Annotated in this window: 57 protein-coding genes and 1 pseudogene (2 of these 58 cut by a window edge); 29 read left to right on the top strand and 29 right to left on the bottom strand. The window is 50.5% G+C overall.

All coding sequences use genetic code 11. From position 1 onward, the window contains the following. Together rstB and OGV71_RS18105 are read right to left on the bottom strand one after the other, a co-directional pair. Window positions 1-827 carry the 5' portion of a two-component system sensor histidine kinase RstB gene (gene rstB, locus OGV71_RS18110; RefSeq protein ID WP_003028962.1) on the bottom strand. 475 nt of this gene lie to the left of the window's left edge, so 827 of the gene's 1,302 nt are visible here — the first part of the coding sequence; it begins with the start codon at window positions 825-827; the stop codon falls past the left edge of the window. 228 nt (window positions 828-1,055) lie between these two features. Continuing rightward, window positions 1,056-1,574, bottom strand: a complete 519-nt coding sequence (locus OGV71_RS18105; protein ID WP_003028960.1) for a membrane protein — start codon at window positions 1,572-1,574, stop codon at window positions 1,056-1,058. 234 nt (window positions 1,575-1,808) lie between these two features. On the opposite strand from OGV71_RS18105, the gene OGV71_RS18100 reads away from it, so the two are divergent. Beyond that, complete coding sequence (locus tag OGV71_RS18100) at window positions 1,809-2,153, top strand: DUF1294 domain-containing protein (RefSeq protein WP_003028959.1); 345 nt, start codon at window positions 1,809-1,811, stop codon at window positions 2,151-2,153. Window positions 2,154-2,179: 26 nt separating this feature from the next. Here the strand turns inward: OGV71_RS18100 and OGV71_RS18095 are convergent, their stop codons facing one another. Then, window positions 2,180-2,971 carry an MBL fold metallo-hydrolase gene (locus OGV71_RS18095; protein ID WP_003028958.1) on the bottom strand — a complete coding sequence of 264 codons (792 nt, stop codon included), beginning with the start codon at window positions 2,969-2,971 and terminating at the stop codon, window positions 2,180-2,182. 190 nt (window positions 2,972-3,161) lie between these two features. On the opposite strand from OGV71_RS18095, the gene OGV71_RS18090 reads away from it, so the two are divergent. Further along, on the top strand, window positions 3,162-4,004 hold the full coding sequence (locus OGV71_RS18090) for an aminoglycoside phosphotransferase family protein (protein ID WP_204583573.1): 843 nt from the start codon (window positions 3,162-3,164) through the stop codon (window positions 4,002-4,004). Window positions 4,005-4,119: 115 nt separating this feature from the next. Further along, on the top strand, window positions 4,120-5,148 hold the full coding sequence (locus OGV71_RS18085; protein WP_003843565.1) for a HoxN/HupN/NixA family nickel/cobalt transporter: 1,029 nt from the start codon (window positions 4,120-4,122) through the stop codon (window positions 5,146-5,148). Between the two features lie 52 nt (window positions 5,149-5,200). On the opposite strand, the gene OGV71_RS18080 is transcribed toward OGV71_RS18085, so the two are convergent. Further along, on the bottom strand, window positions 5,201-6,541 hold the full coding sequence (locus tag OGV71_RS18080) for an L-cystine transporter (protein ID WP_071667562.1): 1,341 nt from the start codon (window positions 6,539-6,541) through the stop codon (window positions 5,201-5,203). Window positions 6,542-6,787: 246 nt separating this feature from the next. Next, window positions 6,788-7,522: a two-component system response regulator RstA gene (gene rstA, locus OGV71_RS18075; protein WP_003028952.1), complete on the bottom strand. Its 735-nt coding sequence runs from the start codon at window positions 7,520-7,522 to the stop codon at window positions 6,788-6,790. 127 nt (window positions 7,523-7,649) lie between these two features. On the opposite strand from rstA, the gene OGV71_RS18070 reads away from it, so the two are divergent. Continuing rightward, window positions 7,650-7,985, top strand: coding sequence for a GlpM family protein (locus OGV71_RS18070; RefSeq protein ID WP_003028950.1), 336 nt, complete (start codon window positions 7,650-7,652; stop codon window positions 7,983-7,985). On the opposite strand, the gene folM is transcribed toward OGV71_RS18070, so the two are convergent. From folM to ydgH, 3 genes are all read right to left on the bottom strand, one after another. Continuing rightward, the gene (gene folM / locus OGV71_RS18065; protein ID WP_086551183.1) at window positions 7,982-8,704 is read right to left on the bottom strand and encodes a dihydromonapterin reductase; all 723 of its coding nucleotides are present in this window, start codon (window positions 8,702-8,704) and stop codon (window positions 7,982-7,984) included. The genes OGV71_RS18070 and folM overlap by 4 nt on opposite strands. Before the next feature lie 36 nt (window positions 8,705-8,740). Next, window positions 8,741-10,123, bottom strand: a complete 1,383-nt coding sequence (locus OGV71_RS18060) for an amino acid permease (protein ID WP_003843569.1) — start codon at window positions 10,121-10,123, stop codon at window positions 8,741-8,743. Between the two features lie 245 nt (window positions 10,124-10,368). Continuing rightward, window positions 10,369-11,313, bottom strand: a complete 945-nt coding sequence (ydgH, locus tag OGV71_RS18055) for a DUF1471 family protein YdgH (RefSeq protein ID WP_003028946.1) — start codon at window positions 11,311-11,313, stop codon at window positions 10,369-10,371. A gap of 525 nt (window positions 11,314-11,838) precedes the next feature. Between ydgH and pntA the strand changes: the two genes are divergently transcribed. Beyond that, window positions 11,839-13,368 carry a Re/Si-specific NAD(P)(+) transhydrogenase subunit alpha gene (gene pntA, locus OGV71_RS18050; RefSeq protein ID WP_003028945.1) on the top strand — a complete coding sequence of 510 codons (1,530 nt, stop codon included), beginning with the start codon at window positions 11,839-11,841 and terminating at the stop codon, window positions 13,366-13,368. A 10-nt stretch (window positions 13,369-13,378) separates the two neighbouring features. Beyond that, window positions 13,379-14,767 (top strand): Re/Si-specific NAD(P)(+) transhydrogenase subunit beta, encoded by a 1,389-nt coding sequence (gene pntB / locus OGV71_RS18045; RefSeq protein ID WP_032935797.1) that lies wholly within the window; start codon window positions 13,379-13,381, stop codon window positions 14,765-14,767. Between the two features lie 46 nt (window positions 14,768-14,813). Here the strand turns inward: pntB and OGV71_RS18040 are convergent, their stop codons facing one another. Continuing rightward, complete coding sequence (locus OGV71_RS18040) at window positions 14,814-15,848, bottom strand: AI-2E family transporter (RefSeq protein ID WP_046670647.1); 1,035 nt, start codon at window positions 15,846-15,848, stop codon at window positions 14,814-14,816. 138 nt (window positions 15,849-15,986) lie between these two features. On the opposite strand from OGV71_RS18040, the gene OGV71_RS25625 reads away from it, so the two are divergent. The 3 genes from OGV71_RS25625 to mdtI all read left to right on the top strand — a co-directional run bounded on the left by OGV71_RS25625 (window position 15,987) and on the right by mdtI (window position 16,946). Beyond that, window positions 15,987-16,157: a protein YdgV gene (locus OGV71_RS25625; RefSeq protein ID WP_085951052.1), complete on the top strand. Its 171-nt coding sequence runs from the start codon at window positions 15,987-15,989 to the stop codon at window positions 16,155-16,157. Window positions 16,158-16,264: 107 nt separating this feature from the next. Next, window positions 16,265-16,630 carry a multidrug/spermidine efflux SMR transporter subunit MdtJ gene (gene mdtJ / locus OGV71_RS18035; RefSeq protein WP_161799268.1) on the top strand — a complete coding sequence of 122 codons (366 nt, stop codon included), beginning with the start codon at window positions 16,265-16,267 and terminating at the stop codon, window positions 16,628-16,630. Continuing rightward, window positions 16,617-16,946: a multidrug/spermidine efflux SMR transporter subunit MdtI gene (gene mdtI, locus OGV71_RS18030; protein WP_003028939.1), complete on the top strand. Its 330-nt coding sequence runs from the start codon at window positions 16,617-16,619 to the stop codon at window positions 16,944-16,946. The genes mdtJ and mdtI overlap by 14 nt, the downstream gene beginning before the upstream one ends. A 34-nt stretch (window positions 16,947-16,980) precedes the next feature. On the opposite strand, the gene OGV71_RS18025 is transcribed toward mdtI, so the two are convergent. The 6 genes from OGV71_RS18025 to msrP all read right to left on the bottom strand — a co-directional run bounded on the left by OGV71_RS18025 (window position 16,981) and on the right by msrP (window position 21,771). After that, the gene (locus tag OGV71_RS18025) at window positions 16,981-17,802 is read right to left on the bottom strand and encodes a trypsin-like serine peptidase (RefSeq protein WP_003028938.1); all 822 of its coding nucleotides are present in this window, start codon (window positions 17,800-17,802) and stop codon (window positions 16,981-16,983) included. A 100-nt stretch (window positions 17,803-17,902) separates the two neighbouring features. Continuing rightward, window positions 17,903-17,986 carry a small membrane protein YdgU gene (gene ydgU, locus OGV71_RS25620; RefSeq protein ID WP_085954017.1) on the bottom strand — a complete coding sequence of 28 codons (84 nt, stop codon included), beginning with the start codon at window positions 17,984-17,986 and terminating at the stop codon, window positions 17,903-17,905. A gap of 86 nt (window positions 17,987-18,072) precedes the next feature. Then, window positions 18,073-18,468, bottom strand: coding sequence for an acid resistance repetitive basic protein Asr (gene asr / locus OGV71_RS18020; RefSeq protein WP_003028934.1), 396 nt, complete (start codon window positions 18,466-18,468; stop codon window positions 18,073-18,075). A 137-nt stretch (window positions 18,469-18,605) separates the two neighbouring features. Beyond that, window positions 18,606-20,093 (bottom strand): carboxypeptidase M32, encoded by a 1,488-nt coding sequence (locus tag OGV71_RS18015; RefSeq protein WP_286533788.1) that lies wholly within the window; start codon window positions 20,091-20,093, stop codon window positions 18,606-18,608. Between the two features lie 47 nt (window positions 20,094-20,140). Further along, a complete protein-coding gene (gene msrQ, locus OGV71_RS18010) occupies window positions 20,141-20,767 on the bottom strand; it encodes a protein-methionine-sulfoxide reductase heme-binding subunit MsrQ (protein WP_204583567.1) in 627 nt (208 codons plus the stop codon). Next, complete coding sequence (gene msrP / locus OGV71_RS18005; protein ID WP_204583565.1) at window positions 20,767-21,771, bottom strand: protein-methionine-sulfoxide reductase catalytic subunit MsrP; 1,005 nt, start codon at window positions 21,769-21,771, stop codon at window positions 20,767-20,769. The genes msrQ and msrP overlap by 1 nt, the downstream gene beginning before the upstream one ends. Window positions 21,772-21,960: 189 nt before the next feature. Here msrP and OGV71_RS18000 point away from each other — a divergent pair, with 189 nt between their 5' ends. The 3 genes from OGV71_RS18000 to OGV71_RS17990 all read left to right on the top strand — a co-directional run bounded on the left by OGV71_RS18000 (window position 21,961) and on the right by OGV71_RS17990 (window position 25,003). Beyond that, window positions 21,961-22,683, top strand: coding sequence for a winged helix-turn-helix domain-containing protein (locus tag OGV71_RS18000; RefSeq protein ID WP_003028928.1), 723 nt, complete (start codon window positions 21,961-21,963; stop codon window positions 22,681-22,683). After that, window positions 22,680-24,170: a sensor histidine kinase gene (locus tag OGV71_RS17995; protein WP_204583563.1), complete on the top strand. Its 1,491-nt coding sequence runs from the start codon at window positions 22,680-22,682 to the stop codon at window positions 24,168-24,170. Before OGV71_RS18000 ends, OGV71_RS17995 begins: the two co-directional genes overlap by 4 nt. Window positions 24,171-24,313: 143 nt before the next feature. Then, entirely contained in the window at window positions 24,314-25,003 is a 690-nt protein-coding gene (locus OGV71_RS17990) for a CPBP family intramembrane glutamic endopeptidase (protein WP_204583561.1), read from the top strand. 30 nt (window positions 25,004-25,033) lie between these two features. Here OGV71_RS17990 and ynfM read toward each other — a convergent pair whose 3' ends face one another. After that, a complete protein-coding gene (gene ynfM, locus OGV71_RS17985) occupies window positions 25,034-26,287 on the bottom strand; it encodes a multidrug efflux MFS transporter YnfM/SxtP(Kp) (RefSeq protein ID WP_003028925.1) in 1,254 nt (417 codons plus the stop codon). A 107-nt stretch (window positions 26,288-26,394) separates the two neighbouring features. Between ynfM and ynfL the strand changes: the two genes are divergently transcribed. The 3 genes from ynfL to bioD all read left to right on the top strand — a co-directional run bounded on the left by ynfL (window position 26,395) and on the right by bioD (window position 29,463). Continuing rightward, complete coding sequence (ynfL, locus tag OGV71_RS17980; RefSeq protein ID WP_003836337.1) at window positions 26,395-27,303, top strand: multidrug efflux transcriptional activator YnfL/SxtR(Kp); 909 nt, start codon at window positions 26,395-26,397, stop codon at window positions 27,301-27,303. A gap of 118 nt (window positions 27,304-27,421) precedes the next feature. Next, a complete protein-coding gene (gene mlc, locus OGV71_RS17975; protein WP_003028923.1) occupies window positions 27,422-28,642 on the top strand; it encodes a sugar metabolism global transcriptional regulator Mlc in 1,221 nt (406 codons plus the stop codon). A gap of 125 nt (window positions 28,643-28,767) precedes the next feature. Next, complete coding sequence (gene bioD / locus OGV71_RS17970; protein ID WP_003028922.1) at window positions 28,768-29,463, top strand: dethiobiotin synthase; 696 nt, start codon at window positions 28,768-28,770, stop codon at window positions 29,461-29,463. Here the strand turns inward: bioD and clcB are convergent. The 6 genes and pseudogenes from clcB to OGV71_RS17940 all read right to left on the bottom strand — a co-directional run bounded on the left by clcB (window position 29,419) and on the right by OGV71_RS17940 (window position 35,864). Beyond that, on the bottom strand, window positions 29,419-30,708 hold the full coding sequence (gene clcB, locus OGV71_RS17965; RefSeq protein ID WP_204583559.1) for a voltage-gated ClC-type chloride channel ClcB: 1,290 nt from the start codon (window positions 30,706-30,708) through the stop codon (window positions 29,419-29,421). The genes bioD and clcB overlap by 45 nt on opposite strands. 119 nt (window positions 30,709-30,827) lie before the next feature. Then, window positions 30,828-31,442 carry a Tat proofreading chaperone DmsD gene (gene dmsD / locus OGV71_RS17960; protein WP_204583557.1) on the bottom strand — a complete coding sequence of 205 codons (615 nt, stop codon included), beginning with the start codon at window positions 31,440-31,442 and terminating at the stop codon, window positions 30,828-30,830. A 42-nt stretch (window positions 31,443-31,484) separates the two neighbouring features. Continuing rightward, window positions 31,485-32,339, bottom strand: coding sequence for a dimethyl sulfoxide reductase anchor subunit family protein (locus OGV71_RS17955; protein ID WP_071697141.1), 855 nt, complete (start codon window positions 32,337-32,339; stop codon window positions 31,485-31,487). Between the two features lies 1 nt (window position 32,340). Next, window positions 32,341-32,958 (bottom strand): DMSO/selenate family reductase complex B subunit, encoded by a 618-nt coding sequence (locus OGV71_RS17950; RefSeq protein WP_071697140.1) that lies wholly within the window; start codon window positions 32,956-32,958, stop codon window positions 32,341-32,343. A 10-nt stretch (window positions 32,959-32,968) separates the two neighbouring features. Next, window positions 32,969-35,407 (bottom strand): annotated as a pseudogene (gene ynfE, locus OGV71_RS17945) (selenate/tellurate reductase subunit YnfE). A gap of 148 nt (window positions 35,408-35,555) precedes the next feature. Beyond that, window positions 35,556-35,864, bottom strand: coding sequence for a DUF1161 domain-containing protein (locus OGV71_RS17940; RefSeq protein WP_085951541.1), 309 nt, complete (start codon window positions 35,862-35,864; stop codon window positions 35,556-35,558). A gap of 102 nt (window positions 35,865-35,966) precedes the next feature. On the opposite strand from OGV71_RS17940, the gene OGV71_RS17935 reads away from it, so the two are divergent. Continuing rightward, a complete protein-coding gene (locus OGV71_RS17935; RefSeq protein ID WP_003032377.1) occupies window positions 35,967-36,677 on the top strand; it encodes a YnfC family lipoprotein in 711 nt (236 codons plus the stop codon). Between the two features lie 7 nt (window positions 36,678-36,684). Here the strand turns inward: OGV71_RS17935 and speG are convergent, their stop codons facing one another. Beyond that, window positions 36,685-37,245, bottom strand: coding sequence for a spermidine N1-acetyltransferase (gene speG / locus OGV71_RS17930; protein WP_003032379.1), 561 nt, complete (start codon window positions 37,243-37,245; stop codon window positions 36,685-36,687). A 35-nt stretch (window positions 37,246-37,280) separates the two neighbouring features. Next, a complete protein-coding gene (locus OGV71_RS17925; RefSeq protein ID WP_003032382.1) occupies window positions 37,281-37,622 on the bottom strand; it encodes a DUF1283 family protein in 342 nt (113 codons plus the stop codon). A gap of 153 nt (window positions 37,623-37,775) precedes the next feature. Here OGV71_RS17925 and OGV71_RS17920 point away from each other — a divergent pair, with 153 nt between their 5' ends. The 5 genes from OGV71_RS17920 (at window position 37,776) to OGV71_RS17900 (ending at window position 43,520) form a co-directional block, all read left to right on the top strand. After that, on the top strand, window positions 37,776-38,102 hold the full coding sequence (locus tag OGV71_RS17920) for a YnfA family protein (RefSeq protein ID WP_003032384.1): 327 nt from the start codon (window positions 37,776-37,778) through the stop codon (window positions 38,100-38,102). 107 nt (window positions 38,103-38,209) lie between these two features. Beyond that, window positions 38,210-39,424 (top strand): D-mannonate dehydratase ManD, encoded by a 1,215-nt coding sequence (gene rspA, locus OGV71_RS17915; RefSeq protein WP_204583553.1) that lies wholly within the window; start codon window positions 38,210-38,212, stop codon window positions 39,422-39,424. A 13-nt stretch (window positions 39,425-39,437) separates the two neighbouring features. Continuing rightward, a complete protein-coding gene (locus OGV71_RS17910) occupies window positions 39,438-40,457 on the top strand; it encodes a Zn-dependent oxidoreductase (protein WP_257651474.1) in 1,020 nt (339 codons plus the stop codon). 52 nt (window positions 40,458-40,509) lie between these two features. After that, window positions 40,510-41,889 carry an MFS transporter gene (locus OGV71_RS17905; RefSeq protein ID WP_257651475.1) on the top strand — a complete coding sequence of 460 codons (1,380 nt, stop codon included), beginning with the start codon at window positions 40,510-40,512 and terminating at the stop codon, window positions 41,887-41,889. Window positions 41,890-42,053: 164 nt separating this feature from the next. Next, entirely contained in the window at window positions 42,054-43,520 is a 1,467-nt protein-coding gene (locus OGV71_RS17900; protein WP_204583551.1) for a mannitol dehydrogenase family protein, read from the top strand. Between the two features lie 75 nt (window positions 43,521-43,595). Here OGV71_RS17900 and ydfZ read toward each other — a convergent pair whose 3' ends face one another. The 3 genes from ydfZ to ydfG form a co-directional block, all read right to left on the bottom strand. Beyond that, a complete protein-coding gene (gene ydfZ / locus OGV71_RS17895; RefSeq protein WP_003032393.1) occupies window positions 43,596-43,799 on the bottom strand; it encodes a putative selenium delivery protein YdfZ in 204 nt (67 codons plus the stop codon). Window positions 43,800-43,989: 190 nt separating this feature from the next. After that, entirely contained in the window at window positions 43,990-44,676 is a 687-nt protein-coding gene (locus OGV71_RS17890; protein ID WP_204583549.1) for a GntR family transcriptional regulator, read from the bottom strand. An 86-nt stretch (window positions 44,677-44,762) separates the two neighbouring features. After that, window positions 44,763-45,509, bottom strand: a complete 747-nt coding sequence (gene ydfG / locus OGV71_RS17885; protein WP_003032398.1) for a bifunctional NADP-dependent 3-hydroxy acid dehydrogenase/3-hydroxypropionate dehydrogenase YdfG — start codon at window positions 45,507-45,509, stop codon at window positions 44,763-44,765. Between the two features lie 140 nt (window positions 45,510-45,649). Here ydfG and dcp point away from each other — a divergent pair, with 140 nt between their 5' ends. The 3 genes from dcp to OGV71_RS17870 all read left to right on the top strand — a co-directional run bounded on the left by dcp (window position 45,650) and on the right by OGV71_RS17870 (window position 49,749). Next, window positions 45,650-47,692 (top strand): peptidyl-dipeptidase Dcp, encoded by a 2,043-nt coding sequence (gene dcp / locus OGV71_RS17880; RefSeq protein ID WP_204584311.1) that lies wholly within the window; start codon window positions 45,650-45,652, stop codon window positions 47,690-47,692. 500 nt (window positions 47,693-48,192) lie between these two features. Continuing rightward, complete coding sequence (locus tag OGV71_RS17875; protein WP_071685552.1) at window positions 48,193-48,639, top strand: hypothetical protein; 447 nt, start codon at window positions 48,193-48,195, stop codon at window positions 48,637-48,639. A 183-nt stretch (window positions 48,640-48,822) separates the two neighbouring features. Then, a complete protein-coding gene (locus OGV71_RS17870) occupies window positions 48,823-49,749 on the top strand; it encodes a diguanylate cyclase (protein WP_071697134.1) in 927 nt (308 codons plus the stop codon). Between the two features lie 284 nt (window positions 49,750-50,033). On the opposite strand, the gene mgtS is transcribed toward OGV71_RS17870, so the two are convergent. Beyond that, window positions 50,034-50,129 (bottom strand): protein MgtS, encoded by a 96-nt coding sequence (mgtS, locus tag OGV71_RS17865; RefSeq protein ID WP_003032406.1) that lies wholly within the window; start codon window positions 50,127-50,129, stop codon window positions 50,034-50,036. Between the two features lie 486 nt (window positions 50,130-50,615). Between mgtS and urtA the strand changes: the two genes are divergently transcribed. From urtA to urtE, 5 genes are read left to right on the top strand one after another with little or no spacing between them, the layout of a single operon-like run. Next, the gene (gene urtA / locus OGV71_RS17860; RefSeq protein WP_003032408.1) at window positions 50,616-51,887 is read left to right on the top strand and encodes an urea ABC transporter substrate-binding protein; all 1,272 of its coding nucleotides are present in this window, start codon (window positions 50,616-50,618) and stop codon (window positions 51,885-51,887) included. Window positions 51,888-51,930: 43 nt separating this feature from the next. Beyond that, window positions 51,931-53,505: an urea ABC transporter permease subunit UrtB gene (urtB, locus tag OGV71_RS17855; RefSeq protein WP_204583547.1), complete on the top strand. Its 1,575-nt coding sequence runs from the start codon at window positions 51,931-51,933 to the stop codon at window positions 53,503-53,505. Then, on the top strand, window positions 53,505-54,578 hold the full coding sequence (gene urtC / locus OGV71_RS17850) for an urea ABC transporter permease subunit UrtC (protein ID WP_204583545.1): 1,074 nt from the start codon (window positions 53,505-53,507) through the stop codon (window positions 54,576-54,578). Before urtB ends, urtC begins: the two co-directional genes overlap by 1 nt. Then, window positions 54,578-55,375 carry an urea ABC transporter ATP-binding protein UrtD gene (gene urtD / locus OGV71_RS17845; RefSeq protein WP_071697131.1) on the top strand — a complete coding sequence of 266 codons (798 nt, stop codon included), beginning with the start codon at window positions 54,578-54,580 and terminating at the stop codon, window positions 55,373-55,375. Before urtC ends, urtD begins: the two co-directional genes overlap by 1 nt. Window positions 55,376-55,384: 9 nt before the next feature. Next, on the top strand, window positions 55,385-56,083 hold the full coding sequence (gene urtE / locus OGV71_RS17840) for an urea ABC transporter ATP-binding subunit UrtE (RefSeq protein ID WP_054528371.1): 699 nt from the start codon (window positions 55,385-55,387) through the stop codon (window positions 56,081-56,083). Between the two features lie 43 nt (window positions 56,084-56,126). Here the strand turns inward: urtE and ydeE are convergent, their stop codons facing one another. Further along, window positions 56,127-56,419, bottom strand: partial view of an efflux MFS transporter YdeE gene (gene ydeE / locus OGV71_RS17835; RefSeq protein ID WP_204583543.1) — the 3' portion only. 895 nt of this gene lie beyond the right edge of the window; only the last 293 of its 1,188 coding nucleotides appear in the window; its start codon lies beyond the right edge, outside the window; the stop codon is at window positions 56,127-56,129.

Raw genomic sequence — 56,419 nt, 5'->3', positions numbered from 1 at the left:
TTCAGTTCATTTTGCGGGCGATCCAGGCGGGCGTAGGTCAGTAACTCTTCGATCAACGCTTCCAGTTGGCCGATATCACGATTAAGCGCCTGAGATTCCTGCCCGGTGAGGTTATCACTCATTTCCAGCCGGTAACGTAAACGTACCAGCGGAGTACGAAGCTCATGGGCAATACCATCGATGAGCTGTTTTTTACTGGCGATCAGCGCATTGATATTGTCGGCCATTTGGTTAAACGCTACGCCCAGGCGTTCAAAGCTGGAACCGTTGTCAAAATGAAGGCGTTCACTCAGATGTCCTTCACCAAAACGTTGTGCGGCGGATTCGAGTCTTAGCATTTCTTGCCAGTGTGGACGCATCCAGATCAGTACCGGGAAGGCCAGTGAGATAGCAATAAACGCCATCAGCGCGATGTCCAGCAGGCGCATTTGATGAAGAAAATAGAGGTAAGGAACCGGGCCGACTGCCAGCACATAATGGCTGCGAGGAATGCGTTGAATAAAGGTGTATTGATCGTCAAGAGCCACAATATCGCCTTCGCGCAAACGCTGCATGGTTGGGGCATCCAGTGTGTACTTATTCAGCGGTTCAACACGCAGGTCAAATGAGAGGTTTAAGTCCATCTCCTTCAGCGTCTTACCCCAATCGCGTGGCGGGATTTCGCGTAGTTCACTGCGCATCAGGTACAACGAGCTTTTCATCAAATCGTCGAGCGATTGTCTGCCTGCGCGTTCTGCGGTGAATTTGTATACCAGGCCGACCAACAGGGTCATCACCAAAAAGCAGACAAACAGCAGGAGGTAAAACTGCACAAACAGTTTCTTCATAAAAATCACCGAACGCTCAATAAGTTAGCGAGTTCTCGTGTCCCTCAGGGGAAAAGGGGCACAGCAGTATCCGCCGATGCGTGGGAGCAGAAAGGTTATCTGATCACCATCTGGCGTGTTTATCCAGGCAGAGTACACTGTATAACTCTTTTCTGCATTCTTATGGCCCCTACGGGGGCGAAATGACCTTTCGCTTGATAACGCATTGCTTTGTACGCGGTAAGTTAATCAAAATCGGGATGGTGTTGTTCTGGCGTATGTTACGACCGCACCTAAAAGGTTACTTCGTTTCTCAACATAGATTGTGTTGTTATATTCGTAGTTACCTTCGGGATAGCAAATTCTGATGTTAGTCCCGAGATCCGGATCGTCAACATCAGCCCCCGAACAGCTTTTAGAACTTCCTGTAGAGTAGGTGTATGGAGCGGTATAGGACGAGGGGACACCTGGAATGAACCAGGTTATCGCCATAATTGTGATCACTGAAAACAGCACCATGGCAATGCTGATGCTACCAAATAATTTCAGATAAGTTTGGAAAGGACTTTTTTTCATTATCCCATTACCTACCAGAAATAGGGTGATTAAAAATGACACTGCCAGAGAAATAAGCATGAGGTATTTTGATGTGAGCGGGTAGAGAAAAGTCGCTCTGTATATCGTTACCTTCCACCAGTAAAAAAGAAAAATTGCGCCGAGAGATAATACGGTGACAAAAAACAAATATGGATATGAGTATTTTCTCATCCCTACGACTCCAGAACAATTTCTCCATTTGGATTTAATAAATTACCATTTGTTCTGAATAATGAAAATGATTCTCTTGTTTGAATTGTTAGGTACGCCGCAGACCAGAGAATTTCCGCTATTTCTGAGGATATAGGCATAAAAATAAAAGGGGTATTCTCACCCATGGCAGGGATGACTGACCTTGCGTATAATGGGTGACGAAACTTCCTGAAAAGTGCTGTGACTGAAAATATGAATCTCAATCGCTGTTGTTATTCGCTACTCATTTTTGCAGCGATCGGCTGCATTTTCACCGCTCACCCTCTTGTCATATGGTTTCTACTCGCCAACATACTGACGTTGCTGTTATACGGCGTGGACAAAATGGCGGCACGCAAGGACTGGCGTAGAGTGCCGGAATCCACATTGCTGGTGTTTGGCGTTGTGGGCGGATGGGGTGGCGCGATAGCGGGTCAACAAATCTTTCGCCATAAAACACAAAAGCAGCCTTTCAAAACCTACTTCATTATCAGTGTGATAGTGAGTATTTCTGTGATGGGCGTGGTTTATCAGTTCTATCCATTTTTACCTTCCTGAGTCTGGTTGGTGAATAAACTGCCGGTTTATCTGAGGCAGGAAATATACTTTTCACCTGAACGCCGCACAATTTCATCGGCATTTTGCGTAATATCTTTTCCTGCAAATGCGCCGTAAAGTTGCTTAAATTTCACTGTACTCAGTCTCTGGGTAATGTTGCTGACCGTTGCAGCTGGCAACGGTAGCATATTAGGGTAGCTCCACATAAAGGAGACGGCATGCGCACCTGGCGTAACCTGGACGATGTCGCCGGAAAGCACCACGCCTTCGTCACGCGCCCAGTGCAGGACGCAGCCTCCAGCAAAGTGTCCTCCGAGACGTATCACCGTGACGTCACGGGTTAACTCAATGGTGTCGCCATCCCAGAATCTAATCCACGGGCTGTCGCGCATTACCCACCTTCTGTCGCTGGCATGAAGGTAAATAGGCGCGTTAAATTCTGCAGCCCAGTCCTGCATGGTGGTGTAGTAATGAGGATGCGATATCGCGATAGCCTTAAGCCCGCCAAGGGACGTTATTAGCGTTTTTGTGGCATCGTCGAGCGAGGCAATGCAGTCCCATAAAATATTGCCTTCAGAGGTACGCAGAATAAACGCGCGCTGATCAATTGCAAAATCAGGAACGGTGCGGATGCTGAGGAGAGTACTGTCGTGTTGCTTCCATTTATTTGTATGCGATGCACACAGGGCGGTAAAATCGACCCATTCCTGTCCGCTCGCAGGGACATACTGGCGTTCATCCTGGCAGATATCGCACTGTTCCGGATGGGCACCAGTTACCTCATAGGATGTTCCACAGGTTTTGCATAACGTGATCATCGTGTCCTCCTTATTTACCGAACACAGTCAGCATGGCACACAGATACACAAAGATGTGCCTGTTAGTGCTCAACCCGTTAAGTCAGTGATGACGGCTATGGGAGGTTGTAGCTCAACCAAAAGAAAACAGGAATAATGCCGACACGGATCCATTTGGTTACCATCTTCCAGAGAAAAATGAGGATATTGTTTGGAAAATCGCCTGTTCAACACCTGGCTCAACCGTTGGGGACTCACTCCAGATGGTGAACCGGTTGAAACACACACATCACAGCTTTTGCCTGTAGTGGTCATCAGGGACGGTCAGAAAGCCATACTTAAAATCACCGACGATGACAGTGAACGGATCGGCTGTGAAGTCATGGTCTGGTGGAACGGAAATGGCGCAGCGAAAGTACTTGCTCATGCAGCAGGGGCGATTCTGCTGGAACGTGCGACAGGGACAGGGTCTTTAGCGGACATGTCCTGGACTGGTAACGATGCGCAGGCTTGTCGCATTATTTGCCATGCTGCCAGTAGACTCCATTTCTCCCGGAATGCGTCTACGCCAGCGTTAACACCTCTACACCATTGGTTTAGCGATCTGGCTCCTGCCGCGAAAAAGCATGGCGGTATCCTGACGCGTTGTGCAGTGGTGGCAAATGTACTGCTATCTTCACCCCATGATGAAGTCGTATTACACGGTGACCTACACCACGGCAATATTCTTGATTTCGGAACGAGAGGATGGCTGGCTATCGATCCCAAAGGGCTGCTAGGCGAGCGTGGCTTTGATTACGCCAATATTTTTACTAACCCTGATCTTGCCGAACCCACCAGACCTGTTGCCATTGAGCCGGAAACATTCACACAACGAGTCAACATTGTGTCTGAAATCGCAAGAATTGAACGGCAACGTTTGCTGATGTGGATTGTTGCCTGGTGTGGGTTGTCGTCCGTCTGGTTTCTGCAAGAGGGGGACAGCGCAACGGTACCTCTGGGTATTGCGGAGCTAGCGATGGCGGAACTTGCTTCAGGTGATAATCAACTTTGATCTACGACACTGGGTTAGTAATTCTTAAGAGTTATCATTAGCCTGATAAACGTTATATTAATTAATCAGTGAGTGGTGGTGTGTTGTTTAGCTCAAATTTAATTGGCGGGAAACAATGAACGCATTGTTTTCATTATTTAAAAAACGCCCGAATATTCTTTTGTTGATGGTCTTACTCATCGGGGCAAACATCGTGGCATGGCTGTGGGCTTTCACCGCGTTTAGCAACAACACGTCATTGCTTGCACTGAGTCTGATTGCATGGTGCTACGGTTTGCGCCATGCTGTCGATGCCGATCATATCGCCGCGATAGACAGCGCTACACGTAAACTCATGCAGCAGAAAAAACGCGCCCTGACGACGGGAGCCTGGTTTTCTTTGGGGCACTCCACCATTGTGGTACTGGCAAGCATTGGCATTGCACTGACCACCAGCGTGTTTAAGCAACATATGGCATGGTTTCAGAATGTCGGAGGTCTGATAGGAACTACGGTTTCTGCCGTGTTTTTGCTGATTCTGGCTACCATTAATCTCATTATTTTCTGCCAGGTCTGGAAGGCATTCCGCCATCTTAAACGCACCGGTACTTACGATGGCACCACGGAAGACATTACAGTTTCAGGTCCTCTGAACTGGCTTTTCCGCTCAGCGTTTCGGTTGGTAGGCAAAGACTGGCATATGTATTTTGTCGGTTTTCTTTTTGGTCTGGGTTTTGATACCGCCACTGAAATTTCTTTGCTGGGAATTTCTGCTTCAAGCGCGTCCAGTGGCATGTCGGTTTGGTCAATTCTCGTGTTCCCGGCGCTGTTTACCTGCGGTATGGCGTTAATTGATTGTCTCGACAGTATTCTGATGGTTGAGGCCTACGGATGGGCGTTCAATAAGCCGCAACGCAAGCTCTATTACAATATGACCATTACCGGGACTTCCGTGATTGTAGCGCTATTTATTGGCGGACTGGAGGCGCTGGGGCTTCTCTCTGACGCGTTTTCGCTTCAGGGTGGTTTGTGGGATACCGTCAGCAATTTAAGTGACCATATGGGGAATGTCGGTTTTGTGATTATTGGCGTCTTTATCGGCTGCTGGATTATCTCTGCCGTAAATTACCGTTGGAAAAAATACGACGGGCTGACGTTTAGTTGACACAAAAGAAAGCCTTCCAGCAACAGGAAGGCTTTGATCTTTTTAGGACTGACTAATTCGCGTTCACGGGTTGTGGTTTTTCAGCACTCTTTTTCAGGAGCCTGTTAGCCAGCACGCCAGACATCATCGAACCGTTCACGTTTAATGCCGTTCTGGCCATATCGACGACAGGCTCGATAGCAATGAAAATCCCCACCAGCGCGACCGGGAAGTTCAGTGTTGAAAGGACGATCAGCGCAGCAAATGTTCCGCCACCGCCTACACCCGCCACCCCAATAGAACCCAGCGCAATCGCAGGTAGCATGGCGAGCAAAAAATGTACTGATAGCGGATCAATCCCAATTGTTGGAGCAATCATCGCCACCATAATAGCCGGATAGATCCCGGCACAGCCATTTTGACCCATGCTGGAGCCGAATGAAGCCGCAATATTGGCAATGGTGTTTTGCACGCCAAATTTTTCTTGTGCGGAAATAGCCAGTGGAATAGATGCTGCACTGCTGCGTGAAACAAATGCAAAGGTTAAAACTGGCCAGACAGTTTTAAAATAGTGAACGGGATTATTACCGCTCAGAACCAGTATCAGTGCGTGGACGATAAACATCATCAGAATCGCAAGGTAACAGGCAGCAATAAAGCCTAACAGACTGGCAAATTGTTCAAATCGATACGCGGAAAATACGCCTGCCATTAATGCCATCACACCATAAGGGGTGAGAGCAATAACGATACGCACCATTTTCATCACCCAAATCTGGATAGCGTTAATGCCAGCACTTAATTTTTCACCTTCTTGCGGGGCGTCCTGTTTGACCTTTAATAATGCCACGCCGGCAAGTAGGGTGAAAATAACAATGCCAATGACGGAAACGCTTCTGGCCCCTGTTAGATCGAGGAAGATATTCGTTGGGATCAGAGATGTCACCAGTTTAGGCAGTGAAATGGCGGCTGTTTTATTTACATCGTCTGGCGTCAGCGTGGACTGCATATGAACAAACGCACTGGCGTCCAGGCCTAATACATGCGCAGTCAACAGCCCAATAAAACCGGCAATCATTACCAGACAGAGCATGCATCCGACGATGGTTAACGACATTTTCCCAATGCCAGCGCTGTTTTCGAGCTTATTAATGGCTGAGAGAATAGAGATGAAAATCAGCGGTACCGCAACCAGCTTCAGTAAATTCACATAGCCGTTGCCGATAACATTGTACCAGTCGATAACTGTTTTTCTTTCGTCAGCAGCAATGAGATGCAGGGATAAACCGATAACGGCACCCGTAAAAATAGCGATGAAGACGCTTTTTGAAAGAGAGTGACTTTTTTGGTTGATTCTGAAAATTGCCCATGAACAAACCAAAAAGAACGCGATATACGCGAGCGAAACGAACATATTGTAGCCTCTTGCCTCATTCAGCACCTGAAATGCCGGAAAGAGTTTTGTTAGTGCGAAAAAAAATGATGAACCATACGGGTTCAGGACCGCGACGGATTATAGGGAGGGGGGAGGGTAACAGCCACACAAAAAGTGTGGAACGGCGTCGGATGGCGTTTGTATGCTTGTTCTGTAGACGATTTTAAGTGACAGTGTAACGTATTGTGAATAATCCAACCGATCAATGAGATCGGCCCGATGGCATTACTTCTGTGGCTCGTCGTCCCAGGCGTGAGGTGCAAAGAGATAACCTTTGTTGCGCACTGTTTTGATTCGATAAGGTTCAGTCGCGTTATCGAGCAGTTTTTTGCGTAACCGGGAAATCGCGACATCTACGCTGCGATCCATGCCGTCATAGCTTACGCCGCGCAGGTTCTTCAGCAACGCATCGCGGTCCATAATCTGCCCGGCATGGGTTGCCAACTCCCACAGTAATTCAAAATCAGCGGTGGAAAGAGAAACTTGCTCGCCGCCGAGCAGCACGGAGCGGTTGGTTGGGTCGATAGTGAGTGTGCCGAAGCGCAGCGTTGTGTGCGGTGTGATGGTCGCCGATTGAATGCCTTTAGACTGGGCAGAGTGTTCATTCTGACGCAGGTGCAGACGCAGGCGAGCCAGCAGCACCGCTGGCGGCGTGGTTTTCAGAATATAGTCACAGGCGCCCATTTCCAGTGCCAGGATATGGTTCATGTCGCTGTCCAGCGAGGTGAGCAGGACAATCGGGCCTTGCCAGCGTCCGCGTAAATCTCGGCAGATAGTCATCCCGTCTTTGCCCGGCAGCATGATATCTAATAACACCAGATCGGGTTGAACGTGCAGGATTTTCTCCTCGGCCAAATCACCACGAGGTTCAAGGATAACCTCAATATCATGCCGGGCCAAATAGGCTGCAATCAGTGAGCCAACTTCGGGATCATCTTCAACAAATACGATGGTGTTCATATCATTAATTTTTGAATATAAAACGCCAACATACACCGCCCTGGTTTTTCCTTCCATTAATCTTTTCTAAACAAGAACGCTTCCGTTATGCTAGGGGCTGATGTTATTGATGTGTTAAGGCAGAGTGATGGGACTCGTTATAAAAGCGGCGCTCGGTGCGCTGGTGGTGGTGTTGATTGGCTTGCTGGCGAAAACAAAGAATTACTACATTGCCGGATTAATTCCGTTATTCCCGACGTTTGCGTTGATTGCCCACTATATCGTGGCCAGTGAACGCGGGATCGAGGCGTTACGTACAACCATCATATTCAGCATGTGGTCGATTATTCCCTATTTTGTCTACCTCGTTTCACTGTGGTATTTCACCGGATTTATGCGCTTACCCGTTGCGCTCGGCGGATCAGTGGTGTGCTGGGGCCTGAGCGCGTGGTTGCTGATCTTTTGTTGGATCAAACTGCACTAACGCAGATGACGCCCACCATCAAGGGCAAAACTACGTCCGGTGACAAAACAGCTGGTTAACAGATAGTCAATTAAATCAATGACCTCTTTTTCACCTGGCGCGGTTTTCATCAGTGATTTGTTCAGTGCCTGCTGGCGATACTCTGCATCATCACCCTCGTTAAACAGGATAAGTGAAGGGGCAATCGCGTTCACTTTCACTTCCGGTGCCAGTTTGCGCGCGAACGAGCGGGTCATATTATCCAGCGCCGCTTTGCTGGCAGCATAAGCAATGTGCTTGTCGCTGCCGCGTTCCACAACATAATCAGTAAAATGGATTATATCGCTGGCCGCGTGTCCATGACCGCGTAGTAATCTTTCCAGTGCGTGGTTGAGCAGGTAGGGCGTATTGACATGAATCTGCATCATGGCTGACAGCACATCGGTCAGCGGTGTACCAGGCTTTTCTGCAAGCCAGGCACTGGCATTATGCACAATAGCGCGCAAGCCATCCGTCTGAGCTTTGACCTCATCAGCAAAGGCCAGCACGCCTTTATCCGTGGAAAAGTCAGCAGGGATACAAATCGCGCCCGCTTCTCGCAGGCCGTCAATAGCAGGATAGTGCGTACGGTAGCTGACGATAACTGGCTGTTTTTGGTTCAGAAAGTGCCATGCGACGGCGAGGCCGATACGACGACCACCTCCGGTGATAAGAATTGGCAAAGGGTTTTTTTTACCCATCGTAATCTCCATATGTCGCGAACGATGGGTATAACGTTACCCCATCAGCATCCAGGTAGCCGGCACAGCAGCAACAAGCAGCAGGCCGATCAGCGCCATCTCCTGGCGTTTTAATACGTTTTCATGCGCGTGCGTTTTACGGGCATAAAGAAAAACCAGCAGTCCTGGCGCATACAGCACTACGGACAGCAGCAGGTGCATCGGACCTGACGCATACAATAACCATATGCCATAAATACTCGCCCCGATACCGACAGCCTTATGAATCGGACGGGTAGCAATTTTTAACAGAAATGCGCCGACCAGCAAATAGGGCACCAGAATCATCTCTGAGGCGATAGTCAATAACGTATTGTAGTCGGAACCAGTAAGCCAGATCAGCACCAGGCAGAGCTGTACGCAGATGTTGGTCAGCCATAGCGACGCCGATGGCGCGCCTTGCGCGTTCTGTCGCGCAAAAATGCGCGGAAACGCTTTGTGCGTGGAGGCGAGGAACGGCACTTCCGCCGCCATAATCGTCCAGCTTAGATAGGCACCACACACGGAAACAATCAGACCTGCGGCAATAATAATTTCGCCCCATGGTCCCATCATTTTAACCATCAGACCGGCCATTGATGGGTTACGGATCTCCGCCAGTTCGGGACGTGCGACAACGCCCAGAGACAACAGGGTGACCAGCAGGTAAACGCCCAGTGCGGCAAGTACCGCCAGCAGCGTGGCGCGTCCGACATCGCGTTTGTTTCTGGCACGGGCAGAAACCACCACCGCGCCTTCCACACCGATGAATACCCACAAGGTGATGAGCATGGTGTTTTTGACCTGCTCCCAGACGGGAACGCCCAATGCTACGCCGGTAAAATCGAGAGTAAAGGTGTCGAGCTTAAACAGCATGAACGCCAGCACGATAAACAGACCCAGCGGCAGTAATTTCGCCAGCGTCGCGACCAGGTTAATACTGGCTGCCGTTTGTACACCGCGCAGCACAAGGAAGTGTACGATCCACAGCAGCATCGATGCGCCCACAATCGACTGCCAGGTATTACCGTCGCCAAACAGACGTAACTCAGGCGTGTCGGTAAAGAAGCTGAGTGCAGAGAAGACAATGACCAGATACGAAACGTTAGCGATAACGGCACACAGCCAGTATCCCCACGCGGAGCAGAAGCCAATCAGCTCGCCAAAACCTTCACGCGCATAGGTAAAAATACCGCCATCCAGTTCAGGACGGATACGCGTCAGGATCAGCATGGCAAAGGCGAGCAAAAGAATACCCGCACCGGTAATCGCCCAACCAATCAGTAATGCCGCCGGGCTGGCTACTGCCGCCATGTTTTGTGGCAGGCTGAAAACGCCAGCGCCGAGCATTGAGCTTAAAACCAGCGCGGTCAGTGCGCTCAGACCCAATTTCTTTTCCATTTGTATCCAGTTACAAAAACGAGAGTGAGAGAATAATTATTTTGGCAAACCGCATAAAAATGGTGAAAGCCACTAAGGCGCGGGATTTTACGGAGAGAAGAGAACGCATGCAATGGGGATAGAGAGATTTGTGACTAATAGTGTGAAAAGTCGTCTTAATACTGCTGTTTTTGTTTTGTCTGGGAGCAGAACTGCGCGAAATTATCAGGTCTACAAGGACTGTAGACCTGATAATACATTGGGTATTACTTATACAGATCGGCGCTGATCGTCACGTTGTTACCACGTTCTGACCACTGGCGGGTGATGTGATAATACTTCGCGCCTTTTTTCGCAGCGCGTTTTGCTACCTGATAAGAAACTTCCGTCATGTTGCCGTAGTTACCGGTGAACTTGATGCTGTCGAACGGTACCATCATGGCGGCGGTCGCTTTGTTCAGTTCTTCAACTTTGGTTCCATCCGGTAGCGTGACAGTGTAACGTCCGCCTTTGGTGGATTGCGTTTCGAAGAAGCGACCGACTTCAGCACTCGGAGAAGCGGTAGTCGCAACGCCTGGGATCTCAACTTTCTTCGCGGCTTCGCCACCTGCTGCTAATGCGGCGCGTCCGGCATCAGAATCTGCTGGGATTGCATCAGGGCTTTGCACGACGCGTTTTTTCGCATCAGCTTTGTAGATGAATGCGGTAATACGCTGGTTGCCGCCCTGGTTGGCATCGACCTGGCGCACGATATAGAAGGAATATGCACCTTTCTCTCTCGCAGCTTTGGTGATTGCATCGTTTACTTCAGGCTGGCTACGGTAGAAACCCTGTACCGTAACGGTATCGTAAGGTTCAATCAGAACGGCCTGATCTTTAGGCAATTCCATAACGCCGTTAATGATACGGTTTTTTGACGCTTCCGCTTTTTCAGCGTCAGCTTTATAGACGTCGGCAACAACGCGCCAGTTACCGCCGCTGCCAAAATCTGAAGTATCAACAACATAAAAGGAGGCTGCACCGTCTTTATCTGCACGGCGTGATACGGCAGCAACTGCATCACCGATAGCATTAAAACGACCGGTGACCACAATGCGGTCATAGGGTTTCAGGGCAGCCGCTTGCTCCGGCGTCAATTCTGTCGCTGCATTGACAGAAAAAGCAGTCGCAGAAATAAGTGCGGACGCCAGGAGAGTGTTCTTAAGCTTCATAAAAATAATCCTTCGCCTTGCGCAAACCAGGTACTGGTATTGTTATTGACTAGAAACGTCGCTGATTATTGCATTTAAATTGCGTCAGTGTCTGCGTCATTTTTCACTCATCGTGCCACCTGGCTTAACAACATCGATAACATTTAGTGATATGCCGAAAAATTCGGCGTTTGGTGACCAAAACTGATAAAGCAGTTGAATTTCATAAGTTAATTTAATGTTAATCAATTGTTTTTGGCAGGTACGTAATCATGTTTTGCCGCTTCGCTTAAGCGAATTATCAGCCTTTGTGGGCTATTTTTAGGGCATTTTATCTGTCTGAGGTTCGATTCATCTCTATTTTGCGAATTTCATAATAAATACTGTTTTTTGGCGCTAGATCACAGGCGTCATTTTCAGTAGGTTATACAGAGTTTGTTACTGTTTTATTTTATTGAGGTAACACTGACCTCTCTCGAGAGTGCGCGCATGCCTCGTGCGAACATTGATAAACCATCATCATAATTACAGATGGAAGGGAACATTATGCGAATTGGCATACCAAGAGAACGGTTAACCAATGAAACCCGCGTTGCAGCCACGCCGAAGACGGTTGAGCAGCTGCTTAAGTTAGGTTTCAGCGTCGCGGTTGAAAGCGGTGCAGGTCAACTGGCGAGTTTTGACGATAAGGCGTTTGTACAAGCAGGCGCAGAAATTGTTGATGGAAATGCAGTCTGGCAGTCAGAGATCATCCTGAAGGTCAATGCGCCGGAGGAGGCGGAAATTCCGTTACTCAATCCGGGCACGACGCTGGTGAGCTTTCTTTGGCCCGCGCAAAACCCTGAACTGTTGCAAAAGCTTGCAGAGCGAAACGTGACAGTTATGGCGATGGACTCCGTGCCGCGTATTTCGCGCGCACAGTCGCTGGATGCTTTGAGCTCAATGGCGAACATCGCCGGGTATCGCGCTATTGTTGAAGCTGCACATGAATTCGGTCGCTTCTTCACCGGCCAGATCACCGCCGCAGGCAAGGTTCCACCTGCCAAGGTCATGGTGATTGGTGCGGGTGTGGCAGGTCTTGCGGCGATCGGTGCGGCAAACAGCCTGGGCGCTATCGTGCGTGCTTTTGATACCCGTCCGGAAGTGAAGGAACAAGTGCAGAGCATGGGCGCCGAGTTCCTTGAACTGGACTTTAAAGAAGAAGCGGGCAGCGGTGATGGTTATGCCAAAGTGATGTCCGAGGCGTTCATCAAAGCCGAAATGGAACTCTTCGCTGCGCAGGCGAAAGACGTCGACATTATCGTTACCACTGCGCTGATCCCGGGCAAACCGGCCCCGAAACTGATCACCCGTGAAATGGTCGATTCGATGAAAGCGGGCAGCGTAATTGTCGATCTTGCCGCGCAAAACGGCGGTAACTGCGAATATACCGTGCCTAATCAGGTGACAACCACCGAGAACGGGGTGAAGGTTATCGGCTATACCGACCTGCCTGGCCGTTTGCCAACGCAATCTTCCCAGCTTTACGGCACCAACCTCGTCAACCTGCTCAAACTGTTGTGCAAAGAGAAAGACGGCAATATCACCGTCGATTTTGACGATGTGGTTGTTCGCGGTGTCACGGTGGTTCGCGAGGGTGAAATCACCTGGCCTGCGCCGCCTATCCAGGTTTCTGCTCAGCCGCAGGCTGCGCCAAAAGCCGCACCTGCACCGAAAGAAGAGAAAAAACCTGTCTCTCCGTGGCGCAAATATGCACTGATGGCGCTGGTGGTGATTTTGTTTGGCTGGCTCGCCGACGTTGCGCCGAAAGAGTTCCTTGGTCACTTTACGGTGTTCGCGCTCTCCTGCGTGGTGGGTTACTACGTGGTCTGGAATGTGTCACATGCGTTGCATACTCCGTTGATGTCTGTGACTAACGCCATCTCAGGGATTATCGTGGTTGGGGCGTTATTGCAAATTGGCCAGGGTGGCTGGGTGAGTTTCCTGAGCTTTATCGCGGTGCTTATTGCCAGCATTAATATTTTCGGTGGCTTCACCGTGACTCAGCGCATGCTGAAAATGTTCCGGAAAAACTAAGGGGTAACATATGTCTGGAGGATTAGTTACAGCTGCATACATTGTTGCCGCGATCCTGTTTATTTTTAGTCTGGCGGGGCTTTCGAAACACGAAACCTCTCAGCAGGGTAACAACTACGGTATCGCCGGGATGGCGATTGCGCTGATTGCCACGATTTTTGGTCCGGATACCGGCAACGTTGCGTGGATCCTGGTGGCGATGATCATCGGCGGCGCGATTGGTATTCGTCTGGCGAAGAAAGTTGAGATGACCGAGATGCCGGAGCTGGTGGCAATTCTGCACAGCTTCGTTGGTCTGGCAGCGGTACTGGTGGGCTTCAATAGCTACCTGTATCACGATACGGGCCTGGAGCCGATTCTGGTGAACATTCACCTGACGGAAGTGTTCCTGGGTATCTTCATCGGTGCGGTAACCTTTACCGGTTCTGTGGTGGCCTTTGGCAAACTGCGCGGCAAGATCTCCTCTAAACCGCTGATGCTGCCGAATCGTCACAAAATGAATCTGGCGGCGCTGGTTGTTTCTTTCCTGCTGCTGGTGGTGTTTGTCCGTACCGAAAGCGTGGGCCTGCAGGTTCTGGCGCTGCTGGTGATGACCATAATTGCACTGGCTTTTGGCTGGCATCTGGTGGCCTCCATCGGTGGTGCGGATATGCCGGTGGTCGTTTCAATGCTCAACTCCTATTCAGGATGGGCTGCTGCGGCGGCGGGCTTTATGCTGAGCAACGATCTGCTGATCGTTACCGGTGCGCTGGTCGGTTCTTCTGGTGCGATCCTGTCTTACATTATGTGTAAGGCGATGAACCGTTCATTTTTCAGCGTTATTGCAGGTGGCTTTGGTTCTGACGGTTCTTCTACTGGATCAGATGAAGAAGTCGGTGAGCACCGTGAGATTACTGCGGAAGACACAGCAGAAATGCTGAAGAACTCGCACTCCGTGATCATCACCCCGGGCTACGGCATGGCAGTGGCTCAGGCACAGTATCCGGTCGCGGAAATCACCGAGAAACTGCGCGCACGCGGCATCAAAGTGCGCTTCGGTATTCACCCGGTAGCAGGGCGTTTGCCCGGTCATATGAACGTACTGCTGGCGGAAGCCAAAGTCCCTTATGACATCGTGCTGGAAATGGACGAGATCAACGATGATTTCGCCGATACCGATACCGTGCTGGTGATTGGTGCCAACGATACGGTAAACCCGGCGGCGCAGGATGACCCGAACAGCCCGATCGCCGGTATGCCGGTGCTTGAAGTATGGAAAGCGCAGAACGTCATCGTGTTCAAACGTTCGATGAACACGGGCTATGCTGGTGTGCAGAACCCGCTGTTCTTTAAAGAAAACACCCATATGCTGTTTGGCGATGCCAAAGCCAGCGTGGATGCGATTCTGAAAGCGTTGTAATCGTCAGTGAAAACTAAGACGGCCTCTGAGGAGGCCGTTTTGCATTTTACTCTTTGTTGAGATCGCTCAGTAACACCGCAATGCTTTGACCACCGTTGGTTTGCTCTAGCGCGATTTTCACAATGATGGTTAGCGGAACAGAAAGCAGCATCCCAACAGGGCCGAGCAGCCAGCCCCAGAAGATTAACGACAAAAAAACCACCAGCGTAGACAGTCCAAGTCCACGCCCCATGATCCGCGGCTCGAGGATATTCCCGAATACCAGGTTGATGACCAGATAGCCGGTCAGAACCACCAGCGCATCGTAAAGGCCGCTAAATACCAGCACCTGAGCAATAGGGGGAATGGCCGCCAATACCGAACCGATATTAGGGATGTAGTTCAGGGCGAAGGCCAGTAATCCCCAGACAAAGGCAAAGCGCACATCCAATGCAGCAAGCATGCCCCAGGCGACCAACCCGGTCACAATGCTGATTGCCGTTTTAAGCACCAGATAGTGAGAGACGCTGTCGATGGCGCGTTGAATCGCCGCCATACCTTCAATGGGGCGACTCATCATTTGTTTTAGTTTGTTGGGCAGTTGCGGTACTTCCAGCAGCATAAAAACTACCGTCAGTAGCAGTAAAAAGATCGATGACATAGCATTCGAAAGCTGCGCCAGCAAATTGGTCACCAGCGTCATTGCCGCGTTTGGATCGATATATTTGACGAGCTCATCCACGGAAACGCCGATCCCTGCGCGTTGTAACCATGGTTCAAGATTTTTTAGTGGAATAACCAGTGAAGAGCGATATTGCGGTAGCGTACGCGCAAGCTCATTTAAGGATGTGCCTAAATACGCTAACAGCAGTACCATTAGCATTACAATAATAACGATGAGCAATGACACCGCAAATACGCGCGGTATGCGAATCTTGACCATCCGCTGCACCACGGGGTTCAGCACAACGGCTATAAATAACGCCAGAATAAAGGGGACGATGATATCTGCGGCAAAGCGAATGCCGCTCAGAATGATAACCAGCATGCCCAGCATAATGACTATTTTTAGACCGTTAAGCGTGATGATCGGTTTCGCCATATGTATTCCTGCGTTTTTGATTTTTGAATCTGAATAATAGTGTGATTTGCGTCGAGCCGTTATAACAAAAATCAAACGGGGCAGGTAAAGAAGTGAAAAGACTTTGAGTTCGTATTGAAGCTATGATACAAATCATCTGTGTTTAACTACCGAGGACAATTATCATCCGCGATGATGAGAAGCAACACTGCGGATAATTGTAATATTATGGACAATATGTTCAGGATGTTTTTGCGTTTACCTTCACTTCTTCGTACCTCTTCCACTTTCTTGCTTGCGGGTGAGCAACACTGGCGCAACGCGCTTTAGTCCCTTCTTCTGCCTGAGCTGGCGCTGTGCGCTGAGCTAACTAATTTTATTTTTTGGTTTACTGCATGCAGTAGGCCCAAAGGACTATATTCTCAAGCAGGAGAAGCATCATGTTTTACTGGATATTATTAGGTCTGGCCATCGCGGCTGAAATTACTGGTACGCTTTCAATGAAATGGGCAAGCGTCGGCCATGGTAATTCGGGCTTTATTTTAATGCTGGTAATGATCGCCTTATCGTATATTTTTCTCAGTTTTGCCGTTAAAAAAATTGCCCTTGGTGTGGCCTATGCCCTGTGGGAAGGGATCGGTATTTTATTTATTACGCTGTTTAGCGTGCTGTTATTTGACGAAACCTTGTCCACATTGAAGGTGGCAGGACTGGCTTCACTGGTGGTCGGCATTGTGCTGATTAAATCCGGCACCCGAAAGCCTGTTAAACCGGGCAAAGAGGTGACTCATGCAACAGTTTGAATGGGTTCACGGTGCCTGGCTGGGTATGGCCATCGTGCTGGAAATCGTCGCTAACGTATTTTTGAAATTTTCCGATGGTTTTCGCCGCAAGATTTATGGCGTGCTGTCGTTAGCTGCCGTATTAGCGGCCTTTAGCGCGCTGTCGCAAGCAGTAAAAGGTATCGATCTTTCGGTGGCTTATGCCCTGTGGGGCGGATTCGGTATTGCCGCGACGTTAGCGGCAGGTTGGGTGCTGTTTGGTCAGCGTCTGAATAATAAGGGCTGGATCGGCGTGATACTGCTGCTGGCCGGAATGATAATGATAAAACTTGCCTGATATCCATGCTGCCCGTTAATGCGGGCAGCATGTGTTATTCCTGCGCTAACGCTTCCAGCTTCTCGCGAAAACCGGTCACGGATATGGCGCGATTATCTGCCCGCCAGCGATCTTTGGCTGCTGGAGCGGAGCTTTGCACACCAATCAACTGCCAGCCAGACTCTGTCTGCAACATCAATGGCGAACCGCTGTCGCCCGGGAGCGTGTCGCACTGGTGTGACAAGACGGTATTCTGCGCCCAGCCGGTCACCACACAATCCTGATGTGTGTACAGGTCGTCCAGATGATCTTCCGGATAGCCCGACTGCGTGACTTTACGATCTGCAGTTTTTAGCGCCGCGGTTAACGCGTCTTTGTCGCCATCAAACAGTGGCAGCGGTGTGATGCCAGACGGCGGATTACGCAGCACCACCAGACCAAAATCCCACGGGGCTGCGGCAGGCGGCACTATCCAGCCATCACCATCGGCTTTTAAACGTTTGGCAAGTGAGGGCGCAACCCGGCCTTCAATGTCGTGGATTTCATAGCGCCAGAGACCCTTTTTAGACACGAAGCGCAATGCGACGGCTTTGTCCGGCTTACCTTTCGGGGGGGTGAGTAAACAGTGTCCGGCCGTCAGGGCCAGATGTGGCGAAATGAGTGTGGCGGTACACAGGTTACCGCTGGCAGTTTCCAGTTGCCCGATAGCGTCCCACGGCGATTGTGTAGGGTCAGTCACCTTTATGCGATCGTCATGACCAAAAAACAGCGTTTTTATATTTTCTGCTTCGGCGCTGTCCGTTGCAGGCTGGTCCGCATGCGCAACGACAGGAAGTAAACAAAGTGAACCCAGTAATACAGCAATGGTTTTATGCATATCACGCTCTGGTGGGGAATTATGATTATTAACAGCAAACCCTCAGTTAATACTATAGACGGGACGACGTGAAAGTGGGAGTAAAATCAGATAACTACATTCAGGCAAGATAAAAACGCATGGCGATGATGGCGCAAATTATCAACGTAATAAGAATTAACTCAAAGCGGTAATGTGACACCATGTTACCCTCCGAAAGGCGGCGCTACATCAGGTCGATCTAGCGCCGTATGCTATGGCGTGGGGGACGCCATAGTGACTACAAATGCGTTATGCTGCAGGTTGAGCTGCTGGTTTAGCAGTGTCGTGTTTTACTGCTTTTTTGGTGTGTTTTTTAGCGGCCTGAGCTTTCTGCTCTGGCGCTTTTTGTTCTGCAGCTGGTTTGGTTGCAGCTTTTTTGGTGTGTTTTTTAGCAGCCTGAGCTTTCTGCTCTGGTGCTTTCTGTTCTACAGCCGGTTTTGTGGTGGATTTTTTAGCGTGTTTCTTGGCAGCCTGTGCTTTCTGCGGCGCTGCTTTGTGCTGTTTTTTATGATGCGTGGTTTTTGCCGGCGCAGCTTTAGTGGTTGCTGCAGCAGCCGGAGCGGTTGTAGCAGTTGTTTCAGCAGCAAATGCAGCAGAAGACAGACCCATAGCAGCGGCAACAACCAGAGCTAATACTTTTTTCATTCTCATACCCTCGATTTGGTTTTTCATTCAACCCCACTGCGGGGCCGTTGAAATAACTATATCGCTGTAATCACAGGGCTTCCGTGAGTCATTGGTATCGGCGTGTAACGATATGTACAATGACTCACGGTATGAGATTACAAATAGCGGGCTTCCAGGTGGGTGCGGAAATATCGGCTGCTAAGCGGCTCTCCGGTGGCCTGGGTAATAAGCTGTTCAGTGGTGAAACGGCTGCCATGCTGCCAGATGTTCTGACGTAACCAGTCAAACAGGGGACCAAACTCACCTTGCGCAATAGACTGATTCAAATCAGGTAATGCGCGGTTAGCGGCACTGAACAACTGCGCCGCATACATAGCGCCCAAGGTATAGGAAGGAAAGTAGCCAAAGCCGCCGTCGGTCCAGTGAATATCCTGCATACAACCGTTACGATAGTTTCCGATCGTTGACAGCCCCAGCCAGGCCTGCATTTTCTCATTCCACAATGCCGGGATATCATCCACTTCAATATCGCCATTAATGAGCGCACGTTCGATTTCATAACGCAGGATCACGTGAGCGGGATAGCTCACCTCGTCGGCATCAACACGGATAAACCCGGGTTTGACCTGCTGGTTCCAGGCGATGAAATTGCTTTCTTCAAATGCAGCCTGATCGCCAAAGTAGCGCGTTACAGCAGGAATTAACCGTGTCAGAAAGGCTTTACTGCGTCCCAGTTGCATCTCAAAGAACAGACTCTGGGACTCATGAATGGCGGTGGAACGTGCCAGAGCGATAGGTTGCCCTGACCAGTTACGCGGAAGATTTTGCTCATAGCGGGCGTGACCGGTTTCATGGATCACGCCAAACAGCGCGCTGAGCAATTCGTTTTCATCATAGCGGGTGGTAATGCGAACATCTTCTGGTACGCCGCCACAGAAGGGATGTGCACTGATATCCAGCCGACCAGCGGTAAAGTCGAAACCTAGCTGTGCCATTGTTTCAAGACCCAACTCTCGCTGTACAGCTGTTGGGAAGGGGCCTACCGGGGCGATGAGCGACTGTTGAGATTGCTTTGCCACTACCTTGTTTAGCAGGTCGGGTAGCCAGGTTTTAACGTCCGCGAAAAGGTCATCCAACTGCGCGCTGGTCATTCCCGGTTCAAAGATGCCCAGTAACGCGTCATACGGCGAACAGCCTTTAGCTTCTGCGCGCAGTCGGGCTTCTTCGCGGCTATACTTCACAACCTCTTTCAGGTTTTCGGAAAATCCTTCCCAGTCATTTGCCGGTCGCTGGCTACGCCAGGCATGCTCGCAGCGGCTTCCCGCAAGTGATTTTGCTTCTACCAACGATTCCGGCAACAAGGATGCCTGGTGATGCAGTCGCGACATTTCGCGCAGGTTCGCCTGTTCTACATCGTTGAGGTCTTCCTGTTGCGCTGCGGAGATCCACATTGCCACTTTCGGATCGGTTAACAGTTGGTGTTCAAGCACGCTCAGCTCGGCCAGCGCTTCGCCGCGGGCTTTGCTTCCTCCTGACGGCATCATGGTAAACATGTCCCAACTGGCGATTGCCGAGAGGTGGGAGAAGCGAGAGAGCCGCTGGAACGTGCGGGTGAGCTGATGGTAATTATCATTGTTACTCATTTTTTGTTCTCGTTCTGTTTAGGTGTGGTTAAGAAGTTTACCGTGATTCACTCACTTTTCATAAACACACCTTTATACCTGGTTTTTCGTAAAAGTTTTTTATAGCGAAAAGCCAACAGAACCACAAAACAGATGGCGTAGATAATAGGGAGCGGTGATAACACTTTTACCGACCACAGGTAATGCAGCGGTAGCAAAATGGCGGCCAGGTAGACGTAGTTGTGCAATGTTTGCCAGCGTTTGCCCATTTTACGCTGCGCGGCTTGCGTGGAGGTCAACGTCAACAGGAATAAGATAATCCAGCCGGTCATGCCCAGGGTTAGCCATGGGCGTGAAACCAGTTCACGACCCAACAATCCCAGATTTTGTATACCCAGTTCCAGCAGAGCATAGCTGGCCATATGCAGTGTGGCCCATACAAAGCACCATAAACCTAACAACCTCCGGGTACGAAATAACAAAGGCTGCTTTGCATAGCGTGCAAGCGGGGCTACCAGCAGAGTAGCAAGCAAAAACTTTAGCGCGGTAATGCCCGTAAAGTGCTGGATATCTTTTCCCGGGTCGGCACCCAACCCGCCATGCTGCGCGGCCCAAAAGAGCCATAGCAGGGGTAAAAAACCAGCGAGATGCAGCAGCACTTTCAGGCCGGTTATCTGTTTTGCGGTCAACCTCACTAAAAATACTCCCGAAGATCCATACCCCGATATAACGATGCCACCTCATCGGCATAACCATTAAAAGGTAACGTGGGCTGTCGCTGCACATCAAGAATGCCACCCGAACCGATAAACCGTTCAGTAGCCTGAGACCAACGAGGGTGGTCGACCTGCGGATTTACGTTGGCGTAAAAACCGTATTCATTCGGTGCTGACATATTCCAGGTCGTCGGCGGCTGCTCACGCGTCAGCGTAATACTGACTATCGATTTAATGCCCTTGAAGCCGTACTTCCAGGGTACGGTCAAGCGTATCGGCGCCCCATTTTGCGGCGGCAATGCTTTGCCATATACGCCTACGGTCAGCAGTGTTAGCGGATGCATGGCTTCATCCAAACGCAGACCTTCAACATAGGGATATTTTAACCCACCGCCAATGAAGCGATCTTTCTGGCCGGGCATTTCATCAGGGGCGTAGCGAGTTTCAAAGGCGACGTATTTGGCGTGACTGGTTGGCTCAACCAGCGCCAATAATTTATGCAAAGGAAATCCGATCCACGGCACAACCATCGACCATGCTTCAACGCAACGCATCCGGTAAATACGCTCTTCTAACGGAAAGCGAGTGCTCAGCGCATCATGATCCAAGGTTAAAGGTTTGTTGACCTCTCCGTTGATCGTCAATGTCCAGGGATCGGTTTTCAGACTACCGGCATTGGCGGCAGGATCTGCTTTATCCAGACCAAATTCATAGAAATTGTTGTAGCCCGTCACCTTGTCTTCTGGCGTCAGAGACAGGCTGTTTTGCCAGCGCTCGGGCTTTGTAAATTCGAGCGCTTTGCCTGCGGGTGCTGGTGGACGATCGTTGCCTTTAAACCAATCCAACAAATTAGCCCGTGTAGGGGAAGACAGCGTGGCCGCCGCCGCGCCTATCCCAAGTGCTTTGAGGATTTGTCGTCGTTGCATAAAAAAAACTGATTCGGCTGTAACATCAGCTTCCAGAAGTGGACGTTTTTTCTGCATAACTTTTCCTTTTTATTTTCATGTTAAGGAAAACAAAGCGACGTTTCCCTGTTGATGCCTGGTGTGTCTATAACGACATACTGCGCGTATGCGTATCCCTGGATCCTCACGAAAAGTTAAAAATTTTGTGATAACTTCCGCCCCTTGCCTGAGGTAAGCTTTCAGCACGACGAGAGGGGGATGACACTGATGGCAGGCGCGAAAAAGATATTTTTGGTGGAAGATGACAGCGATATTGCCTCACTTTTGCAGCTTAGCCTGAAGGATGAGGGTTACGAGATAGTTCATGAAGCGGACGGCACGCGAGCGCTTGAACAACTGGAGAAACACGTTTGGGATGCCGTTATCCTCGATTTGATGCTGCCAGGTGTCGACGGGCTGGAGATTTGTCGTCGCATTCGCCAAATGAGTTTTTATTTGCCCGTTATTATTATCAGCGCCCGGACCAGCGAAACGCACCGTGTATTGGGGTTGGAAATGGGGGCCGATGATTATCTGGCCAAGCCTTTCTCGGTGCTGGAGTTGATGGCTCGGGTGAAGGCGTTGTTTCGCCGTCAGGAAGCGATGAGTCAGAACCTGCGTATGGAGGCGGGGATTATCACCGTTCATGGCGTAGAGATTGACCCTTTAGCCCGGGAAGTTCGGCTGCATGGTAAATCCCTCGATTTGACACCGCGAGAATTCGATCTGCTCTATTTTTTCGCCCGTCATCCAGGCGAGGTCTTTTCGCGCCAGGCGCTGTTAGATCAGGTGTGGGGCTACCAGCATGAAGGGTATGAGCATACGGTGAACAGTCATATTAATCGTCTGCGGACCAAAATTGAAAAGGATGCTGCGGAGCCGGAAATTATTCTCACGGTTTGGGGACGAGGCTATAAGCTTGCTGCGGTTAATGCGGAGCATCAGCCATGATTTATCGCCTGTCGCTGAGCCAGCGTCTGACTCTGGTCTTTACCGCCATTATGCTGATTTGTGCGGTTGCCGTCAGTGCTGTCCAGGTTCGCAGTAGCAAACAATATGGCGACGCGATGGTGCAAAGGCTCTCGCTGGAGCTGGCGAGCAAGATTGTCAAAAGTGAGTCGCTTATTGATGCCAGCGGGCAGGTTAATCGCCAGATCTTAAAAGGATTGTTTAATCACCTGATGACGCTCAACCCCAGCGTGGAGCTGTATCTGGTTTCACCATCAGGTGAAATACTCGCTGATGCCGCACCGCCGGGGCATATCCAGAGGCAGAAAATTAGCGTGCAGCCGATTCAGGATTTCCTTAACTCAGATGCGTTGCCCGTATATGGCAACGATCCGCGCAGCAGCCAGCAAAAGGTATTCAGCGCCGCGCCGGTTTTATATAACGGTGAGCTGCATGGCTATTTGTACATTATTCTGCAGGGCGAAGATCTGAATATGTTGGCGAATACCGCCTGGCAAAAAACGCTCTGGAATACCGTGGCCTGGACGTTAATACTGGTTTTATTAGCCGGCGGAATTGCAGGTTTTCTGGTGTGGCGATGGGTGACGAATCCAGTGAAAAGGTTGACTGGGCAGGTGGTCAAACTGGAACAGGACAGCATTAGCGTCATCAAACAGCTGGCGCAAAAAAATCCCGATCCGGCCCCGGCAAATGAAATTGCGTTGCTGAACAATGCGTTTATCGAGTTAGCGCAGAAAATTGCGCAGCAGTGGGATCTATTAGCGGACAGCGATCGTCAGCGCAGAGAGTTTATAGCCAATATTTCGCACGATTTACGCACGCCGCTGACTTCATTGCTGGGGTATCTGGAAATGCTGTCGCTGAAAGCCGATACGATGACGCCGGAGGAAAACCGGCATTATCTTAGTATCGCGCTGCGCCAGGGACATAAAGTTCGTCATCTGTCACAACAGCTGTTTGAGCTGGCAAGACTGGAGCATGGCGGTATAAAACCGCAGCGTGAACGTTTTGCTATTGGTGAATTGATCCAGGATGTGGCACAGAAATTTGATCTCCCTGTTGCCACGCGTCATTTGCAGTTGCACCTTGACGTAATGGGGCCGTTACCGCTGGTGAATGCCGATTTATCGATGATAGAAAGAGTTGTGACGAATCTGCTGGATAACGCTATCCGTCATACGCCTGACGGAGGTGAAGTGCGGCTAAAAGTCTGGCGTGATGCAGACCGTTTATTAGCCGAAGTGCAGGACAGCGGGCCTGGGGTAGAAGAAGCTGTGCGAGAAGTATTGTTTCAGCGCCCGACCGCGTTAGTTCCCCGTGAGCAGAGGGCTGAGCGCGGCGGCTTGGGCTTACTGATCGTGCGTAGAATGCTCGAGCTGCATGGAGGGGATATCAGCCTGGTTAGCTCAACGGCAGGGGCCTGCTTCCGTTTTTCGTTGCCGCTGGCGGATTCTCCCCTGAGTAGTTGACGGTGAAGTTCCGGAGTAAAGAGGGTTTTGGCATTGCCCCAATGGGCATTGCGTAAAAGTTGGTAGGTTGTCAGTGATAATGAGAATTTTTATCATGTATCGGTAATTCATCAACTTATCTTCGATGAGCGCAAGGAGATTGTATGTCACAGGATGCCGACAACCTGTATATCACCAGGACCAAAGCAGTAGCTGGCTGCTTTTCAATGTTTTTACTGATGTTTGGCCTCACGTTTACCCCGTTGTTTTTCCCCGCGAGTCAGGACCTGCTTGCCAAAGGGCTACTTTACCCGCTGTTGTTTGCATTGGAATTTGTTGTGCTGGTTCCGCTGTATTACTTCTTCTTCAGAAAAAGAGAGGGGCTGGGCAAAGGCATTTTCAACGCCAGGTGGTTTACCATTTTGTTCGCGGCGCTGCTGTTTATTCAGCTTATCCTGCCATTGATTTTGGGTCTCAGACAAACCGAAGCGTGGGTGACCAGCCAAATATCCTTAAGTAGTTACGCATTGTGGTTATCTACGTTGACTCTGATATTTATTGCGCCAGTTTATGAAGAAATTGTTTTCAGAGGCTGTTTATTCAACGCGTTCCAGTACTGGTTCAATAATAAAACCTGGCTGTCGTCAGTGGTGGTATCGGTCATTTTTGCCATCATGCATACGCAGTATGTGGATCTACGTACGTTGCTGATGTTGTTTCTTGTGTCGCAGGTTTTAATCATCGCCAGACTGAAAAGCAACGGCCTGTTGATGCCGATCATGCTGCATATAGTGATGAACGGGACGGTTATTGCTCTGCAAATGGGAGCCCAGACGTTACTACCTGATTCATAAAGGCGATGCCCGGAATCCGGGCATCGGGGATTATACGTGCAGACGATGGTGCAAACGTGCGCCGACCAGCAACGCCAGCACCAGCATCAGGGCGATAAATCCGCCCACGCCGTTCCAGCCGTAGCTGTGCCAGAATACGCCGCCGAGCGTACCGGCAATACTGGATCCCAGATAATAGCTGAACAGATACAGGGAAGAAGCCTGGCCTTTAGCGCGTTTTGCCCGTGGTCCAATCCAGCTGCTTGCTACGGAGTGCGCGGCAAAAAAACCGGCTGAAAAGAGCAGCATCCCGGCGAAGATCAGCCATAGCGATGTGAACAGGGTCATCAACAGTCCAACCAGCATCACGCCAGTTGAAAAGAGCATTACCGGGCCACGGCCATAACGAGTGGTCATAGAACCTGCTTTTGGCGAACTCCAGGTCCCGGTCAGATACGCCACAGATAACAGACCGACAACCGCCTGGCTGAGCTCCCACGGAGAGAGCATCAGGCGGTAGCCGATGTAATTAAACAGCGTGACAAACGATCCCATCAGTAAAAAACCTTCCGCAAACAGCAGCGGCAAGCCTCTGTCGCGCCAGTGCAAGCGGAAGTTGATAAACAACGTTTTCGGGCGCAGCGACGTTGGTCTGAAATGACGAGATTCCGGCAGGATTTTCCAGAACATCAGCGCAGAGGCAAGGGCAAAACAGCCGATCGCCGCCAGCGCGATACGCCAGTTAAAAAAGTCGGTAAACACGCCGCTGATCAAGCGACCACTCATACCGCCAATCGAGTTACCGCTGATATACAAGCCCATTGAGAAGGCGACGAAACTAGGATGAATCTCTTCACTCAGATAGGTCATCCCTACTGCCGCGACCCCGCTCAGTGAAAGTCCTATCAGCGCCCGCATGATTAAAATACCGTGCCAGCTGGTCATCATTGTTGAAAGGAGCGTACAACAAGAGGCGAGCAGCAGTGCGGTAACCATCACCGGCTTGCGGCCAATAGCATCTGAAAGTGGACCGGTAAACAGTAACCCTATCGCCAGCATCGCCGTTGAAATGGAGAGCGAAATACTACTGCTGGCAGGAGAGACACCAAACTCGTGCGAAAGCACAGGCAGTATGGGTTGTACGCAATAGAGGAGGGCAAAAGTCGCCAGTCCGGCGGAAAACAGCGCCAGCGTGACACGCATAAATGGGGATGTTCCGCGTTTGATAAAACCATCCGGCGGGGTAACTATCTGTTCATCAACATCGCTTGTTGGCGCGGTATCGACAGTTGTTGTACGGCTCACTTGAAATCCTTGCTCATCCAATTACGTCTACAGGACCAGCCTTAAGAGTATGAAAATCACAATATTCTGTCTAATATATTAATAATCTCAAATAATATTTTAAAAATATGAATATCGAACTGCGTCATTTACGTTACTTTGTGGCCGTTGCCGAAGAGTTGCATTTTGGTCGGGCGGCAGCGCGATTAAACATTTCGCAACCGCCGCTAAGCCAGCAGATCCAGATCCTTGAACAGCAGGTTGGCGCCCGGTTACTTGCCCGAACTAACCGTAGCGTGGCGCTGACCTCTGCCGGAAAGCAGTTTCTTGCAGACAGTCGGCAGATCCTCGGGCTGGTTAATGAAGCCGCCGCCAGGGCTGAGCGTTTGCATTTGGGAGAAGCAGGGGAATTGCGTATCGGCTTTACGTCGTCGGCGCCGTTTATCAAAGCCGTTTCAGATACGTTATCTCTGTTTCGTCAAAGCTACCCGGCAGTGCATATGCAAACCCGCGAAATGAACACACGTGAGCAAATTGCCCCGCTCAATGAAGGGACGCTGGATTTGGGACTTCTGCGCAATACGCAGCTTCCGGAAACGCTGGAGCGTGAAATCATTCTGCATGAACCACTGATGGCGATGATCCCACGCGCGCATCCGTTGGCGCAAAAACCCGTGGTCACGTTGGCCGAGCTGGCGAATGAACCATTTGTCTTTTTTGATCCCCATGTGGGGACAGGGTTGTATGACGATATTCTTGGCCTGATGCGTCGCTATGGACTAAAACCGACGATTGCGCAGGAGGTTGGCGAAGCGATGACTATCATCGGGCTGGTGGCTGCAGGATTAGGGGTTTCTATACTTCCTGCTTCTTTTAAACGGGTGCAGCTATATGAAATGTGTTGGATCCCGATAGCGGAAGAAGATGCTGTCTCGGAAATGTGGTTAGTGTGGCCAAAGCATCATGAGCAAAGTCACGCCGCGCAACGCTTTCGTGAGCAGCTGCTGGCGGCCGTTCAGGCGATTAATTTAGTTTAAAAATGAGTGAAAATGTGCAGTAAATCACAAGGCTAAGTAAAAAGTTGACGGGAGCCATTGAAGTGCTTCACCATAGCCCGCAGATTATTTCGGAGCGCGAAAATAAAGGGAGTAAGTGGTGGTTGCTGATAGTCAGCCTGGGCATATCGATCAAATTAAGCAGACCAATGCTGGCGCGGTTTATCGCCTGATTGATCAGCTGGGTCCGGTATCGCGTATTGATCTCTCTCGCCTGGCGCAATTGGCGCCTGCCAGTATTACTAAAATTGTCCGCGAAATGCTCGAAGCGCACCTGGTGCAAGAGCTGGAAATCAAGGAAGCGGGCAGCCGTGGGCGTCCGGCAGTTGGGCTGGTTGTTGAAACGGAAGCCTGGCACTATTTATCCATCCGTATCAGTCGCGGCGAGATCTTTCTGGCACTGCGCGATCTTAGCAGCAAACTGGTGGTAGAAGATTGTCTTGAAATGGAGCTGGTCAGTGAAACACCGCTTCTGGAACGTGTTATTACCCAGGTCGACCAGTTTTTCATCCGCCATCAACAAAAGCTGGAACGCTTAACCTCCATCGCTATCACCTTACCGGGCATTATTGATACTGAAAATGGTATCGTGCATCGCATGCCATTTTACGAAGATGTCAAAGAGATGCCGCTGGGCCAGGCGCTTGAGAACCATACTGGCGTACCGGTCTATATTCAACATGATATTAGCGCCTGGACCATGGCTGAGGCGCTTTTCGGCGCATCGCGTGGTGCGCGCGACGTCATTCAGGTGGTGATCGATCATAACGTGGGTGCCGGGGTGATCACTGACGGTCATTTACTGCATGCAGGCAGCAGTAGCCTGGTGGAAATTGGCCATACGCAGGTGGATCCGTACGGTAAACGCTGCTACTGCGGTAACCATGGTTGTCTGGAAACGATCGCCAGCGTCGACAGCGTGCTCGAACTGGCGCAGGTGCGCTTGAAGCAGTCAATGAGTTCTTCTTTACACGGACAACCGCTGACGGTAGACGCACTGTGTCTGGCGGCAATGCAGGGTGATTTATTGGCGAAAGATATCATTAGCGGCGTCGGGACCCACGTCGGCAGAATTCTTGCCATCATGGTGAATTTGTTCAACCCGCAAAAGATATTGATTGGGTCTCCGCTCAGTAAAGCGGCAGATATCTTGTTCCCTACCATCGCTGACAGCATTCGTCAGCAGGCGCTTCCGGCTTACAGTCAGCATATAGTCGTTGAAAGTACGCAGTTTACCAATCAGGGGACGATGGCGGGGGCGGCGCTCGTTAAGGACGCGATGTATAACGGTTCTTTGTTGATTCGTCTATTACAGGGTTAACATTTTTTAACTGTTGTACGAAAAATTGCGCTATCTCAAGCTGATCCTGGTCGTCATACCTTAGACTTTCTCCACTGTTTTATTTTCCTGACTTATATTTTCAAAGCATAACGGTGGAGTTAGTGATGCTGAAGCGTTTCTTTATTACAGGTACAGACACTTCTGTTGGGAAGACCGTGGTTTCCCGCGCATTACTACAAGCGTTAGCGTCAGGGGGTAAAAGCGTTGCGGGTTACAAACCTGTAGCCAAAGGCAGCAAAGAGACGCCCGAAGGTCTGCGCAACAAAGATGCGCTGGTGCTGCAAAGCGTGTCCACTATCGAACTGCCTTACGAAGCGGTCAACCCGATTGCGCTCAGCGAAGACGAAAGTAGCGTAGCGCATAGTGGTCCGGTCAATTACACCCTGTTATCCAACGGTCTCGCAAGCCTCAGCGAAAAAGTCGATCACGTTGTCGTGGAAGGCACCGGAGGCTGGCGGAGCTTGATGAACGATCTGCGTCCGTTATCGGAATGGGTGGTGCAGGAACAACTGCCGGTGCTGATGGTGGTGGGTATCCAGGAAGGCTGTATTAATCATGCCATCCTCACCGCACAGGCGATTGCCAGCGACGGACTGCCGCTAATTGGCTGGGTCGCGAACCGAATCAACCCGGGGCTGGCGCATTATGCGGAAATCATTGATGTGCTGGGCAAAAAATTACCTGCCCCGCTTATCGGTGAACTGCCTTATCTGCCTCGTGCAGAGCAGCGTGAGCTGTCGCAGTACATCCGTCTGTCAATGCTCGGCAGCGTGCTGTCGGTAGATAGAGTCGTGGCGTAACGTACGCGACAGCACCGACGCCAGGACACAGGCAATCAGTAATCCGGGGAGCAGGCGATACTCCCCGGTCATTTCACAAACCATCAAGGTCGACATTATTGGTGCATGCGTGGTAGCCGCCAGCAGCGTGGCCATCCCCGTTAAGCCCAGCAAAATGACAATTTCATCCGAGCCCGGAAACCATAATCCCCATACCTGACCCAGCAGCATGCCCACCGACAAGCCGACAAACAGCGTTGGCGTAAACACGCCACCTGGCGCACCGGATCCACTGCTGGCAAGCACCGCCAGTAATTTGCAGATAAAAATCCCGCTAACTACGGCCAGCAGCGGTGGCGAAAGTAAATATGACTGCACCACGCTGTAGCCATTACCCCAGACTGCAGGCGTGAGCAATGAAAGCAGGCCAACGATCAACCCACCAAGCGCCAGTTGCCACGGCGGCGAGAGTTTTAAGCGCAAAAAACCATTATGGCTGGCGGTCATCAGCCACATGAAGAGCGGTCCGCAGATGCCAGTAGCCAGACCGGTGCTGACAATCATAACGTATTCCAGAGTATGCAATTCCCGAGACAGGTGCACGGTATACAGCAGTGCATTGCTGTCGCTAAGCAGATTGGTGGTGAGTAATGCGACTACGGCGGACACCACTACCGGTCCCAGTGATGCGAGGATCAGCGTGCCAAACAACACTTCGGCAATAAATAAACTGCCCGCCAGCGGGGCATGATAGGCTCCGGCCATACCCGCTGCGGCGCCGCAGGCAATCCATAACTTCCATTCTGTACGTGGGGTAAAGCGTTGAGCAAAGCAGGAAGCCGCCAGCGCCGCCAGTAAAATCATGGCACCTTCGCGTCCGATAGCGCTCCCGCTGGCGACAACCAGTAACGAGGCCAGCGATTTCACCAGGCTGGCACTGACGTCAAATTGTCCGTCGGTTTGTAGGGCTTCCATATAATCAGTGGGAGCCTGTGGGCGTAAACGGTTAAATTTTTGCCAGCCCCACAGCAGTAATCCAGCCGCCAGACCGCCGAGTGCAGGTGTCAGCATACGCCTTAAAGGCGAAAGGTTTGTCGCAGCGTTGACCAGACTCCCCGTGTTATTGCTCAGAAACAACCCTTCGAGAAGCAGCATGGCATGACGAAATCCTGCGACGGCCAGCGCAGAAAGGACGCCAATCAACGCGGCGATCAGCAGACGGCGGAACATGGCGCGCAGGTCAGGATAAGCATGTAAATGATGCATGTGTGGCCAGAGAGGAAGTTTCAGACGTTTTATTTTGCGGCTATTTGACAACAGAAGCAAAAGCTCAGCGTGCGCAACAGGATGCACCACAGGCAGTATGCATCCTGCCTGTGACGAAATTAACGAAACAAAGGCTTATCGGCTACCGGGATCAGTAACTGTGATTGCCACTGTGCCAGCGTCAGACGCGCCAGCTCACCCAGCGCCTGGTAGAACGGGTGATCGGCTTTTTCGATAAACACATTAAGGAAGCGCGATGACCATGGGAACAAATGCCAGGCCAGCAGCTGTTCGCACTCGGTGTGGCGTTCGTTTTCAGCAAGCCAGGCCGTCAGCAACAGTAGTGAACCAAAGTGATCTTCTGGCTCATTTTGCTGCATAGCAAACTGGATACCGTTGTCCCGCATCCACTGACGCAGAGCCAGCGTGGAGTCGCCAAACAACACGTTTTCACGATCCAGCCAGACGGATCCCCAGGGCGGAGAAGGGAGCGCATAAGGGCCAACAAACAGACGTTGCCAGGCCTGCGGGAGAGACTCATCGGCCTCAGCCTGAAACTGTGCGACTAACGGCGAAAGCGTTGTCTGTTCAAGCGGCCACTGCGCCTGCCAACCATCGTTGCTTAACGCACTGACCAGTGCCGAAGCTTCGGCACTGTCTGGGGCATAGTAAAACAGCGCGCCGAGCACACGCGCTGCGGTGGAAAAGTTGTCACGTTGTGAAAAATGGGTCATGCAAACAATCCTGAACAGTGCGGGTTGCCCCGCACCCGAAAATTAACCGGCGACAGCCATTCCGACTGTCATATGTAAACCGTAAAACAAGCCGCGGCCAATGATTTCACCGGCGAGGACGGACACTAAGCCCAGCGCCAGTCCGCCGACGGACGGTTCTTTGCGACGGACAAGCGGGCATATCCAGCAGCCCAGCCCCGCAACCAGCAGGAGGATGCGCCAGACCTGCAGGCTTGCGTAGTCGGGCACCAGCGCGCCGGCGTTTTGTACCGAACTGTGGATTTCGCCGAGCGACAGTCCCTGCAGCACAACAACAGCCACGGTCACCAGCAGGGCCAGCACGCTGATACCGGCGAATCTGGCAGGGCTGCAGGAAACACCCGCAGCCCGCAGCAGCAGGGCGGCAAACAGCGGACCGTTCAGCAGCATCGTCATGAAAAACGCCAGTGTAGTATAGCCGTTATACCAGGTTGGGACGGTGTCTATCTGGTAGACGTTGGTCATCGCATAGACAAATACCAGGCCCAGCAACATGCTCAACAGTAGCCAGATTTTACCTAACGTCGCGGGCATTTTACCGAGAAACGCCACCAGCCACCACAGGCCACCGACGGCGAAAAACAGCGAACCGCTGGCAATTTCGTTACTCAGCGCCGATGCGCCAATTCTGTTCAGCGAGTTAAATGCGCGCAGCGGCGAACCTAAATGCATGACCGAGGCGAGAAAGGCGATGCCCATCACCAGCCACAGAAAAAACATACTGCGAACGATACGTTGTTTTACCCGCTCGTCTTTAGCGGTCAGCCAGCCGTAACCACTTACGATCAGCGCCCCGGCCACGCACTGGCCGAGCACCGTAAACAGGACCAGTGGCCATTCATGCCATCCATTGCCCATTTTACACCTCCTTTGGATTAGCCAGAAAACCCGTGGTATCCCCGGTCGGGCGGCAATTGGCGTTGGGTTTGATCACAATACTCGGTCTGGTGAAGTGCGCACTCGGCAGCGGGGCGACGGCTGCCAGATCACCATATTTTTTGCGCAGCTCATCAATGGGACCGAAGTCCAGCGCACGCAGCGGACAGGACTCGACGCAGACAGGCTTTTTGCCGTCTGCCACGCGTTCATGACAGCCATCGCACTTGGTCATATGCCCTTTGGCGGCATTGTACTGCGGTGCGCCGTACGGACAGGCCATGTGGCAGTAACGACAGCCAATACACACATCTTCATCAACGACCACAAAACCATCTTCACGTTTATGCATAGCCCCGCTGGGGCAAACCTTGGCACAGGCCGGATCTTCACAGTGGTTACAGGCAATGGAGAGGTAGTAGGCGAAAACGTTCTGTCGCCAGACGCCGTTGTCTTCCTGCCAGTCACCTCCGGCGTATTCGTAAATCCGGCGGAAACTGACGTCGGGTGTGAGATCCTTGTAGTCTTTGCAGGCCAGTTCGCAGGTTTTGCATCCGGTGCAACGACTGGAATCAATAAAAAATCCATACTGAGTTGTCATGGGTTAGTCCTTAAACCTTCTCGATCTCGACCAGATTAGTGTGCTGTGGGTTGCCTTTTGCCAGCGGTGAAGGGCGCTGTGTTGTCAGCGTATTGACGCAGGCGCCATGATCAATTTTGTCGCCGGTCATATCGGCATCGTGCCATGCACCCTGGCCCATTGCGCTGACGCCAGGCAGGATCCGCGGCGTCACTTTGGCCGCAATACGTACTTCACCGCGGTCGTTAAAGACCCGCACCATATCGCCATTTGCAATACCACGCTTTTGGGCATCGACAGGGTTGATCCACACTTCCTGACGGCAGGACGCCTGCAGAACATCGATATTGCCGTAGCTGGAGTGCGTACGGGATTTGTAATGGAAGCCAAACAACTGCAGCGGAAATGCGCTGCGTTTCGGATCATCCCACCCTTCAAACGTAGAGGCGTAGACGGGAAGCGGACTGATCACTTCATCCTTTTGCAACTCCCAGGTGTTGGCTATTTTCGCCAGTCGACTGGAATAAATTTCAATCTTTCCGGACGGTGTTTTGAGCGGATTGGCCTGCGGATCGTCGCGGAATTTTTTATAAGCGACAAAATGCCCGTTAGGGTCTTTACGTTTATAGATCCCCATTTTTTTCAGCTCGTCATAGGAAGGCAGCGCGGGGTCTTTGGCCAGCATTTTTGCATATAGATACTGGAGCCACTGTTCCTGAGTACGGCCTTCTGTAAAGCGTTGATAGATATCATTGCCAAGGCGTTTGGCGACTTCGCTCATTATCCAGTAGATCGGTTTACGCTCGAACTTCGGTGACGTCGCGGGTTGAATAAAAATGAGGTATCCCATGTTGCCCGCATAGTCGTTAGGAATAATGTCTTCCTGTTCGACGGTCATTAGGTCCGGCAGCAGAATATCGGCATATTTGGCCGAGGATGTCATGAAGTTTTCTATGACAACTATCATTTCGCATTTCGTATCATCCTGAAGGATCTCATGCGTTTTATTGATATCTGAGTGCTGATTAGTAATGGTGTTGCCCGCGTAGTTCCAGATAAATTTAATCGGTACATCGAGCTTATCTTTCCCGCGCACGCCATCGCGGGTTGCGGTCATTTCCGGGCCACGAGCGATGGCGTCGGTCCAGCTAAAGCAGGATATCTGGGTCTTGATGGGATTCTCCGGCAGCGGCATGCGTTCAATCGTGATGGTGTAGGTTGATTCTCGTGCGCCGCTATTGCCGCCGTTGATGCCAACGTTGCCGGTCAGGATAGGCAACATCGCGATCGCGCGTGAGGTCAGTTCGCCGTTAGCCTGACGTTGCGGACCCCAACCCTGACAAATATATGCCGGTTTTGTGCTGCCGATTTCCCGAGCCAGTTTGATAATGCGATCGGCGGGGATCCCGGTGACATGCGAGGCCCATTGGGGCGTTTTAGCGATACCGTCATCGCCGTTGCCAAGTATATAGGCCTTGTAATGTCCGTTAGCGGGGGCGTCGGCGGGTAGGGTTTTCTCGTCATAACCAATGCAATATGTGTCGAGGAACGCCTGGTCGACAAGATTTTCGTTAATCATAACCCAGGCAAGTCCCGCCACGAGTGCGGCATCGGTTCCCGGGCGGATAGGGATCCACTCATCTTCACGACCCGCAGCGGTATCGGTATAGCGCGGATCAATGACGATCATCCGGGCATTAGATCGCTCCCGGGCCTGTTCAAGGAAGTACGTTATTCCGCCGCCGCTCATGCGCGTTTCGGCAGGATTATTGCCAAACATTACTACCAGTTTCGTGTTTTCGATGTCGGATGTGCTGTTGCCGTCATTTGAGCCGTAGGTATAGGGCATTGCTGCCGCGATTTGTGCGGTGCTGTAAGTGCCGTAATGACTCAGAAATCCGCCATAGCAGTTCATCAGGCGAGCGACCAGCGAGGCATAAGGAGAGGAGCGCGTAATGTTGCCGCCTACAATGCCTGAGGTGTAATTAATATAAACAGCTTCATTACCGTATTTCTCCACGGTATTTTTTAAACTGTCACTGATGGTATCCAGCGCTTCCTGCCAGGTTATACGTTCGAATTTTCCCTCACCACGTTTGCCTACGCGCTTCATCGGATAGTTCAGGCGATCCGGATGATTGATCCGTCGGCGGATTGAACGCCCACGCAGACAGGCACGAACCTAGTGCTGACCATAAATATCGTCTCCGGTCGTATCGGACTCCACCCATACGACTTCGTCATCTTTGACGTGGAGTTGCAGGGCACAACGGCTGCCGCAGTTTACGGAACACGCGCCCCAAACCACTTTCTCTTCAGCCGGTTGTATCGCTTGTTGTACCGCAGCGGCGGCGGTGCGCATTCCGAAAGGTAATGACAGCCCGCCTGCGGCAAGCGCCAGCGAACCGATAGCCGAGGATTTCACTAACATCCTGCGGCTGATGCCTCCATATTGCTCAATATCAGACATAACTCACTCCATTATAGTTATCGCTATATATTAATCTCTATATCGAAATTAATAGCATGCTAATAATGGAGTGAGTTTACCCATTTATGAGTATGTCATCTTAATGCATATCAAACTGGAGTAACCCTCCGCGCACGGAGGGTGAGATTTATTGCGGTTCTGCGACGTGTCCGTCTTGTGCAGATGTGCTATTGGCGGGGGCGTTGCCGCTGTTGGTCCGGGTATAGAGAATTTTGTGCGTATCATTTGCACAATGTCCGACTACCAGTGAGTCAGGTTGATCGGCCTGATCGTTGGGAACAATATTCAGCGTGAAGCTGGATTCAGCAACACCATTATTGATGATGCGCTGTTCGATATCGCTTTTTACGCGCTCGCATGACGCGGGTGCCGCCAGAACCTGCGGGGAAGCGACTACCAATATGATCGCGGCAATTCCTGGTATGTATTTCATCATCAGCTCCTTTATGATCGACTTAAACTAAGATTAGCATTTCTGGTGTAAATAACTGTATTTGCTAATATGATTGAGAATTATCTTCTTATCCCGGTGAAAAATGTGAAGAAACAGACCCTGTTAGGTTTCCTATGCGTCGTGCTGGTTGGGTGTGATAACGCTAAAGGGCTGGTTTCCTTTACGCCGGAAATGGCCAGTTTTTCCAATGAATTTGATTTCGACCCGCTGCGTGGGCCGGTGAAAGATTTCAGCCAGACGCTGCTTAATGATAAAGGTGAGGTTACTAAGCGTGTCGTTGGTACGCTGTCACAGGAAGGGTGTTTCGATACGCTTGAACTGCACGATATTGAAAACAATACCGGTATGGCGCTGGTCCTGGATGCAAACTACTACCGGGATGCCGAAACGCTGGAAAAACGGATCCGTTTACAGGGCAAATGCCAACTGGCGGAACTGCCTGCGGCAGGAGTGGTGTGGGATACCGACGATAACGGTTTTGTCGTTTCTGCGACGGGGAAAGAGATGAAGGTGGAATATCGCTATGATGCGGAAGGCTACCCGCTGGGTAAAACAACCGTCAATAAGGACAATACCTTACAGGTTGATGCCAAACCGTCGGTCGACCCGTTGAAGAAGCTGGATTACACCGCGGTGAGCCTGCTCAACAATCATCCGGTAGGCAACGTCAAACAAACGTGCAAATACGATGAATACGCAAATCCGGTCAACTGCCAGCTCGTTATCGTTGACGAGAGCGTGAAGCCGGCAGTTGAACACCATTACTCAATTGAAAACACCATCGCGTACTATTAGTCAGGCTTTATTGAGCTGTAGGTTGCAGCAGGTTTGGACCTGACGTTTTATGTTCTGCCAGATACTGCTGCTGGAAGATACACATACGGATAGTGTTGCGGTATTGGCCGTTGATAAAGAATTCATGAATCAGCTCGCCTTCGACCATAAAGCCAAGTTTACGGTAGATGTGGATAGCTTTTTCGTTCTCTTTATCAACGATCAGATACAGCTTATATAAATTGAGTACGGTAAAGCCGTAATCCATCGCCAGCTTAGCAGCCCGGGAAGCCAGACCTTTGCCCTGATAATCAGGGGAAATAATGATCTGGAATTCCGCCCGTCGGTGCACATGGTTAATTTCAACCAGTTCCACGAGTCCGGCTTTTTCACCGTCGCATTCCACCACAAAGCGACGTTCGCTTTGGTCGTGAATGTGTTTGTCATACAGGTCTGACAGCTCAACAAACGCTTCGTAAGGTTCTTCAAACCAGTAACGCATTACGCTGGCGTTATTATCAAGCTGATGGACGAATCGTAAATCTTCACGCTCCAGCGGGCGCAACTTAACACTGAGGGCGCTAGTCATATCGTATCCTTTCAATATCCTTCAAAGTGCAATAATTATGGGGCAACGGTGCGGCCAGTACGGCGGTCAAGGCAGCGCAGTGTGTTAGGTTCCCAGTACGCATTAATATTAGCGCTCTGTTCGCATTTATCACGGCTATCAAAGGCTGTATCGGCTTTGTCCCACTCTTTCTCTGCACGTTTGTTGACTTTCTGGCGAAGCTGGCGCGTATCGTTCCATTGTTCCTTTTCCATTGCTGCTTGTTGACGACTTTGCGCACTGTCCCCGGATTCAATGACCAGTTTACTGGTTTCAGCAAATGCGGAAGAGGTGTACACAGCCGCAGCCAGCGTCAGCATAGCCGTCAGGCACAGGCGTTTGGTCAGTGTAATTTTCATGGCGAATTCCTTTTATGGGAAAGGGTAAAAACGATAAAACAGGGTTAAATTCTACACTATTCCGGTTTGCGGGCATACCCACCCGGTGGATATGGATACGCTAACGAGATTCTGTCGTATCATAGCTAAACCGAAGGTAACTGAATAACATCAATGCTTAAGACCACATTCCTTTTTTTCGTCACCGCGTTATGCGAAATCATTGGCTGCTTTTTACCCTGGCTTTGGCTTAAGCGAGGGGCTACAGCCTGGTTGCTGATACCCGCCGGGATGTCACTGGCTTTATTCGTCTGGTTACTGACACTGCATCCGGCAGCCAGCGGGCGTGTATACGCAGCCTATGGCGGTGTTTACGTGGTGACCGCGCTGCTATGGCTACGCATTGTCGATGGTGTAAAACTCAGTTTGTATGACTGGTCTGGCGCGCTGGTGGCGTTGTGCGGCATGTTGATCATTGTGGCTGGATGGGGGCGCGCATAGCGCCTTTTTTGTGATCAAGTAGAGTTTTTTTGATCTTTATACTTGTATGGTAGTAGCTCAGTTGAGTAAATTTCATGCATCACAAGAACAGATGTAGGGAATAAGAAATGAAGATTGTTGGGGCTGATGTTTTTGTTACCTGTCCTGGGCGTAATTTTGTGACGTTGAAAATTACGACAGAAGATGGGATCACCGGGCTGGGAGATGCCACGTTAAATGGACGCGAGCTGTCCGTGGCGTCGTATCTGAAAGATCACGTGTGCCCGCAGCTTATTGGTCGTGATGCGCATCGTATTGAGGATATCTGGCAGTTTTTCTACAAAGGCGCGTACTGGCGTCGTGGGCCGGTCACCATGTCGGCGATTTCCGCAGTGGATATGGCATTGTGGGACATCAAAGCGAAAGCAGCCAATATGCCGTTGTACCAGTTACTCGGCGGTGCTTCTCGTGAAGGGGTTATGGTCTACTGCCACACCACAGGCCATACCGTTGATGACGTAATCGAAGATTATGCGCGTCATAAAGAAATGGGTTTTAAAGCGATTCGCGTACAGTGTGGCGTACCGGGCATGAAAACCACTTACGGTATGTCTAAAGGCAAAGGACTGGCCTATGAACCTGCCACTAAAGGGCAATGGCCGGAAGAACAGTTATGGTCAACGGAGAAATATCTCGATTTCACGCCAAAACTGTTTGAAGCCGTGCGCGATAAATTCGGTTTCAACGAACATCTCCTGCACGACATGCATCACCGTCTGACGCCAATTGAAGCGGCCCGTTTTGGCAAAAGCATTGAGCAATATCGTCTGTTCTGGATGGAAGACCCAACCCCAGCTGAAAACCAGGAGTGCTTCCGCCTGATCCGCCAGCATACCGTCACGCCGATTGCGGTAGGGGAAGTGTTCAATAGCATCTGGGACTGCAAACAGCTGATCGAAGAACAATTGATCGACTATATCCGCACCACCATCACCCATGCGGGTGGTATCACCGGTATGCGCCGGATTGCTGATTTCGCGTCGCTGTATCAGGTACGTACCGGTTCACATGGACCTTCCGATCTATCGCCTGTGTGCATGGCCGCCGCGCTGCATTTTGATCTGTGGGTGCCGAACTTCGGCGTACAGGAATATATGGGCTATTCCGAGCAGATGCTGGAAGTGTTCCCACATAACTGGACATTTGATAACGGCTATATGCACCCAGGAGACAAACCCGGCCTTGGGATCGAGTTTGACGAAAAACTGGCGGCGAAATATCCGTATGACCCTGCATATCTGCCTGTTGCTCGCCTGGAAGATGGCACGCTGTGGAACTGGTAAGGAGTGATTTGCTATGAAAAGTATCGTGATTGAAAAACCAAATACGCTGATTATCGCCGAACGACCGGTGCCAGAACCCTCAGCAGGTGAGGTCAGGGTAAAAGTGAAACTGGCGGGAATTTGTGGTTCAGACAGCCATATTTACCGCGGTCATAATCCATTTGCACAATACCCGCGCGTGATTGGCCACGAGTTTTATGGTGTGATCGAGACGGTAGGTGACGGCGTTGACCATTCGCGAATAGGCGAGCGGGTGTCCGTTGATCCGGTCATCAGCTGCGGACATTGTTATCCCTGTTCCATTGGTAAACCTAACGTTTGTACATCGCTGGTGGTGCTGGGCGTGCATCGCGATGGCGGTTTCAGCGAGTACGCTGTCGTGCCGGCGAAAAATGCCTGGACGATCCCCGATACTGTGCCTGAAGAGCATGCCGTTATGGTCGAACCATTTACCATCGCCGCAAACGTAACCGGGCAAATTAATCCGACAGAAAACGATATTGCGCTGATTTATGGCGCAGGGCCTATGGGACTGACCACTGTACAGGCGCTTAAGCGTGTCTATAAGGTTAAAACCGTAGTGATTGCTGACAGAATCGATGAACGCCTGGCCATGGCGAAGCAGTGTGGTGCAGACTGGGCCATCAATAATAGTCAGCACTCGTTGCAAGAGTTTCTGGTAGAAAACGGGCTAAAACCGACCATCATCGTGGATGCAGCTTGCCATCCATCCATTTTACAGGAGGCTATCACGCTGGCATCGCCAGCCGCGCGAATTGTTCTGATGGGCTTCTCCAGCGATCCTTGTCAGATTATTCAACAAGGTATTACCGGTAAAGAACTGTCCATTTATTCCTCAAGATTAAATGCGAACAAATTCCCGGTTGTGATTGACTGGTTGGTCAATGGACTCATCGATCCTAATCAACTTATTACTCACACTTTTGACTATCACCACGTTACAGACGCAATTGAATTGTTTGAGAAAGATCAGCAGCACTGCTGCAAAGTCTTACTCACATTCACTGAATAATATAAAAACTGCGAGTAAGTGGTACGCATCTTACCTCTTAGAGATAGCCAATATGAATCAAGAAAAACACGAAAGGTCCACGAAAGATCTGGTCAGAGCTGCCGTATCCGGATGGTTGGGTACTGCGCTCGAATTTATGGATTTTCAGTTATATTCTCTGGGTGCCGCACTGGTATTCCATGAAATATTTTTCCCGGAACAGTCTGCCGCCATGGCGCTTATTTTAGCGATGGGTACATACGGTGCAGGATATATTGCTCGTATCGTTGGCGCATTTATATTTGGCAAAATGGGTGACAGCATTGGGCGTAAAAAAGTGCTGTTTATTACCATCACAATGATGGGAATTTGTACGACCTTAATTGGCGTGCTGCCAACATATGCACAAATTGGTATCTTTGCGCCTGTTCTGCTGGTGACGCTGCGTATCGTGCAAGGGCTTGGTGCAGGGGCTGAAATCTCCGGCGCAGGCACGATGCTTGCTGAGTACGCGCCAAAAGGTAAACGTGGCATTATTTCCTCACTTGTTGCCATGGGAACCAACTGTGGAACCCTTAGCGCAACGGCCATCTGGGCAGTGATGTTCTTTGTTCTCGACCGTGAGGAGTTATTAGCCTGGGGTTGGCGTATTCCGTTCCTGGCGAGTGTCGTGGTGATGATCTTTGCCATCTGGTTACGTATGAATCTCAAAGAAAGCCCGGTATTTGAGAAAGTGAATGATGAAGAAAACGCTCCGGCATTAAATAATTCGTCAGAAAACACGCTGGGGGCGATGTTTACCAGTAAATCTTTCTGGCTGGCAACTGGCCTACGTTTTGGACAGGCGGGTAACTCAGGGTTAATCCAAACCTTCCTTGCCGGTTATTTAGTGCAAACGCTGTTATTTGATAAATCTATCCCCACTGATGCCTTAATGATCAGTTCGGTACTGGGCTTTATTACAATACCGTTGCTTGGTTGGTTGTCTGATAAATTTGGTCGTCGTTTTCCTTATATTATCCTGAATATCTCGGCAATTATTTTGGCTTACCCGATGTTGTCAATTGTAGTGGATAAAACGTATAGCCCGGGTGTCATTATGACGGCACTGATTGTTATTCATAACTTTGCCGTATTGGGGTTATTTGCTCTCGAAAATATTACTATGGCGGAAATGTTCGGTGCCCGTAACCGGTTTACGCGAATGGCGATTTCAAAAGAGGCGGGCGGGTTAGTTGCCGTTGGTTTTGGTCCGGTTCTGGCGGGTATTTTCTGCAACATGACCAATTCCTGGTGGCCAATTCTGGTGATGGTCATCGCCTACTCACTGATCGGTCTGATTTCCGCGTTGCTGATGCCAGAAGTGAAAGATCGCGACCTGAGCGTGCTTGAGGATGCTGCCGAGGTGAATAAAGCCGAGAAGGTTCGTTGCTCGGTGACTCAGACAAACTGATACCAGACACTAGCATGGACGGATGTCTCGTACGTTGTCCATGCTATTACACAGCTTTATATGATGTCATACCAATCATAAAAAGCTTAATGCAAATCAAAACATACAACCATACAGGCGTTACTCTGGAACAGTCCTGATTTCATTTATAAGTAGGCCATACCATGCAAAACAAGCTCTTAGCGGCAAAGGCTGCACTTCCTGACTACGATCGTACAAAACTGGTTCCGCGTATTGTTCATCTGGGGTTTGGCGCGTTTCACCGCGCACATCAGGGGGTTTACGCTGACATTTTGGCTGCAGACCACGGCAGTGACTGGGGCTACTGCGAAGTGAATCTGATTGGCGGCGAGCAGCAGATTTTCGATCTGAAACAGCAAGATAATCTGTATACCGTTGCAGAGATGTCTGCTGATGCCTGGACTGCGAGAGTCGTGGGCGTGGTGAAAAATGCATTGCATGCGCAGGTTGATGGTCTGGAAAGCGTACTGGCAGCGATGTGTGAACCACAGGTCGCGATCGTTTCCCTGACCATAACGGAGAAAGGATACTGCCATTCTCCGGCGACCGGTCAACTGATGTTAGACAATCCAATGATTGCCGCCGATCTGCAAAACCCGAAACAGCCAAAAACTGCGCCAGGCGTAGTGGTTGAGGCTTTGGCACGCCGCAAAGCGGCAGGTTTAGCCGCCTTTACTGTGATGTCCTGCGACAACATGCCTGAAAACGGTCATGTAATGCGTAATGTTGTCACCGCGTATGCCAGAGCGGTGGATGAAGAACTGGCTGCGTGGATCGAACAACATGTGACGTTCCCGTCGACTATGGTTGATCGAATTGTCCCGGCAGTTACCCCAGAGACACTGGACAAAATTGAACACATCACTGGCGTACGCGACCCGGCAGGTGTGGCATGTGAGCCGTTCCGTCAGTGGGTTATCGAAGATAACTTTGTCGCCGGTCGCCCTGAATGGGAGAAGGCAGGAGCGGAGCTGGTGGCAGATGTCATTCCGTTTGAAGAGATGAAACTGCGTATGCTCAACGGCAGCCACTCTTTCCTGGCTTATCTTGGTTATCTGGCCGGTTATCAACATATTAATGATTGTATGGACGATGAAAACTATCGTCTTGCTGCTCGTGCGCTGATGTTGCAGGAACAAGCACCCACACTGAAAGTAAAAGGTGTTGATCTACAGCGTTATGCCGATCTGTTAATTGAGCGTTACAGCAACCCGGCACTGCGTCATCGTACCTGGCAGATCGCTATGGACGGAAGCCAAAAATTGCCGCAGCGTATGCTTGATTCCGTTCGTTGGCACATTGTAAACGTCAGTCACTTTGATTTACTGGCGCTGGGCGTGGCGGGCTGGATGCGCTACGTCGGCGGTGTGGATGAGCAGGGCCAGTCGATTGAAATTAGCGATCCGCTGTTGCCCGTGATCCAGAATGCGGTGCGTAGCAGTAACGAGGGCGAAGAGCGCGTTCAGGCGCTGCTGGCGATCGATGCTATCTTTGGTCGTGAACTGCCGCAGGTTGAATTGTTCAAAAACCAGGTTACACAAGCATATCTTGCTTTACTGGCTGAAGGGGCGAAAGCGACGGTTGCGAAGTATGCAGCAAAACTGAAGTAACGAAGATTATGTTTTATGTCGCCATCTGGCTTTCAACGGGCCAGATGGCGCTGTGTTTTCTGGCATTCACACCAATTAGTTCATGCCTAAACGAATCAGCTCGAGGGGGGCATATTTGCCTTCACACCCTTCGATTTCCACTGTTTTTCCGCGGCGAATCTGCTCAGCGGTCAGGCCATCGGTATCTATCGCTGTAATGCGGCCTGTGAGCCCGGTGTCGCTGATCATGACGCGGCTGCCAGTGGTGATTGCGTTACGGTTACGATCGTATGTTTTCATGGTGTTTTCTCCTTTCCAACTTACCGTCAAAGCCCGTGGGCTTTTAGTCCCACGTAACGGGCGCAATATAAATACGCTTCTCGTTAAGGATTTTTTTTGTTTTCGATCAAAATCACAGCTTTTTTTATGCAGTTATGCAGGAGAGGGGAAACGCAGGAGAAACTCACCCCGGTGTGAGGCGAGCGTAGTATTAATCTTCGCTGAACCAGTCGCTATTTTCCTGACGAATAAGCTGAACGGACTCACCAATTTCCTGGAGATGGAGCATCATTGCGCACTCGACCGCATCGCCATCATGTTTCTCAAGGGCGGCAAAGATATCGTGATGCTGGCGTAACAGCATTTCAGGCGGGGAAATATGATCCAGGCTCATATAACGAACGCGGTCAATTGTAGCCTTTATATTCTCAACGGTATCCCAGGCGAGTTGGCACTCGGCGATTAAAGCCAGTTTCTGATGAAACTCATCATCAAGCTGGAAGAAATCATTGATCTGTTTTCGGTCAATTGCGATGCGCTGCTGATGCAAATTTTGTTCAAGCTGATAGCACTGTTGGTCGTTGATCAGCGATGCGGCGCGGCGTACCACGGCACATTCAATCGCCTGGCGGACAAAACAACCATTTTGCACCTGCGACAGCGAAATCTTGTTCACATAGCTGCCACGCTGTGGGCGGATCTGAATCAGACCGTTTTCTGCCAGTTTGATGAATGCTTCTCGTACCGGCTGGCGTGACACATTAAAGCGTACGGAAACCTCTTTCTCAGACAGCGGTGTACCGGGTGCGATCAGACAATGCACGATATCACGGCGAAGAATACGGTAAATCTGTTGATTTACTGGCTGTGTAGGGTTGAGCTGCGTTTCTACGGTCATTCATTCTTACTTTTTAGAGAGTTAACCCGGATATTTTATCACTTCTTTCAGGCTATCTATACCCGGCGCAAGGCCGGGCAGATAAATTAGCTCCGATGAATACTCAGCCCGGCAAAAGACTGTGTGACAGGCATCATTTCAAGGGTGTTGATATTGACATGAGCCGGTAAAGAAGCCACCCACCATACCGCTTCTGTGACATCTTGCGGGGTCAGCGCCGTGGTATTTTCGTAGGCTTTTTCAGCTTTGGCATCATCACCTTTGAAACGGACATTAGAGAATTCCGTACCGCCAACCAGACCCGGTTCGATGTCGGTAACGCGAATGGCAGTGCCGTGTAAATCAGTACGTAAATTCAGGCTAAACTGGCGAACAAATGCTTTGGTCGCACCGTAGACGTTACCGCCAGCGTATGGCCAACTGCCCGCTGTAGAACCGATATTGATAATATGACCGCGGTTGCGTTCAACCATGCCTGGCAGAACGGCACGGGTCATATAAACCAGTCCCTTGTTGTTGGTGTCGATCATATTTTCCCAGTCTTCAACGCTGGCCTTATGGGCAGGCTCAAGGCCCAGCGCCAGACCTGCGTTGTTGACCAGAACATCAATATTGCGCCATTCAGCAGGGAGGGCGTCCAGCATCTCTTCAATTGATGCACGATTACGTACGTCCAGTTGCGCGGTATAGAGGCGGTCACCCAATTCCTCTTTCAGTTCCTGCAGGCGCTCCTGGCGGCGTCCGGTGGCAATAACTTTATGCCCATTCTCAATAAAACGACGCGTAATGCACTCACCAAAACCTGCGGTTGCTCCGGTTACTAAAACGATCATCTCACTGTTCCTCAACGCTTTTTATGTAGTACTACCATAGCACGTCATTTCCGTTCAGAGCTATTCCTGCGTAACGCGATTGCGGTTGAATCCTGGGAAGTCTACTCTGGTAAACAAATCGTTTTCAGGAGTGAAAGATGTTGTTAACGAATCCTTTTTTAAGTCACAGCACGTTGCCGTATCAGGCCCCGCAGTTTGATCAGATAGAGGTGCAGCACTATCGCCCAGCGTTCGATGAAGGCGTGCGGCAAAAACGTGCAGAGATCGAGGCGATTGTGCAAAACCCGCAAGCCCCTGATTTTGCCAATACGTTGCTGGCGCTTGAGCAAAGCGGCGCTTTGCTGACACGCGTAACCAGTGTTTTCTTCGCGATGACGGCGGCGCACACCAACGATGAACTACAGCACCTTGACGAAGAGTTTTCCGCAGAACTGGCGAGCCTTGCCAATGATATCTATCTCAATGAAGCACTCTTCTCGCGCGTTGACGCTGTCTGGCAACGGCGAGGTTCTCTGGGGCTGGAAAGTGAATCATTACGCTTGCTGGAGGTCATCCACCAGCGTTTTGTACTGGCCGGCGCATGTCTGAATGAGACTGATAAAGCGAACCTTAAAGCGCTCAATACAGAGTCCGCCACGCTGACCAGCCAGTTTAACCAACGGCTGCTGGCAGCGAACAAGTCCGGTGCTCTGGTCGTGGATGATGCACGTTATCTGGAGGGACTCAGCGCTGAGGAAATTGCCGTTGCCGCTGAAGCTGCAAGGGAGAAAGGGCTCGACGCGCGTTGGGTTATCCCGTTATTGAACACGACTCAGCAACCAGCGCTTGCGGCGTTACGCGATCGCCATACCCGTGAAAGTCTGTTCACCCGCGCATGGACGAGAGCAGAAAACAATGACGCTAACGATACTCGGGCTATTATTCAGCGACTGGTCGAGATCCGGATGCAGCAGGCGAAACTACTCGGTTTTGCCAATTACGCTGCATGGAAAATTGCCGACCAGATGGCAAAAACACCGGAAGCTGCACTGACTTTCATGCGGGCGATTGTTCCTGCTGCGCGAGCTCGGGCATTAGATGAACAGGCCGAAATCCAGAATGTTATCAATCACGAAAAGGGGCAATTTAACGTCGAGGCCTGGGACTGGGCATTTTATGCTGAGCAGGTTCGTCGTGAGAAATATGCTCTGGATGAGGCGCAGCTCAAACCTTACTTTGCCCTTGATACGGTGCTGAACGAAGGCGTTTTCTGGACGGCCAATCAACTCTTTGGCATAAAATTTATAGAACGGTTCGACATTCCTGTTTATCACCCGGATGTTAGGGTATGGGAAATATTTGATCACGATGGTGTAGGTCTGGCGTTATTTTACGGCGATTTCTTTGCCCGGGAATCGAAAAGCGGTGGTGCCTGGATGGGCAATTTTGTTGAGCAATCGCAACTCAATGAAACCCGGCCGGTTATTTACAACGTGTGTAATTATCAAAAACCGGCAAAAGGTCAGCCTGCATTGTTATTGTGGGATGATGTTATTACGTTATTTCATGAGTTTGGCCACACGTTGCACGGTCTGTTCGCCACTCAGCGTTACGCCACGCTTTCAGGGACCAACACTCCGCGTGATTTTGTTGAATTTCCTTCGCAGATTAACGAACACTGGGCGAGTCATCCGCAGGTCTTTGCCCGTTTTGCTCGTCATGTTGTTACCGGGGTGCAAATGCCGCAGGCGTTGCGAGATAAAATGCAGCAGGCCAGCCTGTTTAACAAAGGTTACGACATGACCGAACTGCTCAGTGCTGCATTGCTGGATATGCGCTGGCACGGTCTGGAAAATAGCGCGTTATCTCTTTCGGTCGATCAATTTGAACAGCAGGCGCTGGCAGCAGAAGGTTTGGATCTCAAGGCCGTGCCACCACGTTATCGCAGCAGCTATTTTGCCCATATCTTCGGCGGCGGTTATGCCGCGGGTTATTACGCCTATCTGTGGACGCAAATGCTGGCCGATGACGGCTATCAGTGGTTTGTAGAGCAGGGCGGATTAACCCGTGAAAACGGGCAGAAATTCCGCGAAGCGATTTTGTCACGCGGAAATAGCACTGATTTAGCTGAACTCTATCGCCAGTGGAGCGGACGCGAACCACGAATGGAGTCGATGCTGGAACATCGTGGTTTGAGCGCGTAAGACATAATTAGCCAGAATGTTGAACCGGGCGTGATGCCCGGTTTTTCCAGAATCACTCTCCAGAATATCGCCAAAAATAAGCGCGAACGGCAAGGGCGTTATGTTTAAATGTCCAAAAAAGCATATAAAAATAAGTGCTATTTTGTTGCTGTCTGTGTTAAATATTATCCCTTTGATACTGGAGCAGGCTTGGTAAATACTTATTAACTTACTGAAATAAACAATTTTCTTTATTAATTGCGCTGCGCTGACATCTCAATTTATGAAAGATAAAAAAGTCATCAGGATATTTCTGGTAACGCCGAAAATAACCACTTATTTACTTTTGAAATAGAGTGGTAGCTAAAGTTATGCGCAATATTAATATATGTTAATTATGCTTTATTAATCATGTTTTGCTTTTCTGTTGCGGCTTGATGAATAAATAATCTTGCTGGGACAATCTTTTCGCTATTTGCTTTACCTTCCGGGTGGGGCGCAATGATGATAATGGGAATACTATGAATAAGGTTTTAATCTCTCTGGCAGTTTTGGCTACCGTGACTACATCGCCAGCGTATGCGATTAGCGCAAGCTACCGCGCGCAGTTGGAGCGTAGCGGGTGCACACAGGAATCTGAGCTGCGTGGCTGTGATGTAACTAAAACTAAAGCGCAGAACTCCGCCCGTGGTTTTAAACTGGAAACCGCGACCCAGGAAGCAACCAGACGCTATGCGCCTTTTGTTGGTAGTTACGGGGTATTTATGCCAAACGGTCAACGCGTTAATCAGTTGGTTGTTAAAAAAGATGGGGCGGTCTTGTTAAATGGCCATAAGGCTAAAGAGCATTTTGTAACTGCGGAAGACCTGAACGTATTTGAGGACGGATTACATATCATCCTGAAGACGGATAAAAAAGGTAGCTGGAGAAACTCAAATACGAATGAAAGTGGTTCAGTTGGCAAATAAGCATTAATCTGGGCATCAGCATCAGTTGCTACCGTGATAAGAAAAATAAGCCCTCTACGGGGGGCTTTGCATAGAGCGTTCTGTCTCTGACGCATTGATAACTATAAAAAAGATTACATAAATTTTCTTTTTGGTCGTTAAAATATCTGCATCAGAAGTGCTCGCACAGGGAGGGAGACTGCAATGATGAGAAATACGAAGGAAATAGATGCAATTTTGATTGAGTTGAACAAGTCCATTGATGCCCACTACAAATGGTTAGTGACAATGTTCCGCTGCGTGGTGTCTTCAGATGTTACTCAGCCGGATATTATGGGTGAACATTCGCATTGTGTTTGTCGATTTGGACAGTGGCTTAATAATCAATCGCGGTACAATGAGGATGATTGTAGTTACGTAAGCAAGATAAATGCCACCCACGAAAAGATGCATTTATTAGGCAAGGAGTTGCTATTGGCTATAGTGGAGAAACGTAGCCATCCATGGCATTTCGACAGTTTCCAGGACGCGCTGCTGGCATTTACCTCATCTGTAATGGACTACAAAATATATTTATTGAATATCCGCAGTAATATCGATGTATTAACAGGTTTGCCCGGCAGAAGAATGCTCGATGAGTCTTTTGATCGGCAGTTGCTCGATGCCGAACCGCTTAATCTCTATATATTGTTGTTAGATATCGATCGTTTTAAATACGTTAACGATACCTATGGCCATTTGGTTGGTGACTTGGTATTACGGGTTCTGGCATCAAATTTATTGTCATGGACGCGATATGATGAGGTGGCGTACCGCTACGGTGGAGAAGAGTTCATTATCATCATCAGAACAAAAACGGACGAGCAGGCATGCCAGGCGGGTTTTCGACTTTGTCGTCTGATTGGGCAGAAAAAAATTCCCTACACTGATGGAGAGATCGGTATCACGGTGACGGCAGGCATAACCCGAGTCCAGCCGGGTGAAACGCTGGACACCGCGCTTGGTCGGGCTGACAGGGCGATGTATCAGGGGAAACAGACCGGCAGGAATCGCTGCATGTTTATGGATGAAAATGAGCGGATCACGTTGGTGGACACCAATGACGGGACCTCGCATCCCATCAGTGAGTGAGTTTTCGAAAAACGGTTTGAGGTAGTTGCGTTTCGTTTAACTTTCATTGGGGTTGTCGATGATAGGTTAGCTGACTATCCGTTATCTTCGCAGGGAATTGCCTGATAGCGTATAAAAGCAAAACACAAATCTATCCATGCAAGCATTTACCGCTGGTTTAACCGGCGGTTTTTTTTATCTGCTAATCAGGGAAAAGGTGTCGGAAGGGCAATGCAGGTAAAAAAATGGCCCCTTGTGCAGTTACGCAACAAGGGGCCGGGTCGGTTCAGGACTATCTCCGTTCATTAATCATCCCATCTGTGGCTAAAATACGCGGCCAGGAAGCCTGAAAATAAAATAATTCCCAGAACAGCCATAAAAATATTCATATTACCCAGCATAGTAAATGCTCCTTTATCTGTGAGTTTCCTCTCTTACCTTAAGTTCACCTCGCTTATGACTATAGTAGCAATTCAATCTTAAACAAAGACTGAACTGTGTGATTATTTCGGCTGAAAAGTAAATTTTTGACATGATCACGTCGAATAAAATAAATAATAGTGACGAGACACATTTATCTGCGCACAAATAACCCTGTTTTTAAAACCTGAGACGCTGTTATGACAGTGTGCTGCTGACACAAATTGTTGCACGTTTATAATGCAGGGTTGTCTCATGGTGGTTCAATTTTTCGTTTGCTTAACCCGTTTGGCGGGAAAATGTAATACTGATTTTTGTGCGCGAGATGCTAATCTGTTGATTTTATATGATGTTTTAATATCTGGCATCGTTTTTGCCTTATCACTTCTGAACACCTTTAATTTGCACCGTTTTGTCTGCCCGGCTGCACCGGAGCTTTCAGCAAGTTTAATTTCAGGAGTGAAACTATGCAGCGTCGTACATTTTTAAAAGCTTTTGCACTTTCTGCCTCTGTTGTAGCAATGGGCGTGAGTTTTAGCGTTCAGGCAGCCGACACCATCAAGGTTGGCATCATGCATTCTTTATCCGGCACGATGGCCATATCCGAAACGCCGCTAAAAGATGTGGCGTTGATGACCATCGATGAAATTAATGCTCAGGGCGGTGTGTTGGGTAAAAAGCTGGAACCGGTGGTGGTTGACCCGGCCTCGAACTGGCCGTTATTTGCTGAAAAAGCAAGGCAGTTGCTGAGTCAGGATAAGGTAGCGGCAGTTTTTGGCTGCTGGACATCGGTTTCGCGTAAATCGGTTCTACCAGTATTTGAAGAATTGAACGGTCTGCTGTTTTACCCAGTGCAATATGAAGGTGAGGAGATGTCGCCTAACGTCTTCTATACCGGCGCAGCCCCCAACCAGCAGGCGATCCCGGCAGTTGAGTATCTGATGAGTGAGGACGGCGGTAGCGCGAAACGCTTCTTCCTGCTGGGCACGGATTATGTTTATCCACGCACGACCAACAAAATTTTACGCGCCTTTTTGCACTCAAAAGGAGTTGCCGATAAAGACATCGAAGAGGTGTACACCCCATTCGGACACAGCGATTACCAGACCATTGTCGCCAGTATTAAAAAATTCGCCGCAGGGGGGAAAACGGCAGTGGTATCAACCATCAACGGCGATTCTAACGTTCCATTCTATAAAGAGTTGGCCAACCAGGGCCTGAAAGCCACCGATGTTCCTGTGGTGGCATTCTCCGTGGGTGAGGAGGAGTTACGCGGTATTGATACCAAACCGCTGGTGGGCAACCTTGCAGCCTGGAACTACTTTGAGTCCGTCGATAACGCTGCCAACAAGAAGTTTGTCGCGGATTACCGGGCGTATGCCAAAGCGCACAAATTACCAAATGCTGAATCGGTGGTGACAAACGACCCCATGGAAGCTACGTATGTTGGCCTCCATATGTGGGCGCAGGCGGTAGAAAAAGCCGGAACGACCGATGTGGATAAAGTTCGCGCTGCAATGGCGGGGCAATCCTTCGCTGCGCCATCAGGCTTTACCCTGACCATGGATGCGACCAACCATCACCTGCATAAACCCGTCATGATTGGCGAGATTGAGGGCAATGGCCAGTTTAACGTGGTATGGCAAACCGATGAGCCGGTCCGCGCCCAGCCGTGGAGTCCGTACATCGCTGGTAATGATAAAAAATCTGAACAGCCTGTGAAAACCGCCAGCAACTGATCGTGTGCCCTCCTGCGGGAGGGTACCGCTTTGGAGAACGCTCATGAAAGCTATGCGCTTTATTCGTGGTGTGTTGTTGCTGACGTGGTTTTTGCCGTGGATAGCGCAGGCATCAGATGCCGATACCTTTACAGCCGCAAATCGAACTCAGCAGGCCGCCTTGCTCGAACAATGGTCGATCAATCCCGACATTCAGCGTTTGCCGATGCTCAGCGCGTTGCGCGAGGAGAGTCTGCTGACTGATAACGCGAAAAATACCTTCATCATGAACGGCTCGCACGCACAACCGTTAGGAACAGCGACAATCCCAAACGGCGAGCTAAAAAAAATTCGCCTGACTAACCGCCTGCGTAATCTGGTGGCAGGAGCGCTGGCTGTCCATCAGCTTTTAAGTGACAGTGTCACGTTAAGGTTAGAGGCAGCTCGTACATTACAGCGTGAGGCACAGCCGGATATGCTGCCGTTTTTACAGCAACGACTGGCTCAGGAGTCAAGTGGTGATGTGAAATCCGCGCTGGCTATTGCACTGGCAAACCTGCAGCTGAACAGTTCCTCGCCGGAAGTCAGACGTCAGGCAATCGAACTATTAGGGGCGTCAAATGATCCTGAAACTCAGGCGCGCCTGCAACCATTCACCCAGGCTGAACATGAACCCGATACCCGCGTGCGTGCTGCCGCTGGCGAAAGCCTGAATTCCATCGCGCATCGCATGAAGATTGGCGATCTTCTTGGACAGGCCTTTATGGGGCTGTCACTGGGCTCAATTTTGCTGCTGGCGGCATTGGGTCTGGCTATAACCTATGGATTACTCGGCGTCATTAATATGGCGCATGGCGAGATGTTAATGCTCGGGGCTTACTGTACCTGGATGGTTCAACAGCTGATGGGCCAGTTTTTCCCGCAATGGCTAGCCTGGTATCCGGTTATTGCGCTGCCGGTTGCCTTTTTACTTACCGCGGCGGTGGGAATGCTGCTTGAGCGCGGGGTGATCCGCCATTTATACGGGCGTCCTCTCGAAACGCTGCTGGCGACCTGGGGGATCAGCCTGATGCTCATCCAGTTGGTGCGTATGTCCTTCGGCGCGCAAAACCTGGAAGTCGCCAATCCGGCATGGCTTTCAGGGGGGATTCAGGTTTATGCCAATCTGATTTTACCGTGGAACCGAATTGTGGTGCTTGGCTTTGCCATTCTGGTGCTGTTTTTCACCTGGCTGTTGTTGAATAAAACGCGCCTTGGGCTGCGCGTACGTGCAGTGACGCAGAATCGAAATATGGCGGCATGCTGCGGCGTACCTACTGGACGCGTCGATATGCTGGCCTTTGGCCTTGGTTCAGGCATTGCCGGGCTGGGGGGCGTAGCGCTCTCGCAGTTGGGCAACGTAGGACCCGAATTGGGGCAAAGCTACATTATCGATTCGTTTCTGGTTGTGGTGCTGGGCGGCGTGGGACAACTCGCCGGGAGCGTGGCCGCGGCGTTTGGACTGGGGATCTTCAATAAAATTCTGGAGCCTCAGGTGGGGGCAGTTCTAGGCAAAATCATGATTCTGGTGCTGATTATTCTGTTTATTCAGAAACGTCCGCAGGGGCTGTTCGCGCTAAAAGGGAGGGTTATTGACTGATGACGATGCCAATGACATTAACGCTGGCGCGTAAAGCGCCACGCGCGACGCGCATCCTGGGACTGGGGTTGCTGCTGGCGTTGATTATTCTACCATTTCTTGCGCTGTTACCTGCGGACCATCCGCTGGCTATATCGATGTGGACGCTAACGCTGGCCGGGAAAATTCTCTGTTATGCCATTGTGGCGGTCGCGCTGGATCTGGTGTGGGGCTATGCCGGCATGCTCTCGCTGGGACACGGTATTTTCTTTGCGCTGGGAGGGTATGCGATGGGAATGTACCTGATGCGCCAGGCCTCTGGCGAAGGATTACCGGCCTTCATGTCATTCCTGTCGTGGAGCGAGCTGCCGTGGTTTTGGTGGGGGACGCAACATTTTATCTGGGCGCTACTGCTGGTCGTTCTGGTTCCTGGCCTGCTGGCACTGGTATTTGGTTGGTTTGCCTTTCGGTCAAAAATCAAAGGGGTCTATTTCTCCATCATGACCCAGGCCCTGACTTTCGCAGGAATGCTGCTATTTTTTCGCAACGAAACGGGTTTTGGGGGAAATAACGGTTTTACCGGCTTTACCACCATTCTGGGATTCCCGGTAACCGCCACCTCAACCCGTATCGCGCTGTTTCTGGCGACGGTCATGCTGCTGGTGCTGGCATTATGGCTGGGACTGGCGCTGGCCCGCAGTAAGTTCGGCCGTATTCTGACTGCCGTGCGCGATGCAGAGAACCGTCTGATGTTCTGTGGTTACGATCCGAAAGGTTTCAAGTTACTGGTGTGGACGCTTTCCGCTGTACTGTGCGGCCTGGCAGGAGCGCTGTATGTTCCGCAGGTGGGAATCATTAACCCTAGCGAAATGTCGCCGACCAACTCGATTGAAGCGGCGATTTGGGTTGCCCTCGGCGGACGTGGAACCCTGATCGGCCCGGTATTCGGCGCCGTGTTGGTGAATGGCGCGAAAAGCCTGTTTACCGTCATCATGCCGGAATACTGGCAACTGTTTCTTGGCCTGATCTTTATTGGCGTTACGCTGTTTTTACCCCGAGGTGTAATTGGTCTGTTTCGCAAGGGAGACAAATAATGCAGCCAGATGAAGGGCTATTTACTCGCCAGATGCCGGGGGATCGGTTTCGCAACCAGACTGATCCGGTGCTACAGCTGGAAAAAATTAACGTTAACTTCGATGGTTTTCAGGCGCTAACCGATCTCACGCTCAATATTGGCGTTGGGGAACTGCGTTGCATCATCGGGCCCAACGGCGCCGGAAAAACGACGTTAATGGATGTCATTACCGGCAAAACCAGGCCGCAAAGTGGTCGTGCGATATACGATCAGTCGACCGACTTAACGACGCTGGATCCCATTGCCATTGCACGTCAGGGAATTGGACGGAAATTTCAAAAGCCCACGGTATTTGAAGCATTAACGCTGGAAGAGAACCTTGAGCTGGCGCTGAAAAATGATAAATCTGTTTGGGGTTCTCTACGGGCACGACTCTCAGGCGAACAACGGGATCGTATTGATGAAGTACTGGCGCTGTTGCGGCTGGGTAATGAGCGGGCCCGCCGCGCCGGTCTGCTTTCGCATGGGCAAAAACAGTTTCTCGAAATTGGCATGCTGCTGGTACAGGAGCCGCATTTACTGCTACTGGATGAACCCGCGGCGGGGATGACTGATGCGGAAACGGAATACACGGCGGAGCTGTTTCGCCAGCTTACCGGTAAGCACTCTTTGATGGTTGTTGAGCACGATATGGGATTTGTTGAAACCATCGCCGATCGCGTCACGGTATTACACCAGGGGCAAGTATTGGCTCAGGGGAGTCTGCGTGAAGTGCAGGCCAACGAGCAGGTTATTGAAGTTTATCTCGGGCGTTAAGGAGTGCAGATGCTGCAGGTGAAAGAACTGAATCAATATTATGGCGGCAGTCATATTCTGCGCGGGGTGAACTTTGAAGCGCGTATCGGTGAGGTGACATGTCTGCTGGGGCGTAACGGCGTGGGGAAAACAACGCTACTTAAGTGTCTGATGGGGCTTATTCCGGCCCGCAGCGGAAGCGTGCTCTGGCAGGAGAAAAATGTCACTCAATGGAAGCCGCATCAGCGGGTCAGGGCCGGTGTGGCGTATGTCCCGCAGGGGCGTGATATTTTTCCGCGTTTGACGGTAGAAGAGAATCTGCTGCTCGGCCTTTCCCGTTTTTCAGCACCGGAGGCCCGACATGTGCCGGATGATATTTACGCGCTCTTTCCGGTTTTACAGGAAATGAAGCATCGGCGGGGCGGAGATTTGTCCGGCGGGCAGCAGCAGCAACTGGCGATTGGACGAGCACTGGCAAGTCGCCCACAATTATTGATCCTTGATGAGCCTACCGAGGGGATCCAGCCGTCGGTGATTAAAGAGATTGGTCAGGTGATTTCTCAACTGGCGCATCGCGGTGACATGGCCATTTTACTGGTGGAGCAGTTCTATGATTTTGCCGAACAGCTCGCCGACAAATACCTGTTGATGTCGCGGGGCAGCATTATTCAAAGCGGCGACGGTAAAAATATGGAGTCCGAGGGCGTTCGGGGACTGGTTGCTATCTAAGGTATGCGACAGAGCGACTGTGGCTCTGTCGCGAACATAATAACTAGCAGACCGCCCTCTGGCCCCAGGGTTTGGCGCGCATGCCTTTTATCATTAGCGCCCAGGCAAGAACGATCGCCACTATCAGCGCCACAAACAGCGACCATGGTGGCAATGTGGTTAAAATGACGCCGCTGACTAATGGGTTAACCGCTGCGCCAAGCCAGCCTAACGACTGGGCGGAAAAATAGCTGGCTTTCATACCTGCTGGCGCGATGTTGTCGATAAGCATGTATTCACCCGGCGCGTAGATGACTTCGCCGATAGTGAAAAAGGCAGCAGAAATTCCCCATAACA

The organism is Citrobacter sp. Cf088 (assembly GCF_030334295.1).
GTDB classification, from domain to species: Bacteria; Pseudomonadota; Gammaproteobacteria; order Enterobacterales; family Enterobacteriaceae; genus Citrobacter; species Citrobacter freundii.
Note: the sequence above shows the minus strand (reverse complement) of the source record. Positions and strands in the feature narration are given on the sequence as shown.

What these genes read in the sequence shown, in the direction of transcription:
- pntA (WP_003028945.1), top strand. Translation starts at nt 11,839, where the DNA reads ATGCGAATTGGCATACCAAGAGAACGGTTAACCAATGAAACCCGCGTT.
- OGV71_RS18060 (WP_003843569.1), bottom strand. Translation starts at nt 10,123, where the DNA reads ATGGAAAAGAAATTGGGTCTGAGCGCACTGACCGCGCTGGTTTTAAGC.
- OGV71_RS18105 (WP_003028960.1), bottom strand. Translation starts at nt 1,574, where the DNA reads ATGAGAAAATACTCATATCCATATTTGTTTTTTGTCACCGTATTATCT.
- mgtS (WP_003032406.1), bottom strand. Translation starts at nt 50,129, where the DNA reads ATGCTGGGTAATATGAATATTTTTATGGCTGTTCTGGGAATTATTTTA.
- OGV71_RS17870 (WP_071697134.1), top strand. Translation starts at nt 48,823, where the DNA reads ATGATGAGAAATACGAAGGAAATAGATGCAATTTTGATTGAGTTGAAC.
- OGV71_RS18070 (WP_003028950.1), top strand. Translation starts at nt 7,650, where the DNA reads ATGGGACTCGTTATAAAAGCGGCGCTCGGTGCGCTGGTGGTGGTGTTG.
- ydgH (WP_003028946.1), bottom strand. Translation starts at nt 11,313, where the DNA reads ATGAAGCTTAAGAACACTCTCCTGGCGTCCGCACTTATTTCTGCGACT.
- OGV71_RS17990 (WP_204583561.1), top strand. Translation starts at nt 24,314, where the DNA reads ATGTCACAGGATGCCGACAACCTGTATATCACCAGGACCAAAGCAGTA.
- urtD (WP_071697131.1), top strand. Translation starts at nt 54,578, where the DNA reads ATGCAGCCAGATGAAGGGCTATTTACTCGCCAGATGCCGGGGGATCGG.
- urtE (WP_054528371.1), top strand. Translation starts at nt 55,385, where the DNA reads ATGCTGCAGGTGAAAGAACTGAATCAATATTATGGCGGCAGTCATATT.
- urtB (WP_204583547.1), top strand. Translation starts at nt 51,931, where the DNA reads ATGAAAGCTATGCGCTTTATTCGTGGTGTGTTGTTGCTGACGTGGTTT.
- OGV71_RS17940 (WP_085951541.1), bottom strand. Translation starts at nt 35,864, where the DNA reads ATGATGAAATACATACCAGGAATTGCCGCGATCATATTGGTAGTCGCT.
- OGV71_RS18040 (WP_046670647.1), bottom strand. Translation starts at nt 15,848, where the DNA reads ATGGCGAAACCGATCATCACGCTTAACGGTCTAAAAATAGTCATTATG.
- OGV71_RS17905 (WP_257651475.1), top strand. Translation starts at nt 40,510, where the DNA reads ATGAATCAAGAAAAACACGAAAGGTCCACGAAAGATCTGGTCAGAGCT.
- OGV71_RS17995 (WP_204583563.1), top strand. Translation starts at nt 22,680, where the DNA reads ATGATTTATCGCCTGTCGCTGAGCCAGCGTCTGACTCTGGTCTTTACC.
- ydgU (WP_085954017.1), bottom strand. Translation starts at nt 17,986, where the DNA reads ATGGTGTCACATTACCGCTTTGAGTTAATTCTTATTACGTTGATAATT.
- OGV71_RS17890 (WP_204583549.1), bottom strand. Translation starts at nt 44,676, where the DNA reads ATGACCGTAGAAACGCAGCTCAACCCTACACAGCCAGTAAATCAACAG.
- OGV71_RS18100 (WP_003028959.1), top strand. Translation starts at nt 1,809, where the DNA reads ATGAATCTCAATCGCTGTTGTTATTCGCTACTCATTTTTGCAGCGATC.
- OGV71_RS18000 (WP_003028928.1), top strand. Translation starts at nt 21,961, where the DNA reads ATGGCAGGCGCGAAAAAGATATTTTTGGTGGAAGATGACAGCGATATT.
- rspA (WP_204583553.1), top strand. Translation starts at nt 38,210, where the DNA reads ATGAAGATTGTTGGGGCTGATGTTTTTGTTACCTGTCCTGGGCGTAAT.
- OGV71_RS17875 (WP_071685552.1), top strand. Translation starts at nt 48,193, where the DNA reads ATGAATAAGGTTTTAATCTCTCTGGCAGTTTTGGCTACCGTGACTACA.
- rstA (WP_003028952.1), bottom strand. Translation starts at nt 7,522, where the DNA reads ATGAACACCATCGTATTTGTTGAAGATGATCCCGAAGTTGGCTCACTG.
- ynfL (WP_003836337.1), top strand. Translation starts at nt 26,395, where the DNA reads ATGAATATCGAACTGCGTCATTTACGTTACTTTGTGGCCGTTGCCGAA.
- OGV71_RS18095 (WP_003028958.1), bottom strand. Translation starts at nt 2,971, where the DNA reads ATGATCACGTTATGCAAAACCTGTGGAACATCCTATGAGGTAACTGGT.
- OGV71_RS17950 (WP_071697140.1), bottom strand. Translation starts at nt 32,958, where the DNA reads ATGACAACTCAGTATGGATTTTTTATTGATTCCAGTCGTTGCACCGGA.
- OGV71_RS17925 (WP_003032382.1), bottom strand. Translation starts at nt 37,622, where the DNA reads ATGAAAATTACACTGACCAAACGCCTGTGCCTGACGGCTATGCTGACG.
- OGV71_RS17910 (WP_257651474.1), top strand. Translation starts at nt 39,438, where the DNA reads ATGAAAAGTATCGTGATTGAAAAACCAAATACGCTGATTATCGCCGAA.
- speG (WP_003032379.1), bottom strand. Translation starts at nt 37,245, where the DNA reads ATGACTAGCGCCCTCAGTGTTAAGTTGCGCCCGCTGGAGCGTGAAGAT.
- asr (WP_003028934.1), bottom strand. Translation starts at nt 18,468, where the DNA reads ATGAAAAAAGTATTAGCTCTGGTTGTTGCCGCTGCTATGGGTCTGTCT.
- msrP (WP_204583565.1), bottom strand. Translation starts at nt 21,771, where the DNA reads ATGCAGAAAAAACGTCCACTTCTGGAAGCTGATGTTACAGCCGAATCA.
- pntB (WP_032935797.1), top strand. Translation starts at nt 13,379, where the DNA reads ATGTCTGGAGGATTAGTTACAGCTGCATACATTGTTGCCGCGATCCTG.
- OGV71_RS17920 (WP_003032384.1), top strand. Translation starts at nt 37,776, where the DNA reads ATGCTTAAGACCACATTCCTTTTTTTCGTCACCGCGTTATGCGAAATC.
- bioD (WP_003028922.1), top strand. Translation starts at nt 28,768, where the DNA reads ATGCTGAAGCGTTTCTTTATTACAGGTACAGACACTTCTGTTGGGAAG.
- OGV71_RS18085 (WP_003843565.1), top strand. Translation starts at nt 4,120, where the DNA reads ATGAACGCATTGTTTTCATTATTTAAAAAACGCCCGAATATTCTTTTG.
- urtC (WP_204583545.1), top strand. Translation starts at nt 53,505, where the DNA reads ATGACGATGCCAATGACATTAACGCTGGCGCGTAAAGCGCCACGCGCG.
- folM (WP_086551183.1), bottom strand. Translation starts at nt 8,704, where the DNA reads ATGGGTAAAAAAAACCCTTTGCCAATTCTTATCACCGGAGGTGGTCGT.
- mdtI (WP_003028939.1), top strand. Translation starts at nt 16,617, where the DNA reads ATGCAACAGTTTGAATGGGTTCACGGTGCCTGGCTGGGTATGGCCATC.
- OGV71_RS17900 (WP_204583551.1), top strand. Translation starts at nt 42,054, where the DNA reads ATGCAAAACAAGCTCTTAGCGGCAAAGGCTGCACTTCCTGACTACGAT.
- urtA (WP_003032408.1), top strand. Translation starts at nt 50,616, where the DNA reads ATGCAGCGTCGTACATTTTTAAAAGCTTTTGCACTTTCTGCCTCTGTT.
- OGV71_RS18080 (WP_071667562.1), bottom strand. Translation starts at nt 6,541, where the DNA reads ATGTTCGTTTCGCTCGCGTATATCGCGTTCTTTTTGGTTTGTTCATGG.
- dmsD (WP_204583557.1), bottom strand. Translation starts at nt 31,442, where the DNA reads ATGACCCATTTTTCACAACGTGACAACTTTTCCACCGCAGCGCGTGTG.
- ydfG (WP_003032398.1), bottom strand. Translation starts at nt 45,509, where the DNA reads ATGATCGTTTTAGTAACCGGAGCAACCGCAGGTTTTGGTGAGTGCATT.
- clcB (WP_204583559.1), bottom strand. Translation starts at nt 30,708, where the DNA reads ATGCATCATTTACATGCTTATCCTGACCTGCGCGCCATGTTCCGCCGT.
- OGV71_RS17955 (WP_071697141.1), bottom strand. Translation starts at nt 32,339, where the DNA reads ATGGGCAATGGATGGCATGAATGGCCACTGGTCCTGTTTACGGTGCTC.
- OGV71_RS18025 (WP_003028938.1), bottom strand. Translation starts at nt 17,802, where the DNA reads ATGCATAAAACCATTGCTGTATTACTGGGTTCACTTTGTTTACTTCCT.
- ydfZ (WP_003032393.1), bottom strand. Translation starts at nt 43,799, where the DNA reads ATGAAAACATACGATCGTAACCGTAACGCAATCACCACTGGCAGCCGC.
- OGV71_RS18015 (WP_286533788.1), bottom strand. Translation starts at nt 20,093, where the DNA reads ATGAGTAACAATGATAATTACCATCAGCTCACCCGCACGTTCCAGCGG.